This window comes from Nevskia soli DSM 19509 (assembly GCF_000711955.1).
GTDB lineage: Bacteria > Pseudomonadota > Gammaproteobacteria > Nevskiales > Nevskiaceae > Nevskia > Nevskia soli.
The window spans coordinates 1-53,919 of sequence record NZ_JONR01000034.1; the positions used below are offsets into that span (position 1 = coordinate 1).

General features: G+C 66.2%; 56 protein-coding genes. 33 read left to right on the forward strand and 23 right to left on the reverse strand.

What is annotated here, in order from left to right; translation table 11 throughout:
• The 4 genes from BP26_RS26815 to BP26_RS29595 all read left to right on the forward strand — a co-directional run.
• Positions 1-1,500 (forward strand): hypothetical protein (locus tag BP26_RS26815; RefSeq protein ID WP_036517222.1); only part of this gene is annotated, 1,500 nt, incomplete at its 5' end.
• A gap of 3 nt (positions 1,501-1,503) precedes the next feature.
• Positions 1,504-1,836 (forward strand): hypothetical protein, encoded by a 333-nt coding sequence (locus BP26_RS0116935; protein WP_029921755.1) that lies wholly within the window; start codon positions 1,504-1,506, stop codon positions 1,834-1,836.
• A 259-nt stretch (positions 1,837-2,095) separates the two neighbouring features.
• Positions 2,096-2,806, forward strand: a complete 711-nt coding sequence (locus tag BP26_RS0116940) for a J domain-containing protein (RefSeq protein ID WP_157572579.1) — start codon at positions 2,096-2,098, stop codon at positions 2,804-2,806.
• Positions 2,803-3,585: a hypothetical protein gene (locus BP26_RS29595; protein ID WP_157572580.1), complete on the forward strand. Its 783-nt coding sequence runs from the start codon at positions 2,803-2,805 to the stop codon at positions 3,583-3,585. The genes BP26_RS0116940 and BP26_RS29595 overlap by 4 nt, the downstream gene beginning before the upstream one ends.
• Positions 3,586-3,620: 35 nt before the next feature.
• On the opposite strand, the gene BP26_RS27760 is transcribed toward BP26_RS29595, so the two are convergent.
• Complete coding sequence (locus tag BP26_RS27760) at positions 3,621-4,931, reverse strand: S1C family serine protease (protein ID WP_029921758.1); 1,311 nt, start codon at positions 4,929-4,931, stop codon at positions 3,621-3,623.
• Positions 4,932-5,147: 216 nt separating this feature from the next.
• Here BP26_RS27760 and BP26_RS27765 point away from each other — a divergent pair, with 216 nt between their 5' ends.
• From BP26_RS27765 to BP26_RS0116990, 7 genes are all read left to right on the forward strand, one after another.
• On the forward strand, positions 5,148-5,906 hold the full coding sequence (locus BP26_RS27765; protein WP_051749088.1) for a hypothetical protein: 759 nt from the start codon (positions 5,148-5,150) through the stop codon (positions 5,904-5,906).
• Positions 5,907-6,085: 179 nt separating this feature from the next.
• Complete coding sequence (locus tag BP26_RS0116965; RefSeq protein WP_029921759.1) at positions 6,086-7,141, forward strand: hypothetical protein; 1,056 nt, start codon at positions 6,086-6,088, stop codon at positions 7,139-7,141.
• A complete protein-coding gene (locus BP26_RS0116970; RefSeq protein ID WP_051749089.1) occupies positions 7,138-8,127 on the forward strand; it encodes a hypothetical protein in 990 nt (329 codons plus the stop codon). The genes BP26_RS0116965 and BP26_RS0116970 overlap by 4 nt, the downstream gene beginning before the upstream one ends.
• Positions 8,128-8,218: 91 nt before the next feature.
• Positions 8,219-8,611, forward strand: a complete 393-nt coding sequence (locus BP26_RS0116975) for a D-Ala-D-Ala carboxypeptidase family metallohydrolase (protein ID WP_029921761.1) — start codon at positions 8,219-8,221, stop codon at positions 8,609-8,611.
• 14 nt (positions 8,612-8,625) lie between these two features.
• Positions 8,626-9,213 carry a hypothetical protein gene (locus BP26_RS0116980; RefSeq protein ID WP_157572581.1) on the forward strand — a complete coding sequence of 196 codons (588 nt, stop codon included), beginning with the start codon at positions 8,626-8,628 and terminating at the stop codon, positions 9,211-9,213.
• Positions 9,210-9,512, forward strand: coding sequence for a phage holin family protein (locus BP26_RS0116985; RefSeq protein ID WP_051749090.1), 303 nt, complete (start codon positions 9,210-9,212; stop codon positions 9,510-9,512). The genes BP26_RS0116980 and BP26_RS0116985 overlap by 4 nt, the downstream gene beginning before the upstream one ends.
• A 175-nt stretch (positions 9,513-9,687) precedes the next feature.
• Positions 9,688-10,458: a GIN domain-containing protein gene (locus BP26_RS0116990; protein ID WP_029921764.1), complete on the forward strand. Its 771-nt coding sequence runs from the start codon at positions 9,688-9,690 to the stop codon at positions 10,456-10,458.
• 8 nt (positions 10,459-10,466) lie between these two features.
• Here the strand turns inward: BP26_RS0116990 and BP26_RS0116995 are convergent, their stop codons facing one another.
• Positions 10,467-11,042: a methyltransferase family protein gene (locus tag BP26_RS0116995; protein WP_036517223.1), complete on the reverse strand. Its 576-nt coding sequence runs from the start codon at positions 11,040-11,042 to the stop codon at positions 10,467-10,469.
• Between the two features lie 143 nt (positions 11,043-11,185).
• Between BP26_RS0116995 and BP26_RS27770 the strand changes: the two genes are divergently transcribed.
• The 6 genes from BP26_RS27770 (at position 11,186) to BP26_RS0117025 (ending at position 18,007) form a co-directional block, all read left to right on the forward strand.
• Positions 11,186-11,383, forward strand: coding sequence for a hypothetical protein (locus BP26_RS27770; RefSeq protein ID WP_157572582.1), 198 nt, complete (start codon positions 11,186-11,188; stop codon positions 11,381-11,383).
• A gap of 184 nt (positions 11,384-11,567) precedes the next feature.
• Positions 11,568-13,772 (forward strand): TonB-dependent siderophore receptor, encoded by a 2,205-nt coding sequence (locus BP26_RS0117005; RefSeq protein ID WP_169740734.1) that lies wholly within the window; start codon positions 11,568-11,570, stop codon positions 13,770-13,772.
• A 33-nt stretch (positions 13,773-13,805) separates the two neighbouring features.
• The gene (locus BP26_RS0117010; RefSeq protein WP_029921768.1) at positions 13,806-14,963 is read left to right on the forward strand and encodes a PepSY-associated TM helix domain-containing protein; all 1,158 of its coding nucleotides are present in this window, start codon (positions 13,806-13,808) and stop codon (positions 14,961-14,963) included.
• Entirely contained in the window at positions 14,960-15,145 is a 186-nt protein-coding gene (locus tag BP26_RS0117015; RefSeq protein ID WP_029921769.1) for a hypothetical protein, read from the forward strand. The genes BP26_RS0117010 and BP26_RS0117015 overlap by 4 nt, the downstream gene beginning before the upstream one ends.
• 151 nt (positions 15,146-15,296) lie before the next feature.
• A complete protein-coding gene (locus BP26_RS0117020; protein ID WP_036517224.1) occupies positions 15,297-16,643 on the forward strand; it encodes an alkaline phosphatase family protein in 1,347 nt (448 codons plus the stop codon).
• A 77-nt stretch (positions 16,644-16,720) separates the two neighbouring features.
• The gene (locus BP26_RS0117025) at positions 16,721-18,007 is read left to right on the forward strand and encodes a cytochrome-c peroxidase (RefSeq protein ID WP_084183176.1); all 1,287 of its coding nucleotides are present in this window, start codon (positions 16,721-16,723) and stop codon (positions 18,005-18,007) included.
• 119 nt (positions 18,008-18,126) lie between these two features.
• On the opposite strand, the gene BP26_RS28725 is transcribed toward BP26_RS0117025, so the two are convergent.
• Positions 18,127-20,124 carry a ferritin-like domain-containing protein gene (locus BP26_RS28725; RefSeq protein ID WP_169740735.1) on the reverse strand — a complete coding sequence of 666 codons (1,998 nt, stop codon included), beginning with the start codon at positions 20,122-20,124 and terminating at the stop codon, positions 18,127-18,129.
• A 207-nt stretch (positions 20,125-20,331) separates the two neighbouring features.
• Here BP26_RS28725 and BP26_RS0117035 point away from each other — a divergent pair, with 207 nt between their 5' ends.
• Positions 20,332-21,165: an alpha/beta fold hydrolase gene (locus BP26_RS0117035; RefSeq protein ID WP_029921773.1), complete on the forward strand. Its 834-nt coding sequence runs from the start codon at positions 20,332-20,334 to the stop codon at positions 21,163-21,165.
• Positions 21,166-21,232: 67 nt separating this feature from the next.
• Here the strand turns inward: BP26_RS0117035 and BP26_RS0117040 are convergent, their stop codons facing one another.
• Entirely contained in the window at positions 21,233-22,045 is an 813-nt protein-coding gene (locus BP26_RS0117040) for an SDR family NAD(P)-dependent oxidoreductase (RefSeq protein WP_029921774.1), read from the reverse strand.
• Positions 22,046-22,231: 186 nt separating this feature from the next.
• Between BP26_RS0117040 and BP26_RS0117045 the strand changes: the two genes are divergently transcribed.
• Positions 22,232-22,846, forward strand: coding sequence for a TetR/AcrR family transcriptional regulator (locus BP26_RS0117045; protein WP_029921775.1), 615 nt, complete (start codon positions 22,232-22,234; stop codon positions 22,844-22,846).
• Positions 22,847-22,979: 133 nt separating this feature from the next.
• Here the strand turns inward: BP26_RS0117045 and BP26_RS0117050 are convergent, their stop codons facing one another.
• The 4 genes from BP26_RS0117050 to BP26_RS0117070 all read right to left on the reverse strand — a co-directional run bounded on the left by BP26_RS0117050 (position 22,980) and on the right by BP26_RS0117070 (position 28,402).
• Positions 22,980-24,353: a carbohydrate-binding protein gene (locus tag BP26_RS0117050; protein WP_029921776.1), complete on the reverse strand. Its 1,374-nt coding sequence runs from the start codon at positions 24,351-24,353 to the stop codon at positions 22,980-22,982.
• Between the two features lie 453 nt (positions 24,354-24,806).
• Entirely contained in the window at positions 24,807-26,018 is a 1,212-nt protein-coding gene (locus tag BP26_RS0117055; protein WP_029921777.1) for an SEL1-like repeat protein, read from the reverse strand.
• 199 nt (positions 26,019-26,217) lie between these two features.
• Complete coding sequence (locus BP26_RS0117060; RefSeq protein ID WP_051749091.1) at positions 26,218-27,822, reverse strand: S1C family serine protease; 1,605 nt, start codon at positions 27,820-27,822, stop codon at positions 26,218-26,220.
• Positions 27,823-27,964: 142 nt separating this feature from the next.
• Positions 27,965-28,402, reverse strand: a complete 438-nt coding sequence (locus tag BP26_RS0117070; RefSeq protein ID WP_029921779.1) for a hypothetical protein — start codon at positions 28,400-28,402, stop codon at positions 27,965-27,967.
• 275 nt (positions 28,403-28,677) lie between these two features.
• On the opposite strand from BP26_RS0117070, the gene BP26_RS0117075 reads away from it, so the two are divergent.
• Complete coding sequence (locus tag BP26_RS0117075) at positions 28,678-29,466, forward strand: crotonase/enoyl-CoA hydratase family protein (RefSeq protein WP_029921780.1); 789 nt, start codon at positions 28,678-28,680, stop codon at positions 29,464-29,466.
• 275 nt (positions 29,467-29,741) lie between these two features.
• On the opposite strand, the gene BP26_RS0117080 is transcribed toward BP26_RS0117075, so the two are convergent.
• The 7 genes from BP26_RS0117080 to BP26_RS29600 form a co-directional block, all read right to left on the reverse strand.
• Positions 29,742-30,866, reverse strand: a complete 1,125-nt coding sequence (locus BP26_RS0117080) for an outer membrane beta-barrel protein (RefSeq protein ID WP_084183179.1) — start codon at positions 30,864-30,866, stop codon at positions 29,742-29,744.
• Positions 30,867-31,005: 139 nt separating this feature from the next.
• Positions 31,006-31,224 carry a hypothetical protein gene (locus BP26_RS0117085; RefSeq protein ID WP_029921782.1) on the reverse strand — a complete coding sequence of 73 codons (219 nt, stop codon included), beginning with the start codon at positions 31,222-31,224 and terminating at the stop codon, positions 31,006-31,008.
• A 34-nt stretch (positions 31,225-31,258) separates the two neighbouring features.
• Positions 31,259-31,945: a K(+)-transporting ATPase subunit C gene (locus BP26_RS0117090; RefSeq protein WP_084183180.1), complete on the reverse strand. Its 687-nt coding sequence runs from the start codon at positions 31,943-31,945 to the stop codon at positions 31,259-31,261.
• Positions 31,946-32,070: 125 nt separating this feature from the next.
• On the reverse strand, positions 32,071-34,161 hold the full coding sequence (gene kdpB, locus BP26_RS0117095) for a potassium-transporting ATPase subunit KdpB (RefSeq protein ID WP_029921784.1): 2,091 nt from the start codon (positions 34,159-34,161) through the stop codon (positions 32,071-32,073).
• Positions 34,162-34,243: 82 nt separating this feature from the next.
• Positions 34,244-35,971 (reverse strand): potassium-transporting ATPase subunit KdpA, encoded by a 1,728-nt coding sequence (gene kdpA, locus BP26_RS0117100; protein WP_029921785.1) that lies wholly within the window; start codon positions 35,969-35,971, stop codon positions 34,244-34,246.
• A gap of 109 nt (positions 35,972-36,080) precedes the next feature.
• Positions 36,081-36,170: a K(+)-transporting ATPase subunit F gene (gene kdpF, locus BP26_RS28730; RefSeq protein ID WP_084183181.1), complete on the reverse strand. Its 90-nt coding sequence runs from the start codon at positions 36,168-36,170 to the stop codon at positions 36,081-36,083.
• A 31-nt stretch (positions 36,171-36,201) separates the two neighbouring features.
• The gene (locus tag BP26_RS29600) at positions 36,202-36,531 is read right to left on the reverse strand and encodes a hypothetical protein (protein WP_157572583.1); all 330 of its coding nucleotides are present in this window, start codon (positions 36,529-36,531) and stop codon (positions 36,202-36,204) included.
• Between the two features lie 59 nt (positions 36,532-36,590).
• On the opposite strand from BP26_RS29600, the gene BP26_RS30370 reads away from it, so the two are divergent.
• Positions 36,591-37,886 (forward strand): hypothetical protein, encoded by a 1,296-nt coding sequence (locus tag BP26_RS30370; RefSeq protein WP_211254954.1) that lies wholly within the window; start codon positions 36,591-36,593, stop codon positions 37,884-37,886.
• Between the two features lie 162 nt (positions 37,887-38,048).
• Positions 38,049-39,179: a DUF1615 domain-containing protein gene (locus tag BP26_RS0117125; RefSeq protein ID WP_245611832.1), complete on the forward strand. Its 1,131-nt coding sequence runs from the start codon at positions 38,049-38,051 to the stop codon at positions 39,177-39,179.
• Between the two features lie 53 nt (positions 39,180-39,232).
• Here the strand turns inward: BP26_RS0117125 and BP26_RS0117130 are convergent, their stop codons facing one another.
• Positions 39,233-39,565, reverse strand: a complete 333-nt coding sequence (locus BP26_RS0117130; protein ID WP_029921788.1) for a hypothetical protein — start codon at positions 39,563-39,565, stop codon at positions 39,233-39,235.
• 394 nt (positions 39,566-39,959) lie between these two features.
• Between BP26_RS0117130 and BP26_RS27780 the strand changes: the two genes are divergently transcribed.
• The 3 genes from BP26_RS27780 (at position 39,960) to BP26_RS0117150 (ending at position 41,468) form a co-directional block, all read left to right on the forward strand.
• Positions 39,960-40,451, forward strand: a complete 492-nt coding sequence (locus BP26_RS27780) for a hypothetical protein (RefSeq protein WP_029921789.1) — start codon at positions 39,960-39,962, stop codon at positions 40,449-40,451.
• A 171-nt stretch (positions 40,452-40,622) separates the two neighbouring features.
• Positions 40,623-41,039 (forward strand): CC0125/CC1285 family lipoprotein, encoded by a 417-nt coding sequence (locus BP26_RS26835; protein WP_029921790.1) that lies wholly within the window; start codon positions 40,623-40,625, stop codon positions 41,037-41,039.
• Between the two features lie 162 nt (positions 41,040-41,201).
• Positions 41,202-41,468, forward strand: coding sequence for a hypothetical protein (locus BP26_RS0117150; protein WP_029921791.1), 267 nt, complete (start codon positions 41,202-41,204; stop codon positions 41,466-41,468).
• Positions 41,469-41,670: 202 nt separating this feature from the next.
• Here the strand turns inward: BP26_RS0117150 and BP26_RS0117155 are convergent, their stop codons facing one another.
• Both BP26_RS0117155 and BP26_RS0117160 read right to left on the reverse strand, forming a co-directional pair.
• A complete protein-coding gene (locus tag BP26_RS0117155) occupies positions 41,671-42,462 on the reverse strand; it encodes a DUF2182 domain-containing protein (protein ID WP_051749096.1) in 792 nt (263 codons plus the stop codon).
• Between the two features lie 53 nt (positions 42,463-42,515).
• Positions 42,516-43,280 (reverse strand): DUF899 domain-containing protein, encoded by a 765-nt coding sequence (locus BP26_RS0117160; protein WP_029921793.1) that lies wholly within the window; start codon positions 43,278-43,280, stop codon positions 42,516-42,518.
• A 137-nt stretch (positions 43,281-43,417) separates the two neighbouring features.
• Here BP26_RS0117160 and BP26_RS0117165 point away from each other — a divergent pair, with 137 nt between their 5' ends.
• The 3 genes from BP26_RS0117165 (at position 43,418) to BP26_RS0117175 (ending at position 46,330) form a co-directional block, all read left to right on the forward strand.
• A complete protein-coding gene (locus BP26_RS0117165; protein WP_029921794.1) occupies positions 43,418-44,638 on the forward strand; it encodes a hypothetical protein in 1,221 nt (406 codons plus the stop codon).
• Positions 44,639-44,647: 9 nt separating this feature from the next.
• Entirely contained in the window at positions 44,648-45,298 is a 651-nt protein-coding gene (locus BP26_RS0117170; RefSeq protein ID WP_029921795.1) for a Vgb family protein, read from the forward strand.
• Between the two features lie 84 nt (positions 45,299-45,382).
• Positions 45,383-46,330, forward strand: a complete 948-nt coding sequence (locus tag BP26_RS0117175; RefSeq protein ID WP_029921796.1) for a glycerophosphodiester phosphodiesterase — start codon at positions 45,383-45,385, stop codon at positions 46,328-46,330.
• Between the two features lie 15 nt (positions 46,331-46,345).
• On the opposite strand, the gene BP26_RS0117180 is transcribed toward BP26_RS0117175, so the two are convergent.
• The 4 genes from BP26_RS0117180 to BP26_RS0117195 form a co-directional block, all read right to left on the reverse strand.
• Positions 46,346-46,795 (reverse strand): carboxymuconolactone decarboxylase family protein, encoded by a 450-nt coding sequence (locus BP26_RS0117180; RefSeq protein ID WP_029921797.1) that lies wholly within the window; start codon positions 46,793-46,795, stop codon positions 46,346-46,348.
• 106 nt (positions 46,796-46,901) lie between these two features.
• The gene (locus BP26_RS0117185; RefSeq protein ID WP_029921798.1) at positions 46,902-47,681 is read right to left on the reverse strand and encodes an NYN domain-containing protein; all 780 of its coding nucleotides are present in this window, start codon (positions 47,679-47,681) and stop codon (positions 46,902-46,904) included.
• Positions 47,682-47,728: 47 nt separating this feature from the next.
• The gene (locus BP26_RS0117190; protein ID WP_029921799.1) at positions 47,729-48,496 is read right to left on the reverse strand and encodes an SDR family NAD(P)-dependent oxidoreductase; all 768 of its coding nucleotides are present in this window, start codon (positions 48,494-48,496) and stop codon (positions 47,729-47,731) included.
• Between the two features lie 188 nt (positions 48,497-48,684).
• Entirely contained in the window at positions 48,685-49,191 is a 507-nt protein-coding gene (locus BP26_RS0117195) for a DUF4399 domain-containing protein (protein ID WP_029921800.1), read from the reverse strand.
• A 333-nt stretch (positions 49,192-49,524) separates the two neighbouring features.
• On the opposite strand from BP26_RS0117195, the gene BP26_RS0117200 reads away from it, so the two are divergent.
• The 5 genes from BP26_RS0117200 to BP26_RS0117220 all read left to right on the forward strand — a co-directional run bounded on the left by BP26_RS0117200 (position 49,525) and on the right by BP26_RS0117220 (position 52,621).
• Positions 49,525-50,826, forward strand: coding sequence for a DEAD/DEAH box helicase (locus BP26_RS0117200; RefSeq protein ID WP_051749093.1), 1,302 nt, complete (start codon positions 49,525-49,527; stop codon positions 50,824-50,826).
• Positions 50,827-50,925: 99 nt separating this feature from the next.
• Positions 50,926-51,198, forward strand: a complete 273-nt coding sequence (locus BP26_RS0117205; RefSeq protein ID WP_029921802.1) for an RNA recognition motif domain-containing protein — start codon at positions 50,926-50,928, stop codon at positions 51,196-51,198.
• 288 nt (positions 51,199-51,486) lie between these two features.
• Positions 51,487-51,831: a glycine zipper 2TM domain-containing protein gene (locus BP26_RS30905; RefSeq protein ID WP_157572584.1), complete on the forward strand. Its 345-nt coding sequence runs from the start codon at positions 51,487-51,489 to the stop codon at positions 51,829-51,831.
• A gap of 116 nt (positions 51,832-51,947) precedes the next feature.
• A complete protein-coding gene (locus BP26_RS0117215; protein ID WP_029921804.1) occupies positions 51,948-52,340 on the forward strand; it encodes a VOC family protein in 393 nt (130 codons plus the stop codon).
• A gap of 65 nt (positions 52,341-52,405) precedes the next feature.
• Positions 52,406-52,621: a hypothetical protein gene (locus BP26_RS0117220; protein ID WP_029921805.1), complete on the forward strand. Its 216-nt coding sequence runs from the start codon at positions 52,406-52,408 to the stop codon at positions 52,619-52,621.
• Positions 52,622-53,067: 446 nt separating this feature from the next.
• On the opposite strand, the gene rpiA is transcribed toward BP26_RS0117220, so the two are convergent.
• The gene (rpiA, locus tag BP26_RS0117225) at positions 53,068-53,730 is read right to left on the reverse strand and encodes a ribose-5-phosphate isomerase RpiA (protein WP_029921806.1); all 663 of its coding nucleotides are present in this window, start codon (positions 53,728-53,730) and stop codon (positions 53,068-53,070) included.
• Positions 53,731-53,919: the final 189 nt, after the last annotated feature.

The window sequence follows — 53,919 nt, forward strand, 5'->3', positions numbered from 1 at the left end:
ACCGCCACTACCCGGCCTTCAACGGACCGGTCCGCCCAGAACGCTCGTAGGGATGAACCTGCGAAGCAGGTGTTGAACCCCAGGTCGGATGCTCTTGCGGACCAGACCAGCGGTGCGAATGATACGCCTGAACCAGCGGCGGGCAAAGTACCCGGGCCGGACAGGGTCGCCCAGGCCGCCAACCGCGACGGCTTGCCGATCCGCGAAGGCGACGACGTGGGGCTGGCGGCGGGCATGTCGGAAGACGGCCGCACGTCGGTGCACGATGCGGCGATGCCGCGCTGGTATGACGATGCACGGGGCCGGCGCTTCGATCTGCGCGAGTCGCGCGACTACCACGAGCGGGTGGAGAAGGCGCTGCTCGATGCGGGGCACACCTATCCGGAAGCGCATCGCGCCGCCACCGAGGTGGAGCATGCGCGGATGCGGCAGATGGGCTTCGACCCGAATGCGGTGGAGGCCTTCCAGCAGCCGTATATCGACCATGCGGCGCACCGTGCCCGCGCCGAGGGCAGCACTACGCCGGATGTGACGGCGGAGCCGTATATCGACAGCGGCGAGCTGGGCATGCGGCGCGATGCGCCGGCCGATCCGCGCTTCGTGCTGGACCGGGAGGGCAAGCGCTACGACCAGCCGGTGCACGGCAAGCTGCTGGACAGCATCGAGACCGTTACCGGGCGGGATGGCGATGGCGGCTATGCGGTGATGGATCCGCATAGCGGCAAGGTGCTGAAGCGGGGCAGTACCTTCGAGTTGGCGCGGATGCGCGCGGAGCGCATGGCCAGCAATCTGGGCAGGCGCCGTTTGCAGGAGCGGCTGGATGCCGAACCGGCGCTATCGCAGCAGCAGTTGCGGGAGCGGTTCAGGAATCGGCAGGCGGAGGTGCGATTTAGCAGGGCCGCGGATACACCGCCTGGACGGGACCGGCCGCCACCGGATGAGCAGAGCGAGATGCAGGACAACGCCCCTCCTAGTGAGGGGCGAATTGTTTCTGAGGGGAAAGATCAAAGCGGCATAACTGGAAGCACGGAAGCGGCTACGGCTGAGGCCCGATCATCTACTTGGCCTATCATAGAATCATGGACGAAGGAGCTTGCGAAAAATCCGACGGCGTATAGTGTGCTGCACGAGGTTCAGCTCGATCCGGCAGACTATGGAAAGAGCAGGAAAGTACATAAACTTATTGCCAATAAGGCTTTGGATGATTATTTGCAGCAATCCGGTGCCCCCGAGAAACACTTGGAAGCTTTGATCCCGGATATTCGCGAGTCCGTTTCCCCGGAAGGGAGGAGAAAGACACCCGAAGGATGGATTTGGGAGCATGCTTCTACCTCAACAACTTCTGGCAGAAAGGGAGTGATGCGGCTCGTTCCGGATTATCAGCACACACCGAAGTCAAGTTGGTGGAGAACGCTACATCCGGATAAAGGTGCGAGGGGTGGCTATTCAGAATGGGCGATCCCGTCTGGGGCTCCGCCGAACAAGTCAAAAAAGAAGTGAGCTATGGAAGATCGATACGAGGGCAGGCCGTTAGTTGGGTTGCTGGAATGCTACGTACTTCACGCGATCGGAATGTTGCACGAGGAGCAGCAAGAGAGATTGCGTAACATGGAGCAACATCTCAGCAGGGCTTTTGGGCGCGAAGGTAATTGGTTGGAAATTCTGACCAAGCAAATGGAATTTCCGGATACCTTGCCGGGGAAAATTGAGGCGATCTGGAAGCGCTTTCTTGCAGATGCGCATGCTCGTGGCGAGTCGGTGATTCCGGAGGAATTCGCGCGGATATTTGTCGATCAGAATTTTCCAGATATCGAACCAAACATAAAATCTCGATAACGCGCTTATTTCTTCGTATATAAGGCAATTTAAGCAAGGACCAAAGGGGCTTCGATGAGGTCAAAAGCGGGGGCGCGGGAATAAATTCAAAGCGATGTTGTTTCGAGGAGTGCCCTCGACTGCCAACTGGATCACATTTCGCCCGGACTGGCTGTCGATTGTTCTCTACAATTGCTTTGGGGGTACGGGACGCAGGGTTCGATCCCGTCCATGATTCGGGGAGCCGGCCGTGATTCGGTGGACGCACGCATATAATCTGTTGTGGAAGCTGTTGTCGTTCGTGGCGAGTCTGTCGCTAACTATCGGGCTAGGGGCTTTCCTTTCGCCCTATTTGGATCAGATGGTGATGGTGCTCAGGGTGCCACCATCTGTGGAAAACGGGTTATCGTTTCTGTACTTTCTGGTCTGGGCACTGGTGTATTTCCTGCTGTTGCTGACACTGCTGCCGCCGTGGCTACCGGACCTGCTTTACATCCGTTTGAACCTCAGGACCCAGGTCACGGTGTCCGAGGCGGCCAAGGCTGCTTTCCTTTTTGATGGTTCGCTGAATGGTCGCTGGTACCGGTTGCCCTCGCTGCGCACCACGGATCCGGATGTGCGGCGTGATTTCCTGTTTCGTTTTGCCAACAACATCGCGCAGAAGGAAGGAATAGCCAAGCCTTTCCGCTTCCCCGAGGAGGAGCAGGCGCGGCAACAGGCTGGTTCGCAAGCGGGCGCTGGTCAGAACGCGGGGGGCGGGGCGCCGCCGCGCGTCGATCCGTCGGCGGCTTTTCTGCGCCTGCTCGGCCTGGCGCAGATGCCGGCTTCGCAGGAAGAATTGAAGGCGGCGTATCGCAAGCGGATCGCCGCCTTTCATCCGGACCGCTTCGCGCAGGACAAGCCCGAGGTTCGCAGTCACGCTGAGGAGATGTCGAAGCGGATCAATCTGGCTTATCGCTGGCTGTATGACCGGATGCGGGTGCCGGCATGAAGCAGCTCAAGTGTTCCGAATGCGGCACATTGAACCGGATCGAGGCGCATTCGTTTCGCATGGCGCCTCTATGCGGCCGTTGCCGGATGCGTTTGCCGGAACCGCTGTTGAACCCGTTGCTACGTGGCGCCTGGCTCAACAAGGCCTGGATCGCGCTGGGCGTGGTGGTTGTACTGGCGGGGTTAGGTATAGCGGATATCCACCCAGGGCTGAGGTATCTGGAGGGCTTGGCCGGGACCAGGGAAAAATCGACCTTTGCGGACGCAGATCGGCCGCCGCCAAAACCGGTACCGGCCGTCCCTGATGATCCCGTGCAGGCAGCGCCGCAATCGGCGCCATTGCCCCAGTACCTGGTCCGGCCACCATCATCGTCACCCTCACCCTCATCGCCACCTTTGCCGCTGCCGGAAACCGGCACGGGGAAGACGTATCTGCGTACGCGGACGGACCACTGGATCGAGATCAAGATTCAGGACGGGCCCTATGCGAATACGCTGGTGCGCATATACCGGGTGAAGGACAACGCCATCGTGGCCGAGCGTTTCATCCGCGCGGGCGGCAAATTGAAGATCCCCTTGCCGGCGGGGACATTCGTGGTGCGCTCCGCCAGTGGACGCGACTGGTACGGCGGTTCGCTCTATTTCGGCGATGCCACGGCTTTTTCGGAAGCAGAGGCGCAGCTGGATTTGCGGCAGGACGGCACGTACTACGATATGAGCCTGATTCCCCAGAAAGAGGGAAACCTCGACACGAAGAGCATTTCCCGGGATATGTTTTAGCGGCGTCGCTTAGTTTGCGTAATGGATGGCTGGTGCTATTGCATCTGGATGTGTAAGTAATTGACCGCTTCGTCGATTGGAATGAAGTAATTGATACCTTCGCTCCTGTCGACTGCGCTCGTAGCCCCCGACTCACATAGCGCAATCACTTTTCCATTGCGATCCACCAGTGGACCGCCGGAATTTCCGTGTTGGACAGAGACATCACTCTGGATGAGCGGATAACCGCCATTCTTGCGGAAGGCACTGACGATGCCGCGGGTGACGGTGAGGGCGTTCTGCTCCTCCAGAGGAGCGCCGATGGCGAAGACTTCGTCGCCAATCTGCACGTCCGGCGGCAGGTGCAAGGCGGCGGCGGGATAACCGCTGCCTTCCAGCTTGAGCAGGGCGACATCGCGCCGCGCATTGCGGCGCAGCACCTGGGCGAGCAGCTGGCGATTGTCGGCCAGTTTGACGCGGACGCGTTCGGCACCTTCCACCACGTGGTAGTTGGTGAGGATGTAGCCGTCGGGACTGATGATGACTCCGCTACCAAACGCGCCGGCGACGTAGACGATGACGGTGGCGGCGCGCGGCGCTTCAAGGCCGGTGGTGGGTAGGGCGGCGGTGATGGTGAGCGGGGTGGTATCGGCGGAAGGCGGTGGCGGCGAGCTGGCGGCGGTCGCCGTGCTGGCCTGGCTCATGGGGGCGGCGGGAGCGCCGAGTTGCGGCTCGCTGCTGAGGATGGTTGCCAGTTGCGGGTCGGCGAGCAGGTTGCGCACGGCCAGGTCCAGCGCGTGGACAAGGAATACACCCCAGCCCTTCTTTTCGGTATGGGTGATTTCGTAGCGGCCCTCGGTGACGACCTTGTAGACGGTCTTCTGCTCCAGCACGTCGTAGAACTGCCAGCGGATGCGGGCGTAGGCGGTGCCCTTGATGTCGCCGTGCACGCCGACGCCGGCCCAGGGGTAGCAGTAGTCGGTGGAGAGGAATTCGACGATGGCGCCGGCCTGGAATTCGGCCTTGGCGGCGCCGCCGTCTTCGAACAGGTCGTCGCCGCCGCCGACGATCCTGTAATGGGCGTCCCGGAATTCCTTGTTGAAGCGCTCGGCCACGCTGTGCTTGAGCTCGGCGACGAGCTGGTTGTCCCAGCCGACCGCCCTGGTGTTGCCGCACTGGGCGCCCGTCATTTCGCGGGCGACGGCGCTGGAGGGATCGAAGCCGACCACCACCTTGCTCAGCATCAGCGGGCGCGTAGCCTGCTGCGCCGGGACGGGTTCGCGCGCTTCCACTTCGGGAAAGGTGCGCATCGAGCCGCAGGCTTGCAGCAGCAAGGCGGCGGCCAAGGCCGGCAGTAAGCGCTTCATCACGGTTCCCCTGGTACCCGCTCGAGCGCGGCTGTGTAGCGGCGCCTTGCCCCATGCCGGGCGCCTTGTCTTCAACCGCGTGCATTGAATGATAGCCGCAGCCGCGGTCGGTTCGCACGCGAAGTGTGAGGTACCGCACGTAACGGCCGGCCGCGGGAAGCCGCGGGCCGCACCACGGGATGGATTTTCAGAACAGCAGGGAGGTTTCAGGCGCTCATGGGTGATCCGGCAGTCCTTATTCCAAGCGGCCTGGCGAAGCTGCATCCGCAGCTCGAGACCTCGATCAAGTCGATCGCGGGAGCGATCCAGGCCTTGCAGAAGAAGGCCGGCACCAGCACCGGTGGTGGCGTATCAGGCTCGCTGGCGGCGCAGGTGCAGGCTTTGCAGGCGCAGCTGGCGGCGCTACAGGCGCAGGTGGATGGGATCGATGCGGGCGCGGCCGTCTACAAGGCGGGGCAGACCCTGCCGGCGTACTGCGCGGTGTACGAGGTGGCGGCCGGCGTGCTGGCGCCGGCGGACAACGCGGCGCTCGAGACCTGCGTGCCGCTGGCGGGGTTGACGCGGGCGGTGGCGGCGGCGGGGCAGAGCGTGTCGCTGGCCCGCAACGGCGAAGACCTGAGCAATTCGGTCTGGAGCTGGACGCCGCGGCAACCGGTTTACCTGGGGGCGGCCGGTGCGCTGACCCAGGTGCTGCCGCTGGCCGGGTATCCGCTGGTGGTGGGCTGGGCGGTGTCCGCCATTGCGCTGCGGGTGGGCATCTCCGGCGCCGGCGGCGATGGGCCGCACACGCTGGCCTTCCAGCAGCAGAGCCCGGCGACGAGCTGGGAGATCGACCACGGGCTGAACCGCTATCCCGCCGTGGTGATCCTGGATTCGTCCGGCGACGAGGTGGAGGCGGACGTGGTGTACCTGTCCGCCGGCAGCCTGCGCATCGATTTCGCTTATGCGGTTTCGGGGCAGGCGTTTCTGAACTAGCGGGCGTTGTCGCTAGCGCCTATCCGCTACGAGCACGCGCAACAGGTGCATCAACAGGCTGACCCGGTGCCGGCCCCTCGATACAGCGTTGCTAGGCAACGCCACTCGGGACGAACGGGGCTGGGCGCCGCTGCAAGGTTTTACCGATTCACTTCAATTCTTAGTCCAACGGAGTCACCATGAGCAAGAAGTTTTATACCCCCATCGACATGCAGCTGCAGCAGGTGCTGAACCTGTTGTTGCAGAACCTGGCGAGCGATCCTTCGGCGAAGGAGTCGCAGATCTACTACAACAGCGCCAGCCACACCGTGCATTTCCACAACGGCACGGCCTGGGTACAGCTGGGCACGCTGGACCAGATCAGCGCGGCGCTGGCGGCGGTGAGCCTGAACAACCAGAACATCACCAACCTGGCCGACCCGGTGAATCCGCAGGACGCGGTGAACCTGCGCACGTTGCAGACCATGATCACGGCGCTGTCCGACCGCGCCGAGGTGGCGTATGCCACCGCCGCGGCGCTGCCGGCGAATACCTACGCCAACGGTTCGGCCGGCGTGGGCGCCACGCTCACCGCCGCCGCCAACGCGGCGCTGACCGTCGACGGCGCCAACGTCATCACCGGCCAGCGCATCCTGGTCAAGAACGAAACCAGCGCCGCCAACAACGGCATCTACACCGTGGCGCAGGCCGGTGACGGCACGCATCCCTGGGTGCTGACCCGCGCGGTGGACATGGACCAGGCCAGCGAGCTGGGGCCGGGCATCCTGGTGCCGGTGCAGTCGCCCAGCGGCGCCACCGCCGGTGCGGTGAACAACGGCGTGGTGTTCCTGTCCCTGGCGCCCAGCCCCTTCACCGTTGGTACCAGCGCGCTGACCTTCTCCACGGTCGGTTCAGTTTATTCAGCGGGGAATGGGCTGACCTTGTCCGGCACGCAGTTCTCGCTGAGCACGCCGGTGACGCTGGCCAACGGCGGCAGCGGCGCCACCACGGCGGCGGGGGCGCGCGCCAACCTCGGCGCCGCCGGCCTGTACTCGGCCACCATCGGCGACGGTACTTCGCTCAGCTTCAGCGTGACGCACAACCTCAACAATGCCTATCCCACTGTGGCGCTGTATCTCGTCTCCAGCGGCGAGCAGATCGAGGCGGACGTGGTCAGCGCCAGCGCCAACGCGGTGACCATCAGCTCGGCCCTGGCCTTTCCCAACAACGGCGTGAAGGCGGTGGTGGAGGGATGAGCCGCCGCTTCTATTCCACGCTCAACCTGGTGGAGCTGGCGGCGGATCCGGCGAGTCCGCGCGAAGGGGATATGTATGCCAACACCACACTGGGTGCCCTGAGACATTTCATCAATGGCGCCTGGCAAACCCTTTCGCAACGTCGCACGCAACTGGACATCCTCGGCCCCGGCCTGGGGCAGACCTGGAGCAAGCCGGCGTGGGCGCAGAGTGTGGTGGTGTTGTGCATCGGCGCCGGTGGCGGGGGCGGCTCCGGCGCAAGACTGGCGGCGACCAGCGCACCCAGCGGCGGTTGCGGCGGTAATCCGGGCTGCGTCGTCACGCAGACCTTCCTTGCCACCGATCTGCCCGCGACGGTGAGCTGCAATGTGCCGGGCGGCGGTGCCGGCGGCGCGGCGATGACCAGCAGCAGCAACGGCAATGCCGGTGCCACGCCGGGCGCGACCAGCTTCGGCACCTACCTCAGCGCGGCGGGCGGCAGCGGAGGGCTCGGCGGCGTGGGCGGTGCGCAGTCGGCACAGGCCAGCCAGCAGGGCGGCAACACCTACAAGGATCCGGCGCAGGGCGGCGGCACCGTTACCGGCGCGGGCGCCAGCAGCGGCGCCGGCAGTTCCTCGATGAATGGGCCTGGCGGCGGTGGCGGTGGCGGCGGTACCGCGGGCCTGCTCGGCAACGGTTCCTTCGGCGGCGCCGGTGGCAATGGCTATACCCAGGGCCAGCAGGCCAGCGGTGGTGCGGCGCCGGGCAGCGGTCAGGCCGGCAACAACGGGCAGAACAAGCAGAGCATCAACTACGGCTTCGGCGGTGGCGGCAGCGGTGCCAGCCAGATCCAGGGCAGCACCCTGGGCAGCGGGCTGGCGGGCGGCGCGGGCGGTTCGCCGGGCGGTGGCGGTGGTGGTGGTATCGGCACGGGCAACACCGCTTCGAGCAGCGGCGCCGGTGGCAATGGTGGGGACGGGGAGATCCGGATTTTCAGTTTCGATTGAGCATGGGCGCAAGCCCAGCAAGCACATAGACCGGAGCCCGCCATTGCGGGCTTTTTCATTTTCGGCGGCAAGCTTTTCCAGGGAGAGTTACATGCGACTCATCAACATCCACGAGTACCTGATGGGACGGGACCAGTCCTATGCGGCGGACTACACGGCCGAGGTGGCGGCCAATGCGCAGCGCACCGTCGAGCACATCAATGCGTTCCTGCAAGCCGGCGGCTTCGACGGCCACGTCAATTCCGGCTGGCGCCCGCCCTCGGTGAACGGCGCCACCAAGGGCGCGGCGCCGCATTCCAAGCACATGCAGGCGCTGGCCTGCGACCTGCTCGATCCGGGCGGCCTCATCGACCGCTGGTGCCTGGAGCATCCCGAGGTGCTGGAGCGCATCGGCCTATGGCAGGAATCACCCGGCTCCACGCCCGGCTGGTGCCATCTGCAAATCCTGCCGCCCGTCAGCGGCCACCGTGTATTCATTCCTTGAAGGGGGATTCGAACATGCAATGGAAAGATATCGAGAGTGCGTTGCCGAACGGTCTCACGCTGCTGGGCGCGGCGCTGAGCGCCACCGGCGTGGGCGCGCCCGTGGGGGCGGCGGTGGCCGGCATCGGTGCGCTGGTCGGTCATGCGCTGGGCGTGGACGGCACCAGTCCGGACGCGGTGCTGCAAGCGGTGCAGACCGATCCGGCCGCGGCCGAGAAGCTGTTGGAAGTGCAGAGCAACACCAAGATCCAGCTTCAGCAGATCATCGCCCAGCAGGCCGTCGCCCTCGCGCAGGAAGACACCAAGCGCGGCCAGCAGCAGATCGACGACCGCGTCTCCGCCCGCAATATGGCTGTACAGACCAGGGACATCTGGACGCCCAGGATCATCGCCGCCCTGGTCATTTTGGGGGCCTTCCTCGGTGAGGGCTTCGCTCTGAGCCACGTCATCCCCGCCGGCAGCGAGGTATTGGCCGGCCGCGTGCTCGGCACCCTGGATTCGGCCCTGCTGGCGGTGCTGTACTACTACTTCGGCGGCTCCGCCGGCAGCGATCGCAAGACCGAGCTGCTGGCCGGCGGCCAGCCGGCCAAGGATGGCGCATGAAGGACTCGCTCTCCACCTGGCTCACCGTGGGCTTCCTCGCGCTGCTCGGGGGCGTGGCCGCTTACATGCGGGACCTTCTGGCGGGCGAGAAATTCGCCTGGTGGCGGCTCTGCGCCAAGCTCACCATCTCGGCCTTCGCCGGGGTGGTGGTGTTCACGCTGCTGCGCGAGTGCGGGCTGAGCCCGGAACTCGCCAGCGCCGGGGCCGGCATCGCCGGGCACGCGGGGAGCAGCATCATCACCGTGCTGGAGCGGATGCTGGTGGCGATGCTGGATGCGGCGGCGAAGCGGGGGAATTAGGAGTGATCGCGTTGTCGATGCCGATAATCGGGCGGGGGAACCGGTGCGGCGTTTCGGGGCTCGGAACGGGCTAGGATGCGGGATATCCGCGGATCGGCCCGGGGGCTGAAAATCCAGGGGCCGGTTCGCGGCATCTAAATGCATGACCGATACGGGATTGGCCCCGGGAGCTGTAATGCGCGCATCGCAGATCGTGAAAGTGCTGGCCTTCATCATCGCCGGTGGCGTGGCGCTGGCCCTGCTGCTGGAGTTCGGCAGCCGTACGCTGGGCTGGCGGCATGGCGGAAGTGCCGATGCCGATCGCGGGCCGCCGGTGAAGCAGGTGCGGAACCTGGAGGCGTTCGACGCCATCGAGCTGCGCAGCAAGGCGGATATCGAGGTGACGGTGGGCGGGCCGCAGACGGTGACGGTGGAAGCGGACGCGCATACGTTGTCGCAGCTGGAGACCCGTGTCGAGGGGCACACCCTGATGGTGGACGCCGGAGACGGCAGGGGCGATTGGAAAGGCGACGCCGGAACCCATGTGCATTTCTCGATCGGGCATGACGGGCCGACTCCGCACATCACCATTGCCGTGCCCGCGCTGACCGCATTGCGCGTGCTGGGCGCGGGGCGCTTCGTGCTGCACCAGCTCAAGGGCGCGCAGTTCACCTTCGAGGTGAAAGGGGCCGGCGTGCTGGTGGCGGATGGTGCCGTGGACGCGTTGACGCTGGACGTGAAGGGAGCGGCCAAGGTGGATACGTCCGCGCTCCAGGCGAAGTCGGTCGACGTCACCATCGGCGGTGCCGGCTCGGCGACGGTGCGTGCGCAGGATGCGGTGACCGCGCGGGTGGAAGGCATCGGCCGCGTGATCTATCTCGGCAATCCGCCCACGGTGGTCAAGCGTGTCTCCGGCCTGGGCATGATCCACGCGGGGACGGCGGATGAGTCTCCGCCGCCGGGATAGGGCGGCGGCTAGCCGCCCTTCGGCCCGAACGGCAGCAGCATCGGCACCCGTCGGCGGTATTCTTCGTACGCACCCGTGCCCAGCTCCTGGCTCAGCCAGCGCTCCTCCAGCCGCGCCTTCATCCAGATGCCGATGCCGATGAGCAGCGCGCCGGCGATGGCGAAGACGGTGCTTTTCGCTGCCATGGTGGCGACTACGGCAAGCAGGATGCCGGTGTAGATGGGGTGGCGCACCAGGGCGTAAGGGCCGGTGTCGATCACCTTGTGGTCGGCTTTGCGCGTGACCATGCCGGACCACAGCCGGCCCAGATGCAGGCGCGCCCACCAGCAGAAGGCGAAGCCGAGCGCGATCAGCGCGACGCAGAGCCAGGCGCCGATCCAGCCCACATGCCACAGGCGCAGCACGCCTTCGTAGCCGTGCGCGGGGATGAAGAACAGGACGATGCCGAGCAGCTGCACGATGCGGTAGCCGGCCTCGGCGCCCAGGCCGGGGCGCTTCTCCGTGCTGTTGCTCCACTGCGAGGCGGCGAGCCACGACACGCCCCACAGCAGCCACAGGCTAATGATCGCGATTCCGGGGTGCATGGTTTCTCCCTCGCTGCGTTAGGCCTGTAGTTTCGGCCCAAGCGGCCTGCAGCGGAAGCCTGAATAAAGTCACCCCTTCGGGAGCAGGCGCAACATCCTCCACCCGGCTTGCCGATTTCATTCCGGGCGTGGCGCCCTACGATGTGGCGATGCTGGTGGAGTTCCACGCCGGCGCCAGGGACGTGCGCATGGTGCTGACCATGGATGCGATGCATGACGAAGCGTGGACGCGCAATATGTCCATGGGCTGGGAGAGCGAGCAGGGTGGCGGCGCGGCTGGTCTCCGCGTGATTGCGGTACTTGACCGGACGCTCATTAATGAGAATAATTATCATTATTGAAGCGCCCCGTCATTACCGGGCGGGCCGCGGCAATACACCGGGGATCAGCGCCCCGGGGAGCGCCTAGCCAGCCACCTGATGGCAGCCAGCAAGGGCGATCGAACGCATCCAACGATCGTCCCGGCCGGTGCCGGAAGGGAAACATATGTCGCGGTACTTCAGGGCCGGGTCCGGCCGCAGCCGGATGCGCGTCCGGCATCCACTGGTTGTCACCTTCACCGCGGCGCTCTTCCAGATACCGGCCGGGATCGCCGCCGCGCAGGACACGGCAAGTGCCGCCGATGTCTCCACTGCCGCCACCTCCTCCGGCGCGACGAAGCTCGACGCGGTGATGGTGAAGGGGCAGGCGCAGGGCTACGTCTCCGACGAAGCCAGGGCCGCCACCAAGACCGATACGCCGCTGGCGGAAACGCCGCAGTCCATCTCCGTGGTGACGCGCGAGCAGCTCGATGCGCAGCAGGTGGTGAGCCTGTCCGAGGCGTTGCGTTATACCGCCGGCGTCAACACCCAGCCCTACGGCAGCGACAACCGCTACAACTGGTACAGCATCCGCGGCTTCTCCGCCAACGGCTACACCTTCCAGGACGGTCTGCGCCTGGTCAGCGGCTACTTCATGCAGCCGGCCCCGGACCCTTACGGCTTCGAGAGCGTGGAGATCGTGCGCGGCCCCTCGTCGGTGCTGTACGGGCAGGGCAGCCCCGGCGGCCTGGTCAACATCGACAGCAAGCTGCCGACGCAGGCCCGCAGCGGCAATGCCGGCCTGATGTTCGGCAACTACGACCTGCGCGAGGCCTACGCCGACAGCGCCGGCCCGATCACCGGCGACGGCCGCCTGTCCTACCGCCTCAGCGCGCTGGGCAGGCTCAGCGGTACACAGGCGGAAGGCGCCGGCAACAACCGCCTGTTCGTCGCCCCGGCCCTGACCTGGATGCCCTTCGACGGCACCCGCATCACCTTCCTCGGCAACTACCAGGACGACGATACCAGCGGCATCAACTCCGGCACGTATTCGCCGGCCTTGCAGCAGACCCTGCTGGCGGTGGGTCGGCAGCTCTACGGGAAATCCGATCCGATCAATCCGGTTCCGCCAGGCACGAATTTCGGCGTGCCGGGCAACGACCTGGAACGCGCCTCCTCGTCCATCGGCTACCTGCTCGACCAGCGCATCGACGATGTGTGGTCCTTGCACCAGGGCGTGCGGCTGAACCACACCGGCGGTTTCTACAAATACACCGGTCTCGTCGGCGTGGTCTTTCCGGCAACGACGGATGCGGCGGGTATCGCCAACTATCCCTACATCCTGACGCGCCAGGCGATCCACTACGACGAGCAGCTCAACAGCGCCGTGGTCGATACGCACGGCCAGGCGAAATGGAGCTGGGGCAAGTTCCAGAACACGGCCATCGCCGGCGTCGACTACCAGAACCTGTGGAACCACTACGTCGGGCTGAAAGGGCCGGCGGCCACCGCGGACATCCGCAACCTGGACGCCAGCCCGCCGCCGCCGGAAGCCGATACGCAGAATATGAACGTCATCACCCGCGGCACGCAGGTCGGCTTCTACGGCCAGGCGCAGACCAGGTACGACCGGCGCTGGGTCGGCCTGCTCAGCCTGCGCCGCGACTGGGCGCCGTACCAGTACCAGGACAACCTCGCCGGTACCAATTCCCGTTTGAACGATCACCAGTGGACCTACCGTGCCGGCGCGGCCTATCTCGGCGACCATGGTTTGAATCCCTACATCAGCTACGCCACCTCGTTCCAGCCCACACCGGGTACCGTCACCAGCACCGGCGCTCCCTTCAAGCCCACCGAAGGCCGCAACTTCGAAACCGGACTGCGCTGGCAGCCGCAGAACGGCAAGGTCTCGGTGACCGCGTCCGCTTTCACCATCCACAACAAGAACGTGACGCAGGCCGATGCGCAGAATCCCGGCGAGCAGACCCAGGCCGGTGAAATCCGCTCGCGCGGGTTCGAAGTGGAAAGCACGGCGCGGTTGTTCCGCGCTCTCGACCTGATCGCGGCCTACACCTATCTCGACGCCAAGATCACCGAATCCAGCGACCTCAACCTGGGCAAGCGCCCGCAGAACGTGCCGCGCAACAGCGCCTCGCTGTGGGCCGACTACAGGCTGCCGGCGCTGGTGCCGGGCCTGGGCTTCGCCGCCGGCGTGCGCTACGTCGGCTCGGTGCTCGACTACACCAGCACCTACACCACGCCTTCGGTCACCTTGCTCGATACCGCGGTGCACTACGACTGGCGCCGCTGGCGCCTGTCGGTGAACCTGGCCAACGCCTTCAACCGCACCTATCTCTCCAACTGCGGCTCGCAACTGTGCAGCTACGGCGATCCGCGCACCATCCGCGGCGCGGTGACCTATGCCTGGTAAGCGCCGCCCTCCACACGCGAACGGGATGTAGCCATGCTGAACACCCGCCAGATCCGCGCCTGGTACCAGGTCCACAAATGGACCAGCCTGGTGTGCACCGCCTTCCTGCTGATGCTGTGCCTCACCGGCCTGCCGCTGATCTTCCACGACGAGATCGACGGCTGGCTCAACCCCGAGGCGCAGGCACTGGACCTGCCGGCCAGCGTGCCGGACGAGGATCTGGATGCCATCGTGGCGCAGGCGCGGCAGTACCGACGGGGCGAATACCTGCGCTTCCTCGACTGGGACGACGAGCGGCCTCACGTGCTGTCGCTGGCCTTCACCACGGACGCCGACAGCGATGATTTCAGCAGGGCGCACTTCATGGCGGTGGATGCGCGCACCGGGCAACTGCTCGGCGAGGACCGGCCGGCCGGCGGCTTCATCGCCTTCGTCTTCGAGCTGCACGTGCGCATGTTCGCCGGCCTGCCGGGCGAATTGTTCCTCGGCCTGATGGGCCTGCTCTTCGCCGTCGCCATCGTCTCCGGCGTGGTGGTGTACGGGCCATTCATGCGCAAGCAGGCATTCGGCGTCGTGCGCCGCGACAGGTCGCCGCGCCTGAAGTGGCTGGACCTGCACAATCTGCTGGGCATCGTCACCGTGGCCTGGGCCCTGGTGGTCGGCCTCACCGGCGTGATGAATACCCTGGCCACGCCGCTGTTCGGCCTGTGGGCGATGCGCACCCTGCCGCCGCTGGTGGCGCCTTACAGGGGCCAGGCGGCGCCGATGCAGGAACAGTTCGGCTCGCTCCAGAAAGCGGTCGAATCCGCCCGCGCCGCGCTGCCGGAGAACGAAGTCACCAGCATCACCTTCCCCACCGCCAACCTCGGCAGCCCCTGGCACTACCTGATCTGGACCAAGGGCCGCACGCCGCTGACATCCAAGCTGCTGACGCCGGTGCTGGTCGACGTGCTCAACGGCCGGCGGCAGACCGCCGCCGCGCCGAATTATATCCGCGCCCTGAAGCTGTCGCGCCCGTTGCACTTCGGCGACTACGGCGGCCTGCCGCTGAAACTGATCTGGGCGCTGCTCGATCTTGTCACCATCGCCGTGCTCGGCAGCGGCCTCTACCTGTGGCTGGCGCGGCGCCGCAGCGCGCCGCAGGATGTTACCGCCTGGGCGGATGTGGCCGTGGCGGAGAAAAGCGCATGAGCGCGCCGGGCGGTTTCAGGCGCGTGTGGAGCATGCCGCTGCTGCTGGCGACGCTGACCCTGTTCGGCCTGCTCGCCGCGCTGCTCGGTGAAGGCTGGTGGTGGCCGTTGTCGTGGATCGCGCTGGGCTCGCCCCTGCTGGTGGCGGGATGGTGCCTGATGCCGCAAGACCGGCAACGGTAGAGCACATCTTCGCTTTCAGCCGGCGTCCGGCGGATTGTCGCAGTCCCCGGCCGGGTCCGGCTGCCACACCAGTGTCATGACGGCGCGGCAATCTGCGCGGCGCGCTCCGAGGCATCGGCGCAGACCGTCAAATCACTGGATTGGGGATACCATGCTGAAGCTTGGCCACGGGCGCTTCGCGCCGTTCCTTCTCGCCGCCGCGCTGGGCGTCGCCGCCATCGTTGGCTGCAACAACAACGACAACAACGCCGCGCCCGCCACCGACCCGGTGACGACCTCCGCCGCCAAGGTCAGGCACGTCTTCATGATCGTGCTGGAAAACAAGAATTACAGCGACACCTTCGGCACCAGCACCCAGGATCCCTACCTGCAGAAGACCCTGGTGCCGATGGGCGCCCTGCTGAGCCAGTATTACGGCACCGGCCATGTCAGCCTCGACAACTACATCTCGATGATCAGCGGCCAGGCGGCGACGCCGGATACCGATAACGACTGCCTGCCGGGCTTCACCGGCGCCGTCGGCAACTACAACGACGTCGTCCAGACCGGCACCACCTCCGACGGCCAGATCATCGCCACCGGCGGCTGCATCTACCCCGCCAGCGTCAAGACCCTGCCGGACCAGCTCGTCGCCGCCGGCTTCACCTGGAAGGGCTACATGGGCGACATGGGCAATGACCCCGCGCGCGAGGCCGCCACCTGCGGCCATCCCACGCTCGGCACCGGCACCGACAACACCAACAGCGCCGAAGCGCCGAGCGCCGCCGTGCCGCTGGGGGATGCCTACGCCACCCGGCACAACCCGTTCATGTATTTCCATTCCATCATCGACTCGCCGAGCTGCGCCGCCAACGTGGTCAACCTCGACAAGCTCGATGCCGACCTGGCTTCCACCTCGACCACGGCGAACTACGTCTTCATCACGCCGAACCTGTGCGACGACGGCCACGACGGCAGCGGCACCGGCGCCAAGGGCACCACCTGCGCCAACGGCAGTCCCGGCGGCCTGACCTCGATCGATGCCTTCCTGCAGACCTGGGTGCCGAAGATCCTGGCCTCCCCGGCCTACAAGCAGGACGGCATGCTGGTCATTACCTTCGACGAGAGCAGCTACGTCCAGACCAGCAGCACCAACTCCAGCACCGGGCAGACCACCGTCAACATCACCTTCCCCGGCCAGCCTTGCTGCAACCAGCAGCCCGGCCCCAACCTCGCCGGCGTGCGGCCCGGCACTTTCACCCTGGTCAATTCGCCGACCCTGGTGGAGAATATCGTCATCAACGGCTACGGCGGCGACCAGGTCGGCGCGGTGCTGATCTCGCCCTTCATCAAGCCGGGCAGCAGTTCCAGCATCGCCTACAACCATTACTCCCTGCTGAAGAGCCTGGAAGACATCTTCAAGGTCGATGGCCACCTCGGCTATGCCGCGAACAATCCCGCCACCGGCTACCAGCTCGATACCATCGGCAACGATCGGAACATCTTCACCAGCCAATAAGTCTTCACGCTGCGCCGACCCGAACCCCTGACGGCTGCGCCGCCAGGGGTTCCGTCATTCCGGTGCCTCATTCCAGCATGCTTTTTCCAGATTCCAGAAGCCGCCTCCCGCTTCGCATACTGGCGGCCGGCACCTGCATCGCACTGCTCGCCGCCTGCCGCCAGGACGGCGCGGCCACTGCCGGTGCAGCGCCGGGCGCCGTTGCGCCGGCCGTCATCAGGGACATCCCGGAATCCGCCCTTGCCATTCTCGGCGGAAAAATTTTCTCCGATACTTCGCTGTCGGCTTCCGGGCGCCTGTCCTGCGCCAGCTGCCACAGCCCGGCACACGCCTATGGGCCGCCCAACGGACTGGCGGTGCAAAATGGCGGTGCCGGGATGAACCTCCAGGGCGCGCGCGCCGTGCCTTCGCTGCGCTACGTGCTGAACCGCACGCCGGTGTGGAGCAAGGCGTTCATTTCCAGCCAGGCCGAACGCATCCTCGAAGGCGAGGAGCCGCCGGTGGGCGGCTTCGGCTGGGACGGCCGCTTCGACACCCTGCACGAGCAGGCTGCGTTTCCCCTGCTCGCGGCCAACGAGATGGCCAACGCAGGTCCAGCGGATGTCGCGGCGAAGCTGCGGCGCGGCACCTATGCCGACGAATTCCGCCGGGTCTTCGGAGCGCGAGTCTTCGACGATCCCGCCCAGGCTTACGCCCAGGCGCTCAAGGCGATCGAACGTTTCGAGCTGGAAGACCCGAGCTTCCACCCCTACAACAGCAAATACGACGATTACCTCGACGGCAAGACGCAGCTGAGCGAGCAGGAGCAGCGCGGCCTGGCCCTGTTCGACGACCCGCGGCGCGGCAACTGCGCCTCCTGTCATCTCGACCGCAAGGGTGTGAACGGCGCGCATCCCCTGTTCACCGACTACCAGTTCGAAGCGCTCGGCGTGCCGCGCAATCCGGAGATCCGGGCCAACGCTGCGCACGGCTATTTCGACCTGGGCCTGTGCGGGCCCCTGCGTGCCGATCAGCGGGATCAGGCCAGGTATTGCGGCATGTTCAAGACGCCGACCCTGCGCAACGTGGCGACGCGCGGTGTCTTCTTCCACAACGGCCGTTTTCACACGCTGAAGGAGGCGCTGCGCTTCTACGTCCGGCGCGATACCGATCCACGCCTGTGGTATCCGCTGTCCGCTGCCGGCGTCGTCGACAAGTTCGACGACCTGCCCGCCGCGCTGCGCGGCAATGCCGATGTGGTCGATCAGCCGCTGACGCGCAGCGAAGGCGCGGCGCCGGCCTGGAGCGATGCGGAGATCGACGACGTCATCGCCTTCCTGCAAACCCTGAACGACCGCGATGCGGAAATGGCGGCAGCGCCATAGTAGTTCCGGTGGTCCCGCGACAGTGAGGTCTGCGGATTACGTCCAGGCTTGCATTGGTCACCCTTCGCTGCGGGATGACAAGAGGGAGAGGTGTCGTTTCAATTCGAATTCCTCACTCCTCATACCCCGTCCGCCTGGAATTCCACCACCGTGTGCGTGTTGTCGCAGAAGGGCTTGTTGTGCGACTGCCCGCAGCGGCAGAAGCGCACGGTGTTGAGACGGTCGACGGTGCGGCCGGTGCCGGCGCACAACTCCAGGTTGCCGGTCACCTCCAGCGGGCCGTTGCGCAGCGGCTCCACCCGCAGCGGACCGTTGCGCACCGTCAGCGGCGCCGACTCGCGCGTTTCCGGTTCGCCGCTGGCGGTGAATTTCGCCGGGCCATGCGAGCCGTCGCAGAAGGGCTTGTTGCGCGACTGGCCGCAGCGGCACAGCGTGGCGCGGAAGGGCGAGGCATCGCCCGGCGGATAGGCCGGCATGTCGATCTCGGCGTGGAAGGCCAGCGGGCCGTTCTCGCGCACGCGCGCCACATTCACCGCCGGCGCGGTTTCCGCCACGCCGTCCTTGCGGTCCCGCACCGATACCGCGCCGGACGGGCAGTTGAACGCAACCCGCGCCAGCCGCTCCGGCGTGGCGGCATCCGGATAGAGCCAGTCGCCGGGCTTGTTGGCGATGAACACTTCCGGCTCGTCCAGCACGCAGTGGCGCGAGTGGATGCAGCGCCTGGAGTCGAACACCAGCACCGCTTCGCGGCCTGTGACGATCTCGGCGGCCTTGAAGCCCGCGGCGGCAGCCGGCGTCGCGGGGCCGCGCGTGGCGCTCAAGGTGGCGAGCGGAATGGCGGGCGAGGGCGGCGCCGCGTCTTCCGTCTCGTCGCCGATCAGCGACGCATGCCGTTGCGACCAGAAGCGGGCGTAGCGGTGCATCTGCGCCACGTGCCGCGTCAGTTCCGGATTCGCTTGCGCCAGTTGCGCCAGCCGTTCGCCCAGCGCCTGGTAACGCTCGCCCAGCGCGAAGCTGTCGGTGGCGGGGGTGAGGAAGGTGAGTTCGGTGCGCGACACGGTGAAGGTCAGGCCGGCGTGCACGCCCGGGTGTTTCGGGTTGGCCGGCAGGCGCGTCAGCAGGCCGCCGATGTCGGCCACGGCATGCATCAGGCACAGGGTCTGCTCGCCGATGCCGCGGCGCAATTGCGCCTGCTCCGGCGAGGCGGCGACTTCGGCCAGCGCGGCCAGCACGTGCAGCATCAGCTCGTAGCAGACGTTGCCGGCATCGAGCAGCGAGATGGCCGGCTCATCGACGATCTGGATGCGTCCCGCCAGGATCGGGGAGCGCATCACCGGGTTGCGCGCCACCGGGCGGTGCGGCACGAACTCCGGCCGCGCCGCCTTCAGCGCCAGCCATTCCTGGCGGATCTGGCAGAAGCGCGAGAAATGCGAGCCCGCCTTGCTCTGCGGCGAACCCTCGCCCTGCTGCACGATGAAGTCCACTGCTCCCAGCGCTTCGTCCAGGGTGCGGATGGTGCGCAGGCCGGGCAGGCTGAAGTCCTGCGGCGCCAGCTGCGAATCGCGGCAGCCGACGAACACCGCCTTCTCGCCCAGCGTTTCCACCAGTACGCGCAGGCTCTGCGCGATGGAGACATACAGCTCGCCCACCGTGGCGTAGTCGTCGGCGAAGGGCATCAGCCGTCCGTCAGCGCCCTGGCGGCGATAGCTCAGCTTCTCGAAGTGGGTGGCGTCATGCTCGGCCGCGTCGCGCGGACGCTCCAGGTAGATGAAGTGATCCAGCGTGCCCTCGTCGAAGGGCGACAGCTCCACCACCACGTCCGCCGGAAACAGGCCGGGCGAGATGGGGAAGTTGAAGCGGCGCAGGTGCGGCCGGCCGCCGAGGGCAATGGACAGGTTGTTGGCCAGCGCCAGGTGCAGCATCTCGTCGGTGGCGATGCGCACCACTTCCAGCCGCCAGCGGCGCACCGCTTCCACTTCCGCCGCGGTCAGTCCCTCCGCTTCCGACTGCTTGATCGAGAACGCGGCATACAGATAGCAGCACATCAGGCAATGCTCGATCTCTGCGGCTTCGCTGAGCATCATCAGCAACTGGCTGCGGTGGCGGGCTGGGGTCATCTTGCGGCGTTCCCTGGCTGGTTGTGGTCCTGGACCCCTAGTCTCGCCCAGATGCCGCCATAAGGCGATGGCGGCGGGTTCCGACACCCCCGGCAAGGCCACCCGTAGCGGACGTAACCACGTCCACGTGTTCCGGATGAAAGGGGGGGCGGTCGGCTCAACCATGGGTTGTGCGATGATTCGCGCAAACAACTGCCCACTTTTCTCATGCCCGCGCCCTTCATTCCCCTCACCACCCGCCGCATCCCCACGCTGCTCGGCCACATCAACGTCCACCTCGGCGGCAGCGGTCCGGCCATGGTGTGCTGGCCCAGCCTGCTGATGACCGGGCCGATGTGGCGAGCGCAGGCCGACTATTTCGGCGGCAGTCACAGCATGATCCTGATCGACTCCCCGGGCCACGGCGGCAGCGATCCGTTGACGCGCTATTTCACCATGGAGGACTGCGCCCAATGCCTGGTGCAGATCCTCGACGCGCTGGAGATCAAGGACTGCGTGCTGGTCGGCAACTCCTGGGGCGGCATGATGGGCGGCGTGTTCGCCGCGCTGCATCCGGAGCGCCTGCGCGCCGCCGTGCTGATGAATTGCAGCGCCTCGGCGCCGGGTTTGCGGCAGAAGCTGGAATTCCTGCTGATGACCTTCGTCATGCGCCGCCTGCGCGCCATTCCGAAAATGTTCGTCGACCGCGCCGTCATCGCCTTCGCCGGTGAAACCACCGAGCGCACCAAGCCGCAGGTGGTGGACTACATCCGCGCCACCGTCAGCGCGGTCAACGCACAGTCGGTGTGCTGGGCCATCGACAGCGTGGTGCCGCGCCGCGTCGACCAGCGCGGCCTGATGGGCAAGATTCGCAAGCCGGTGCTGGTCATGACCGGCGCCGAGGACCGTACCTTCCCCGTGGCCGAAACCCGCGCCATGGCCGATGCCATACCCGGCAGCGTGTTCAAGGTCTTGCCCGGGGTCGGGCACCTGGCCGCGCTCGAAGCGCCGGAAGCGGTCAATCCCGCCATCGCCGACTTCCTCGCCGGCCTGCACGCATGAAAAAGCGGCGGCGGATCTTTCGAATCCGCCGCCGCCTCGCTTCAGCTTATCGGCTCAGCCCAAGGTTTCAGGCCGCGACCGCAGCCGACTTGTAGCGCGTCGCCGCATGCTTGCGCGACAGGTTGGGCTTCAGCGCCTCGCGCGCCTCGATCAGGCGTTGCCAGTCGGCGGCTTGCGGCAGGGCCGGGATGGTCACGCTCTCGCCTTGGTCGAAGCCGGCCAGCGCCGCGTCCACCATCTCGTCCACTTCCATGATGATCTCCGCCGGCAATTGATGCAGTTCCACGCCGGAGCCGTTCCAGATCTCGGTGCGGGTCGCGCCCGGCAGCACCGCCTGCACGCGCACGCCGGAACCGGCCAGTTCCTGTTCCAGCACCTGGCTGAAGTGCAGCAGGTAAGCCTTGGTGCCGCCGTAAACCGCGTTGCCCGGCTGCACCATCTGCGACATCACCGAGGCGATGTTGATGATGGCGCCGTGGCCCCGCGCGGCGAGGCCGGGGGCGACCGCATGCGCCAGGCGCGTCGGGGCGACGATGTTGAGCTGGATCTCGCCGCCGAGGCGGCCGATGTCGGCGCCGACCAGCGGACCGAGCGTGGCGGTGCCGGCATTGTTGACCAGCACGCTGACGCTGTGGTCCTCGCGCAGTACCTTCTCCACCTTGGCTATATCGCCGTCCACCGTCAGGTCGGCTTGCAGTGTGCGCACCTCGGCGCCGGTCTCGGCGCTCAGCTTCTTCGCCAGCTGTTCCAGTTTGGCCTGGTTGCGCGCCACCAGGATCAGGTCATAGCCGCGCCGCGCCAGGCGGTCCGCGTACACGGCGCCGATGCCGGTGGAAGCGCCCGTCACCAGGGCCGTGCCTTTCTTGTTCGTCTTGCTCATGTTCGTCACTCCGCCTGTGGATCCAGGAGGATGGGCCTGGATGTTGTTTGAAATCCTGGACACAGCGTACTCCCTTATCAAACAGGATGTCAAATGACATCTAGAAATAGTCTGTAATTGAACTGACAGGACAGGGGGTTGGTGATTCTGTATGATGAATACAATCCTGTTATGGAGGCATGCGCCATGGGCCATTCCCAAGCCGACAAGGCACAGACACACCAGCGCCTGGTCAGGACTGCCGCTGGCCAGTTCCGCGACCGCGGCATCGAAGGCATCAGCCTGGCCGAACTGATGAAGCTGCTGGGGCTGACCCACGGCGGCTTCTACAAGCACTTCAGCTCGCGCGACGAACTGGTCGGCGAAGCCATCGGATACGCCCTGGCCGAGGGCGACGCCGCCATGCACGGCTGGCTGTTCAAGGACGGCAAGGCGGACCTTCCCAATTTCATCCACACCTACCTCAGCGAGGCGCACCGCGACAGCCGCGCCAACGGCTGCACCGTCTCCGCGCTGTCCGCCGACGTGGCGCGCAAGGGCGAGGACCTGCAGGGCCTGTTCCGCGACCAGATCGAACGCAACATCGGCATGCTCGTCGCCGCCATGGAAGGGGTGCCGGCCGGCGAGCGCCGCGGCCAGGCCATGCTGCTGCTCAGCGCGCTCTACGGCGCCCTGATGCTGGCGCGCTCGACCGGCGATTCGCGGCTGTCGCAGGAGTTCCTGCGTACCGTCGGTGACAAGCTGGTGGCACTGGGCGGGGCCGCGCCGAAGAAAGTGCGGGGCGCAAGCAAGGCCGCCTGAGCCGCGCCGTTCCACGGTGCCGATATCTCCCGCGTGAAAAAGCCCGGCGGACTTGCGCCCGCCGGGCCGTTCATCGGTGCCGCGGGATCGGTACCGGGTGGAATGGCTCAGGCGCATTCCACCTGGCGGCGTTTCATCTGCCGAGATCGCCGAGGAAGCGGTTGGTGTATTGCAGCGCCGCGCTGCCGGACACCGAATTGCAGGTGGACGAAGCCGTGCTGCTGGCGCCGGGGCAGGGCGTGTCGCGATCCAGTGACCAGTAGTGCAGCCCGGCCATGCCCTGCGCCACGGCATAGTTGGTCAGGGTATCGACATCGCCCAGCGACACGATTTCGCTGGAGGTGTCGTTGATCCCGATCATCGGCGTCAGCTCGATCCTGCTGGCGGGGATGCCGTAGGTGTGCTCCAGGTTCAGCGCCGCCTGAATGGCGGACTGGCCCATATTGCAGGCGCCGCCGGAGACCACGCAGTTCGCCGCCGAAGTGCCGCCGTAATCCATCACCATCAGGTTGATGGTGTAGCGTGCCAGGTGCGCCGCCTGGATCGCTTTCACCACCGAATCGCCTAGGGTGTTGAGGCCGCCGAAGCTGCCGTCGGACGCCGCCAGCGTGGCCAGGGTGAAGGAGAAGCGCAGGCTCGGATATTGCGTTTCGGCATAGGCCACCTGGGCCACGAGGTTGCTGATGTCGGCCGCGGATTGCCCACCCTCGATGTCGAAGTCCACGCCCACCATCTGCGCCGTCAGGTAGGTGTTGATGAAGTTCACCATGCCGGCTTGCGTGCCGCAGGTGAAGACGCCGGCCTGGCCGCCGGTGGACACCACGTAGTTGAGTCCCGCGCTGGACAGGGCCGGGATGTTGGCGCTGGCGAAGCTGGCGCGCGCCAGTCCGCCCCAGTTTTCGCTGCCGCACTCGCCGGTGGCGAAGGCCAGCGTGATGGCGCCGAGATGCGGTTCCTGCGTCGACACCAGGCTGCCGCTGCCGACGATCGGAATCGCCGTGCCGGTCACCGCGGTGTGCATCACGTTGGTGTTCCAGTTCAGGTTGATGGTCACGTCCTTGTACGGGCTGAACAGCAGCCCGCTGCCGCCGCCGCCGGAGCTGCTCGAGCTGCTGCTCGAACCGCCGCCGCTGCTGGAACTGGAACTGGAACTGCTGCCGCCTCCGCTGCTGCTGGAGCTGCTGCTACTGCCGCCGCCGCTACAGGCACCCTGCGACGTCCAGGGCTGGCCGCTGCCGGCGCCGCCGTTGTTGCTGGTCGGGTTCTGCCCCTGGGTCCACCAGTTGGCGAGGTAGTTGGTAGTGCCGACGCTGGCGGTGTTGCCGCCGACATAGACCTGGGTGGCACTCCATGCCGCCGCACAGGCCGGCGCGGCATGCGCCGTTCCGAGCGGTACGACAGCGAGCAGGCAGGCGCACAGCATCGCGCCGGCAAGGCGCAGCAGCGCGAGGGTTGGGAAAAACAGCGGAACCGGGTTTGGCCGACGGGCCGGGTGATTCGCAGACATTGTTGGATCCCTCCAAGGATTGAGTCATCGCGCGGCACAAGCCATGGCGACTGCCCCGCTCGCGACGCGACCGGGGCGGACACCGCAACCGGCGCCGCTACCAACTCCCACTTCCTTGCAGGATGCCGCTGTAGTTATGCGGCGGAGTATCGGAGCCGGATGACAACGTTGTCAAACAGGGTGTGCAATTTTACTGGCCAGACCTTTGTACGGCCTTGCCACAATGGAGGCCACGCGCGGCAGACGGGCATCAAGCTCCCGCGCAAAATCAACAGGCTGCGGCACGTTCTTCAAACAAGGCATCAGGTAAAGCGCCGCTGGATGAGCCGGCTCGCACTGTGGGTCCGCATGGCCCCTCTGCGCAAGCCATGGCGTACCGCGTCCGCGCACCACCCGGTACTGCCGCCAGGCAAAGGGATGACAACGGAAGATTTTGCCCGCTGCGGCCGCTGCCTAGCTGGTCATCCTCAGGTAAAACCAGCCGGCCGCATGCCCGAGGTTGGCGTACCGCAGGATGGCTTTCGCTTCGGCGAGGCCCTGGCCGGCGGCGCGCCTGATCCACACCAGCCCGGCCTCCGGGTCGGCCGGCTGATCGATGTCCACGCAGCCCAGGTAGAGTGTCTTGCCGACGGCCAGCTGCGCCGAGGCGTCGTCGAGCTCGGCGGCCTTCAGCAGCACGGCCCAGGCTTCCTTCATGCGCTTTTCCAGGACGTACATATTGCCCATCTGCGTCATGATCCAGGCTTCTTTCACCGGTATGGTTTCAAGTTGGGCCAGGCCGAGATCCGCTTCCTTGCCATGTCCTTCGTGCCAGGCGGCGTAGGTGAAGGCGTAGAGATCCGCGGCCGACAGCGGCTCGCCGGTGATCTTGGACAGTTCAAGCGCAGCGCTCCAGTGGTCGTAGGCCGCGGCCATCTTGCCGTCCCGCGAAGCCTCCGTCGCCATCGCGGTCTCGATCATCGCCTCCAGCCTGGCCAGTTGCGCCGGGGGCAGGTGTTGTCGCCGGCACTCCTCCAGGAAGCCGCGCATGCGCGGGTAGCTGCCGTACCACTTCGGCAGCAGGCTGGTCATGTAGCGTGCGCGCAGCAGGGTGTTGCCCGGATCGATGTCGTTGCCCAGGTCCAGCCAGTGCCGCAACTCATCCTTTTGGTTGTTCATCATGGCGGCATTGAGCAGGTACAGCGTGCTCATGTAGGGCTTGCGGGTCATCGTCAGCGAAGCCCTCAGGTCGGTTTGCGCCAGGGCGACATAGCGCCGCATCGTGTCGATCTGTTTCAGCGGCGTGTTGCTGGCGTAGTCGTGGCCGCGGCTGGCCCAGGCCATGCGGTAGTAGTAGGCGCCGCGCGCCGTACGCGCGGCATAGGACTTGGGAAATGCGATGACCCAGCCGTCGAAATACTGCGAGTTGGCTTCCTGCTCCTCGTACAGGTCGACGTAGCCCTGGTACAGCGCCTGCTCCGGCGCGCGGCCGGTCTCGTAATCGTGCTGCAAGGCGCCGTAATGTGCGTCGAGTACCCGGTACTGCGCGGACTTGAGCCAGGTCAGCGCCTGCGTATCGGCATTCGGCGGCCCGGCCAGATCGGCCTGTGCCGACAGGCAAAACAGCCACCCCCCGAGTACCAGCAAGGTGCGGAGGCGCAGCAGGCTACGCGGGGTGCTGGACATGAGTCGGCTCGGTCAGGGTCGTTGGGCGTGCGCCGATCGTTCCCCGGCGCCCGACCCAGCTTTCACTGAAAAGACCAGCCGGTATCATTTATCCGGAATGGCGGTGTCCCTGATGCGACGAACGGCGTCGCCAGGCGGCATCCCCGCTGCTGCCCTGGCCGCCGCTATCCGCCCCGCTGCTCCATGCGGGTGAGCGGCTTCATTTGCCGGCCTTGCCCTGCCAGATTTCCATCAGCTCGGGCGAGCCCTGGGCGCGCACGCCGTTGTCGGTGAGGATGTCGTCGGTGGAAGCGGCGATCTCGGCGCGGGGGAAGACCAGGGCCTCGCCGCTGCGGTTGTCGAACTCGAAGGTGACGAACTCGTCCTTGAGGTCGCGCAGCAGCGCGACGAGGTGGCGCAGGTTGCGCACCGGCACGCCGTTGACCGAGCGGATCACCGTGCCCGCGGGATTGTCGTAACCGCGGGTCAGCTTGTGCGGGAAGAAGGGCGAGGAGATCACCACCAGTTCGTCGCGGCTGGCGTCCGGCGCGTCGCCGATCTGCGTCACCAGCGGGCTGCGGATGTAGCTGAAGCCGGTGACCAACTCCTTGCTGCCGAGGAAGGACAGGAACTGGTAGCTGGCCTTGGAGAATACCAGCGGCCCGTAGATGAAATACGGCGGATAATTGCCGCGCAGATCCGAGATCAGCATCGGCTTGTCCGCCGATACCGGCACCTGCACCTGCAGGGGCTTGCCGGCGCGGACGATGTTCAGCGGCACCTTGCCGTTCTTCACTGTCTTCTGCACCAGGTACTGGAAGCCCACCCGCAGGTCCGGGCCCAGCGCCACCTTGCCCTGGTCGTCGACCACGCTGTCGCCGATCCGCGTGATCACGTCCCATTCCTTCAGCGGGTACTCGGCATCGCCGCGGAACGGCTGGTGCACCACGATGCCGGTGACCGACTTGTCGATCTTGAGCGCGGCGCGCAGCGCCGGGTTCTCCAGCGTCTGCAGGTAATCGTAGAGCGCCGGCTTGCCGTCATAGTGGCCGTCGGCGATGTCCTGCAGGAACAGCTCGATCTCCTCGTTGGGGATGATGTAGCCGATGTTCTGCGCGTCGCCCAGCTTGCTGAAGGCGAGGCCGATCATCTTGTCCCCGGCCACGGCCGGGCCGCCGCTGTTGCCGGGGTTGATGGCCGCGTCGATCTGGATGCGCAGGCCGCTGACCGGCTGGTTGTAGGGCACGAACTCGATGCGCGAGACGATGCCCTTGGTGATCGACAGCGAGCTGCCGCCGGTGGGAAAGCCGTAGGCCAGCACCGCATCCTTGATCGCCGGCAGGGCGCTGGCGCGCGCCAGCGGCGCATGCGTATCGAAGAACGCGGCGTCGTCCAGCTTCAGCACCGCCAGGTCGATGCCGGGTGCGATCGCCTCCACCGTGGCGCCGATGCGGTCGCCGCCCTGGTTGGCCTGGATCTGCACCTGGCTGGCGTACAGCACCACGTGGGCATTGGTCAGGATGCGATGGCCGTCGATGACCACGCCGGAGCCGCTGATCTCGCTCGGCGACTGCTTGGCCCAGGGGCGAAACGGGTCGGGGTAGCGCACCGTGGTGAAGACCTTCACCACCGAGCGTTCCACTCCGGCCGGAATCGCCTCGGTACTGGTGGTGGTGGCGGACAGCGGCGCCGGGGCGGCGGCGCTGTTGGCGCCCGGCAGCGCGCCCCCCGGGCTGTCGGCGGCGGCAGCCGTGGAGGTTCGGACCAGGGCCAGCATGCACAGGCTGAAGCACAGCGCGGAGCGCAGCTTGAAGAAAGTGGACATTGGAGAGGGGGTGGCGGTTTCGATCAGAATAGCAAATCGGCGGCCCGCCTCAGGATCCGCCGCATCCTGCCGATCCCCTGCTCCACAAAAGCATACCGGCGCAGCGGCTTGGCCGCGCCGGCATCAGTCAATGCGATTCGACTCAGTCGTGCCCGTGACCGTGGTCATGATCGTCGTCGTGACCATGCCCGTTGCCGTGTCCATGGTCGTGGCCGCCGCCATGGTCGTCATGATCTCCATGATTGCCGTGGTCGTGCTGGTAACGAGGCACGTATTCGCGGTTATACCAGTCGTCGCGCACGAAGTAGACCGGGCGGCCGCAGGCATTGTACTGGGCGCAATGCTTGTCCCAGTGCTTCTCGTGGCCGGGCGGCACATGTAGGTAGACGGGGCCGCTGTCGTAGTCCGGCCCGCGTTGCACCACCACCGGCTGCGCATAGACCAGCTGTGGTTGCGGGAAATCGCCGATGTTGATCTGGCCATAGAAGCCGGGCTGGCCGATATTGACGGAAACGCCTACCTGGGCGAACGCCGGGGCGGCGCAGGCGGCAAGCGCCGCGGCAAACAGGATTTTCTTCATGAGCTGATACTCCCAGAGTAAAAAGACGGGCCAACTTGCCCCTGTGTTGGCGCAGCCCGCCGCGTGCCGACGCGGCAGGGCCATGGCGATACCTTGCCTGAGCGCGTCGAACGCGGCAGCAACGCCGAATCTGCGGCTAGAGAATATAGCGCCGCGTCTGAATGCTCCCTGAACGTGTGCCTGACCGTCCGCCGCAATCTGGCGTGGCGCCGGCGGCTGATACAAACTGTGGAGCACTTGCGTTTCGCCCCAGCCTTGCACCACAGGATTCAAACATGAGCGATTCACCCCTGACCATCGAGCGCCGCGGCCACCTCCTGCTGCTCGGCTTCAACCGGCCGGCCAAGCGCAACGCCTTCGGCATCGACACCTACCTGCAACTGGCGCAGGCCTACGGCGAGCTGGACCGCGACCCGGAGTTGCGCTGCGGCGTGGTGTTCGGCCACGGCGAGCACTTCACCGCCGGCCTGGACCTCACCCAGTGGGCGCCGCAACTCGCCCAGGGCAAGCTGGCCGACCTGCCGGAAGGCTCGATCGAACCCTTCGGCCTCGACGAATCGCACCGCCTGCGCAAGCCCTTAGTGGTCGCCGCCGAGGGCGTCTCCTTCACCGTGGCGGTGGAGCTGATGCTGGCGGCGGACATCCGCGTCGCCTCCACCAGCGCCCGCTTCGCCCAGCTCGAGGTGAAGCGCGGCTTCTACGCCTGCGGCGGCGCCACCGTGCGCCTGGTGCAGGAAATCGGCTGGGGCAATGCGCAGCGCTACCTGCTCAGCGGCGACGAGTTCAGCGGCAGCGATGCCTACCGCATGGGCCTGGTGCAGGAACTGGTCGAGCCCGGCCAGGCCCTGGCGCGCGCGGTGGAGATCGCCGAACGGGTCGCCGCCGCCGCGCCATTGGGCGTGCAGGCCTCGCTGCGCTCCTCGCGCATCGCCCGCGTTGAGGGTGACCGCGCCGCCCTGGAACGCCTCTATCCGGACCTGCAGCCGGTGATGCACAGCGAGGACGCGCGCGAAGCCGTCGCCGCCTTCGCCGAGCGTCGTCAGGCCAGTTTCAAGGGGCGTTGAAGCGGCGTGCCGTCAGTGCCCGGTGGCCCTTGCGGGAATGCGCTTGTTCCCTGAACCGCGCCAACCCCCGTTCGCTCCGGGAAGCGGGTGTATCGAGGGAGCGAGCGTGGCCCCATCTCCAATCGCAACCTGGCCGGCCTGCCTCGGTTGAACATACTGCAAGCTCCGCGGGGCGACGCTCCGGATCATCGGCCAGGAGTTGCAGCTTGGGCAAGGCGGTCCGGTGTAAAGATGGGCTGCCGCCGGCAGCCCACCCATGCAACATACTGCTGCGCTCAGGACCCGGTGGGCGTACCGAACTTGTAGATCGCCTTGATGGCGATGTCGCTTTCGGTGCCCTTGAGGTCGGCCGCATCGCCGTTCGGGTAGATGTGGTTGCTGGAGCCATCCGCACGCACTTCGCCGAGCAGGTCGAAGTTGGCGGCCGGGCTGTAGTCCAGCGTCACGGTGAACTCGTTGTCGTTCTCCGAGTACCCGTCCGTCCGGAACTTGATGTACTCGCCGCGCAACGAGCCCTTCAGCTTCGGCAGGAAGGTGTAGTTGACGTAACCGGCCACACCATAGGTCTCGTTGCCCGCGGGGCCGCCGCCGTCGAGGCCGTAGACCTTCTTGTAGTCCAGGTTCAGCGCCAGCTGCAGCGGGTCCAGCACCTGCCAGGAGGCGGTCAGGTCGGTCAGGCTGGTCTTCTGCGTCGGATCGCCGCCATCGAAGCCGTAGTACTCGTACAGGCCCAGGCTGATGGCCTTGGACGGGGTCAGCAGGCCGCCCGCTTCCAGGGTTTTCTGCTTGTTGTCGTCGCTGGCCAGGCCAGTGAGGGCCGAGTTGCTCAGGCCCAGGTAGGCGGTGATCAGGTCGCTGAACTTGTACGAAGCGCGCGCGCCGGTGTGGACCAGCGGCTCGGCGTTCTGGAACAGCAGGGAACGCGAGATGTTGGTATTGAGCGTGCTGTTGATCACCTCATAGCCGGAGAGGGTGACGAAGCGGCCGGCGATGACGGTGAGATTGCCGGTGGCGTACTGGGCATAGGCCTGGGCCAGGGCGAACTCGTCGTCGCTCGACGCGGTGCCCAGGTACGAGGCATTGATGACCTTGGCGTCGCTGCCGGCGATGAGGTTGACGAAGCCGCCGAAGCCGTCCGCCGGCTGGTAGCCGATGCTCAATGCCGCCTGGTTGAAGGTGAAGGAATCCGACTTGACGTCGAAGGTACGGCCGGCGGCGGAGCCGCCGCCCAGGGTCGAGCCCTTGTTGAAACCTTCCGTATAAGAGGAATCGAGATAGCCCGATGCCGAGATGCCGGAATTCACCAGCACCTCACTGAGCGACGGTCCCGCCGCGCTCACCACGGACGGCAGGCACAGTGCGCCCGCCGAGGCCAACAGCCCCGCAATTTTCCTGTTCATGACACTCCTTGCTATGTAATTTCGCTGAGCGATGCAGCGAAGATGAGAACCGCCTGCAATCAACCTGGGCCGCTTTGCTGGCGGCCCGGTCAAACTTTGTTGTCGATCCGCGGCAGCGGATGGGCCGCTGCCGCGTGCCTCAGCGCCCGCCCTTGATCCAGTGCATGCACCAGCGGCTGAGCAGCAGCGAGAACAGGCCGACCACGATGAAGCGCATCAGCACCGCGCTGCCGTTCAGCGGCAGGGTTCCGGCCTGCATTTCAGCATGCAGCCTGAAACACAGCACCACGAAAGGGGTGGCGTAGACCGCGGCAATCAGCAGCACCTTCGCCGGCGACCAGCGGAAACCGCGCGGCATGGGCCGCTCGGGGAGAACGGTGACGACGCGCACCTCAGTGTCCGGCTGCGGTGGCCGCCGGTGCGGCCGGAGTCGTCGGTGCGGCGGCCGGTTCAGCGGCCGCGGCCGGCGCGGCTTTCAACGGCGCCGCCGCATCCAGCGCCAGGTTCAACTCGAGCACGTTGACCACCGGTTCGCCGAGGAAGCCGAGCATGCGGCTCTCGGTGTGCTGCGCCACCAGTTCGCGCACCGCGTCTTCGCCCAGGCCGCGCGCTTTGGCCACGCGCGGCACCTGGAAGTCGGCGGCGGCGGGGGAGACGTGCGGGTCGAGACCGCTGGCGGACGTGGTGACCAGGTCCACCGGCACCGGCACGCCGGGGTTCTCGGCCTGCAGCTTGGCCGTGTCGTCCTTGACGCGATCGATCAGCGACTTCGCCGTCGGACCGGCGTTGGTGCCCATCGAGTTGGCGGCGTTGTAGGGCGCGGGCACCGTCTTGGTGGCATCGTTCGGATCGGTGTCGGTGGTGGCCGAGGGACGGCCGTGGAAGTACTGCGGCGCGGTGAAGTTCTGGCCGATCAGGCTGGAGCCGATGACGGCCCCGTCCTTCTGGATCAGGCTGCCGCCGGCCTGGCGCGGAAACAGCTTCTGCGCGATGCCGGTGATGGCGAGCGGGTAGGCCAGGCCGGTGAGCGCGGTGAACAGCACGAACAGGACGATGGCCGGGCGGAAATGGTTGAGCATGTGAATCTCCTAAAAGCAGTGGCCAGTGACTAGTGATTGGTGGCCAGTAGAAGCAAATAGATGAGGTGCCGTGTTTTTGAAGCTGGACTGGCCACTAGTCACTAACCACTGGCCACTATCTTTTCTCACGCCAGGCCCACGGCGCTGACGAACAGGTCGATGGCCTTGATGCCGATGAAGGGTACGATGACGCCGCCGACGCCGTAGACCAGCAGGTTGCGGGTCAGCAGCGGGCCGGCGCCGATGGGGCGGTACTTGACGCCGCGCAGGGCCAGCGGGATCAGCGCGATGATGATCAGCGCGTTGAAGATGATGGCCGAGAGGATGGCGCTCTGCGGCGTCGCCAGGTGCATGATGTTGAGCTTGTTCAGCGGCGGGTAGATTGCCGCGAACATCGCCGGGATGATGGCGAAGTACTTGGCCACGTCGTTGGAGATGGAGAAGGTGGTGAGCGCGCCGCGCGTCATCAGCAGCTGCTTGCCGATGCCCACGATCTCGATCAGCTTGGTCGGGTCGGAATCGAGGTCGACCATGTTGCCGGCCTCGCGCGCCGCCACCGTGCCGGTCTGCATCGCCACTCCGACGTCGGCCTGGGCCAGCGCCGGGGCGTCGTTGGTGCCGTCGCCGCACATCGCCACCAGCTTGCCTTCCGACTGCTCCTTGCGGATCAGCGCCAGCTTGTCCTCCGGCTTGGCCTGCGCCAGGAAGTCGTCCACGCCGGCCTCGGCGGCGATGGCCGCCGCGGTAAGAGGGTTGTCGCCGGTGACCATCACCGTGCGGATGCCCATGCGGCGCAGCTCGGCGAAACGCTCGCGGATGCCGCCCTTGACGATGTCCTTGAGGTAGATGAGGCCGAGGACGCGGCCATCCTTGGCCACCGCCAGCGGCGTGCCGCCGGCGCGGGAGATCTTGTCCGCCTCCTCTTTCAACTCTTTCAGGGTGGCACGTTGCGCGATGCTGTTGAACTGCGCGCCGTGGGCGATTTCACCGCCGCTGGTCTGCACGTAGTCGACGATCGCATCCACCGCGCCCTTGCGGATGGCGTGGCCGTCGAGGTCGACGCCGGACATGCGGGTCTGCGCCGAGAAGGTGATGAAGCGCGCATGCAGCCCGGCCAGCTCGCGGCCTCGCATGCCGTACTTCTCCTTGGCCAGCACCACCACCGAGCGGCCTTCCGGCGTCTCGTCGGAGAGGCTGGCGAGCTGGGCCGCATCGGCCAGTTCCTTGTCGTCCACGCCCTGCAGCGTGATGAACTCGGCGGCCTGGCGGTTGCCCAGGGTGATGGTGCCGGTCTTGTCCAGCAGCAGGGTGTCGACGTCGCCCGCCGCTTCCACCGCGCGGCCGGACATGGCCAGCACGTTGAAGCGCACCAGGCGATTCATGCCGGCGATGCCGATGGCCGAGAGCAGGGCGCCGATGGTGGTCGGGATCAGGGTCACGAACAGCGCCACCAGCATGATCACCGGCACGCTGCCGCCGGCATAGGTGGCGAAGCTGGGAATGGTGGCCACGGCGAAGACGAAGATCAGCGACATGCCGGCCAGCAGGATGTTCAGCGCGATCTCGTTCGGCGTCTTCTGGCGCGAGGCGCCTTCCACCAGGGCGATCATGCGGTCGATGAAGCTGGAGCCGGCCGCGGCGGTGATGCGCACCACCACCTGGTCGGACAGCACGCGGGTGCCGCCGGTGACCGCCGAGCGGTCGCCGCCGGACTCGCGGATCACCGGCGCGGATTCACCGGTGATGGCCGATTCGTCCACCGTCGCCACGCCCAGAACCACTTCGCCGTCGCTGGGGATGATGTCGCCGGTTTCGACCAGCACCAGGTCGCCCGGCTTGAGCTGCGGCGCCGGCACTTGCGTGTACTCCTTGCCCTCGGCCGATTTCAGGCGCTTGGCCACGGTTTCGGTCTTGGTCTTGCGCAAGGAAGCCGCCTGCGCCTTGCCGCGCCCTTCGGCGATGGCCTCGGCGAAGTTGGCGAACAGCACCGTGAACCACAGCCAGACGATGACCTGGGCCGAGAACAGCAGGCGCTCGCCGCCGCTGAACAGGCTGCGAGCGAACAAGACCGTCGCCAGCAGCGAGACCAGGGCGGTGATGAAGATCACCGGGTTATGCGCCAGCGAGCGTGGATCGAGCTTGCGGAAGGAATCCTTGATCGCCGGGCCGACAAGGGCGCGGTCGAAAAGAGGAGGAGCGGATTTTTGTGTGTTCATGGAGACAAAGTCCCGATTTTGCTTGTTTGAAAAGTCCGGCCCATGGATGGGCCGGTTCTTGAACAGGACGTTCAGTCGCTCGTCAGTACAGGTTTCCGGCGAGCATCGAGTAGTGCTCGACGATCGGACCCAGGGCCAGCGCCGGGAAGTAGGTGAGGCCGCCGACGATCAGCACCACACCGACCAGCAGGGCGATGAACAGGCCGCCGTTGGTGGGGAAGGTGCCGGCCGAAGGCGGCGTGTACTTCTTCGCCGCCAGTGAACCAGCCACCGCCAGCATCGGCACGATCAGCGCGAAGCGGCCGATCATCATGGCCAGCGCCAGGGTGATGTTGTAGAACTTGGTGTTGGCGCTGAGGCCGCCGAAGGCGCTGCCGTTGTTGCCGGTGGCCGAGGTATAGGCGTAGAGGATCTCGGAGAAGCCGTGCGGACCGTTGTTGCCCAGCCCGGCCAGGCCCTGCGGCATTACCGAGGCCAGGGCGGTGAAGCCGAGGATCGACAGCGGCAGGCAGAGGATGGCGAGCATCGTCATCTTCACTTCCTTGGCTTCGATCTTCTTGCCCAGGTACTCGGGCGTGCGCCCCACCATCAGGCCGGCGATGAACACCGCGATGATGGCGTAGAGCAGCATGCCGTAAAGACCTGCGCCGACGCCGCCGAAGATCACCTCGCCCAGCTGGATGTTGATCAGCGGGATCATGCCGCCCAGCGGGGTGTAGCTGTCGTGCCAGCTGTTCACTGCGCCGCAGGAGGCGTCGGTGGTGATGGTGGCGAACAGGGTGCTGCGGGCGATGCCGAAGCGCGCTTCCTTGCCTTCCATGTTGCCGCCGGCCTGCAGGCTGCTGGCCTGCTGATCGACGCCCAGGGCGGCGAACTGCGGATTGCCCTGGCTCTCGGCCCAGTAGCAGGCGGTGACGCCGGCGAAGAACAGCACTGCCATTGCCGAATAGATCGCCCAGCCCTGGAGCTGGCTCTTGACCATGCGGCCGAAGACGTTGGTCAGCGCGGCGGGGATCAGGAAGATCAGGGTGATCTGCACGAAGTCGGTCAGCGAGTTCGGGTTCTCGAACGGGTGCGCCGCGTTGGCGTTGAAGAAGCCGCCGCCGTTGGTGCCCAGCATCTTGATGGCAATCTGCGAGGCCACCGGGCCCTGCGCGATGGTCTGCTTGGCGCCTTCCAGCGTGTTCACGTCGGTGTAGGCCGACAGGTTCTGCGGCATGCCCTGCCACACCAGGAACAGCGCGGCGACGATGGCGATCGGCAGCAGCACGTACAGGGTGCAGCGCGTCAGGTCGACCCAGAAGTTGCCCACCGTCTTCGACGAGCGGCGCGCGAAGCCGCGCACCAGGGCCATGGCCAGCGCGATGCCGGTGGCGGCGGAGACGAAGTTGTGCACCGTCAGGCCGAGCATCTGCGTCAGGTAGCTCATGGTGGTCTCGCCACCATAGGACTGCCAGTTGGTGTTGGTGACGAAGGAGATCGCCGTGTTGAAGGCGAGGTCGGAAGTCAGGCCGGACATGCCTTGCGGATTCAGCGGCAGCAGGTTCTGGTACAGCTGCAGCAGGTACAGCGTGACGAAGCACACCAGGTTGAACACCAGCATGGCCAGCGCGTAGCCGGTCCAGTACTGCTCGCTTTTGGCGTCGACGCCGGCGAGCTTGTAGAAGCCGCGCTCCACCGGGCCGAGCACGCGGCTGATCCAGGTGGGTTGCCCGTCGAACACACGATACATGAAGCCGCCCAGCGGGCGCGTCAGCACCGTGAGCAGCACGAAATAGATGAGGATCTGTACCCAGCCGTTGATAGTCATGGTGATTCCATAGTGAACATCCTGTTCAACTACCGGCCATCCATGGCCGGACTGTTCAATTCAAGATTTCTCTTTTCGGGTCGCCCGCGTTATCGGCGGGTGCGGCCGATCAGAACTTTTCCGGCCTGATCAGGGCGTAGATGAGGTAGCCCAGCATGAAGACGACCGCGAGGCCGCCGAGTACGTAGTCGAAAGTCATGGTGTGTCCTTCGTGGGTGCGGGCGTCGTGTTCAAACGCGATCGCAGAAAATCACGTAGCCGGCCAGGGCGCCGAACAGGGCGACACCGAGCACGAGCAGGAGAATGGTGGTCATGGATGCAGGCGCGATAAACCGGCAACCGCCGGCGAGCGCATTAGGCGCCTCCAGGCCGTAGGAATTCGAGAGGCGGGGTGGGGGCGCGATATAAAGAAAGCATAAAAACGCTGAAAAAAAGCCGTAAGGAAGGGAAATCAGCCCCGTCAGCCACCCCAAAACAGGGGTCAGGATCAGCGATCCAGCTTCCGCCGTGTATCCAGCCGATTCATCCCTACATTGATTGAATGCCCGCCGCCGGCCCATTCAGCCGGCAGCAAGTTTGTCCTTGTTATAAGGAATGGCATCGGCCGCAGGAGGCCTGTATGAACGCCCAGTCAGATCGGATCACGCAGTCCAGCCCCGGGCCCGCTTCGCGGCCACGGCTGGTTTTGCTTGCCGTTCTGGCTGTGATCCCCGCCCTCGGCGCGGTGAGCGGCGCGGCCCAGGCCCAGGCGCAGGGCACCGACCAGCCGATCGTCGCCAGCCTCAACCCGCCGCCGGCCGGCCTGGCCTGTGACGCCGCTGCCGCTGCCACCAGCGTCTATTTCCAGTTCGCCAACCCGCCATTCCAGATCTCGCAGATCAGCCTGTATCTCGACGGCAAGGGTGTGCCGCAGGATGCGGTCGACGAGCATTGGCCGACCGTAACCCTGACCAAGGGCCTGCACCCGGGCAGCAATACCGTCGACATCGTCGCCAACGGCGCCTCCGGCCAGCACATCGAGCGCCGCATGCTGGTGCAGGTGGGCGGCGTGGCGGACGGCGCCGCCGCCGGTACCGCCCAGGTAGCCTGCGACGACAATGCGGTGGCGCAACAGATCCCGGGCGTCTATCCCGGTGAAGTGGCGGCGGTCGATCCGGACCAGCCTATCGTCGACGACAGCGAACCGCCGCCGGTGGTGGTGCAGGACGCGCCCCCGGTGATCTACGAGACCCAGCCGCAGGTGGTCTATGAGTACCCGCCGCCGGTCTACGTTTATACCCCGTACCCGGTGGTGGCCTTCGGCCCCTGGGTGCCCTTCGTGCCGTTCTTCGGCTTCGGGTTCTTCTATCACAATTACCATCCCTACTTTTCGCCGCCGCGCGTGGTGGTGAACAACTACTACTACGGCCACGGCGGCTGGAATGGCGGCGGTTGGCACGGCGGCCCGGGCCCCGGCAACGGCTGGCACGGCGGCAATGGTGGAAACAACGGCGGCTGGCATGGCAATCCGGGCGGCAACAATGGCGGTGACTGGCATGGCGGCGGCAATAACGGCGGCCACTACCCAGGCAGCCCGCAGGCCCCCAACAACGGCGGCGCCTGGCACGGCGCGCCGCAGCCGGTGCGTCCGCCGATGAACGCCGGCAACAACGGCGGCTGGCACGGCCAGGCCCCTGGTGTTCCCCAGAACCACGGCGGTTGGCAGGGTGGCGGCCAGCACTTCGCGCCGCGGCCGGCGCAGCCCCAGTCCCGGCCGGCCTATAACAGCGCGCCGGTACAACGCTTCCAGCCGGCGCAGCAGTTCCGCCAGGCGCCGCAGCAGAATTTCCGCCCGTCCGCGCCGGCCTTCCATGGCGGCGGCAATCCGGGCGGCGGCGGACATGGCGGCGGCCACGGCGGCCCTGGCCATCGCTGATGACCGCGCTTCAATGAGCGACTAGCCAAAAACACGGCAAGCGGGCGATCGCGACGAAATCGCTCCGGTAATCCCGGAGCCGGCCGAAACCGGGGATTGCCCGCTTGTCCGCCCGCGTCATTCCATGCACGCTGCGCAACCCGACAATATCCAGGGCAACCATTGAGTACCTCAAGCCTGCGGACCGCGCGCGGTTTCGCCTGTCTGGGCCTGGCCCTGCTCGCCGGCTGCGGCGGCCCGGTCAAGCCCGAGCCGGAAACGCTCAGCCCGGAACAGGCCCGCGCCCTGATCGACCGCTTGCTGCCGGCGCGGATCCCCGACCGCAACGGCTGGGTCACCGACATCCACGCCGCCTTCACGGCCATCGACATCACGACGACGGCGGAGCACGTTTGCGCCGTGGCCGCGGTGGCGGAGCAGGAATCGGGCTTCGAGAGCAATCCGGCGATCCCCGGGTTACCGGCCATCGCCATGAAGGAAATCGACCAGCGCGCGGAGCACGCCGGCATTCCCGCGCTGGTGGTGCACGCCGCCCTGCACCTGCCTTCGCCTAGCGGCCGCAGCTACAGCGAGCGCATCGAGGCCGCACGTACCGAGCGGGATCTGAGCGACATCTTCGAAGACCTCGTCGGGGTGGTGCCTCTGGGACGGATGTTCCTGGCCGACCGCAACCCCATCCGCACCGCCGGCCCGATGCAGGTCAGCGTGAGTTATGCGGAGGCATACGCCGATACCCATGCCTATCCCTACCCGGTGGGGCGCAGCCTGCGCCGCGAGGTCTTCACGCGGCGCGGCAGCGTGTACTTCGGCGTGGCGCACCTGCTGGACTATGCGGCGGCCTACGACCAGCCGCTGTACCGCTTCGCCGACTACAACGCCGGGCAATACGCCAGCCGCAATGCCGCGTTCCAGCACGCGCTGAGCCTGGCCTCGGGTATCCCGCTGGCGGACGATGGCGAGCTGGTGCGGCTCGGCGGCGGCGATCCGCCGACCAGCACCGAACTGGCCGCGCGGGTGCTGCGCCAGCGCATCGACCTGAGTGAAGCGGACATCCACGACGATCTGCAACACAGCCGTCGCGCGGATTTCGAGCAGACCGAACTCTATGAAAAGGTCTACGCCCTGGCCGAGCGATCGCAAGCGCATCCGTTGCCTCGCGCCCAGGTGCCGCGGATCGAACTGAAAAGTCCGAAGATCACCCGTCATCTCACGACCGCCTGGTACGCCAGCCGGGTCGACGGGCGTTTCCAGGGTTGCATGCAGCGCGCAAGGGCGAATGGCGCGATGCCCTAGCCTTGCTGGATGAGGCGTCTATCGGCGCCTCATCCAGCTTGCAGCCACCACATTCAGCGCGTGCCGCTGGCGAAGCCCGCATCCGCCATCTGCCGGTTCTCGGCCTGGTTGCGGGCCATGCGGATGTCACCGGTCGCCTCGCCGTCGGCGAGCAGATTCGGCGCGCTGATGGAGACCATCGCCGCCGGCCCCAGCTTCTGCTGCGACAGCGGAGGGGTGGCGCCGCCGTCCGATCCGGACGAAGGGCCGGTCAGGTAGATCCTGGCCGGAAAGCCGGGTTCGAACGGGCTGGCGCCGGAGTCGGAACCATCGGCCCTGGCGGTGTAGGCCATCGTGATCAGGGTGGCGGCTACGGCGGCTTTGGCAAATTTGATGTGCATGTTCATTTGATACTCCTATCGGCCTCATAGGCCGGCTGAATGGTGGAAAAGCACCTTGCTGTCTGTGTTGCTGTGTTGCTGTGTTGCTGTGTTGCGTATGCCCTTACCAGACGAATGGGTTGGTGATTTATTCCATCGCCGTCGTCGAGTTGATTGGTGGAAGAAACCTGCTGCTGTTGCTGTATCGCGTATGCCCTTACTAGACGAGCGGGGTCGCGATTTATTCCATCGCCGTATGATTGATCGGGGCCCCTGTCGAGCCAGCGATGAAAGTCAGCGCCACCGAATTGCAAGTTGCAGCCTTCCTAGGCGGGTACACGCCCGCGATCGAGGTGCAGTTGCGCGAGGTCCGCAGCAGGCTTCGTGCTCCGCTTCAGTGCCTGAGCCGCTGTAACGCGACATGACCGCGGACGAAGCCATCGCTTTCGTGGAGAAGCACGGCGTCGTGCTCGCCTCGGGCAAAGGTCCTGTGCCGCGGCTGGCGGAAGCCATCGCCGATGGCCCGATCAAGGGCAGCTGGTGGGCGCACCCCAAGAGCCATCAGATCTTTCGTGTCTTTCAGGCGCTGGGCGAATCAGGCGACATCCTGGTGTGCCGCCTGGTTGGCGGAAAGATCACCTTCGTGCACCGGCGGCTCTGGCCCGCCCTGGTTCGTGTCTCGGATCGTTTCCCGGCGCGCCAGCTTGCACAGACATGCCAGGAACACACTGCCGCGGGTCACCACGTCAATCGCGATACGGCATTTCCGCAATGGGTTCCGCCCGGAGTGCTGCGCCAGGCACAGCAACTGGGCGAGCAGGAGGCTCTCCAGGCCTTGGGTGCATGGGCTGTCGATGCCCATCCCGTCGCCCCACCGGATGGCTTTTCACGCGCGGCTCCCGGCCGCCTCTGAGCCAGAGCGTTGAACGCTTAATCCGGGAGAATTCACCCGGCGCTTGGCCGTTGGAAGCGCCTACTGGAAAAGGCAGGCCGGGTCATTTATCGTTCATGGCGGGGCCTTGCTTCAGCCAGTAAAAAAGCAGTCAGTAAAAACCGGGGATGGGGAACAATGTTGAGAGTGCTCATGCCGCTCATGGCGGCAACGATGCTTGGCGCGTGCGCCACGGGCTACCACGATGCTTCAAATCCGATTCTGGGCTATGCCGGCGGCTACTGGGACGCACCCGGCCCGGGCCAGCTTCTCAAGGTCGGGTTTTCCGCCAACGGTTTCAGCAAGAAGGAGCAGGTCGGCACCTACCTTCTCTATCGCTGCGCGGAAGTCGCCGAGAGCCACGGCAAGAACTACTTCGCCATGTACGCAAACCTGCCCTCGGCGATTCTCGACAAGCGCAGTACCGAACGCACCGTCGGAACGCTCGGCGGCAAGCCGAGTGCCTACGTCTATATCCTGCCCAGGGATGAGGATGGAGCGGATGTGATGTCGGCCAAGGTGATCCTTGAAAGGAAAAAGCAGGCCGAGTCGGGAGGCCCCGCGTCATGAAGACGGCGAAAATTGCCGGCTGTCTGCTTCTGATCGGCCTGGGGGGGGTGCGGCCTGGAGCCCTATCAGCTGCCGGACGGCGTCGCGTCGGCCAGGCTGAAGGTCGCCCCGAATGTGGGCCGGGCCTGGGTCTGCGACGCATCCAGTTCGATCAAAAAGCTGATGCCGGACGAGAGTGGCTATGCCGTGATCCCCGCCGGCCATCGGGTAACCATCGGTGCGAGTTTCGTTGCCACCGGGTATCACGTCACCTACAGCTGCTTCCCGAAAATCAGCCTGGTCCCTGTCGCGGGTGCTTCGTACTACCAGGATTTCGAGACTGAGGCCGAGCGTTGCACCTCCCTGATCTTCAGGGAGGTGACGACCAATCCCGTCGGCCTTGACTTCGAGCCTTCCGAGGGCGGAGCCATCGCCTGCCCGGCCAAGTAGGCACCATCGATTGAATCAATCGGGGTCAAGCCCGATTGATTCACCCGCGGTCAATGTGGGTGGCTTCTACGCCGCTGCCTCTACCTGCGGCGGTATGCGCGCGCTGATGGCCAGCCGGTTCCAGGCGTTGATGGCGGCGATGGCGAAGCTCAGGCTGGCCGTCTCCTCCTTGCCGAAGACGAGAGCGTGCCCGTGGCACGTCTCATCCGGGTCCGGCCGTTTGCGCGATCAGGAGCAAACCTGCTCCGATGACGACGGCGCCGATGACCCGCGCGACGCGCTCACCGGACGGTGCCAGACGTTCGGCGGTGATCGCCGCCGTGACGGCAGCCATCGCGCGCAGGTCCATGATGCCGATGACGAAAAGGATCGCCGTCGAGGGCGCGCAGCAGATGCAGCAATGAAGGCCCAGGCGCAGGCCATGGCGCCAGGCCGTAGCAGCATCCGCCATCAGCGTCCGGCGGTGTCCCGGCGTCTCCCGGCAACAGGCGAGCTGCCTCGCTTTCCATGGAGTGAACTGGAGCGCGCCGGCGATCAGCACGATCGCGCCGGAGGCGAGCGGCACCGTGCGCGCCAGCGCCGGCAGCTGCATCTCGACCGCCGCCAGCGCGACGCCTATTGGATAGACAGCCATTCCGAACAGGGTCCACACGAAGAAATACGCCAGGCCCACCAGCGCGGTCAGCCCGCCAAGGCGCGTCTCGCCGGTCCCGCGGACGGCCTGGCGGTAGCGCCACAGCATCGGCATCAAGGATGGCAGCATCATCGCCGCCATCATCACGGTCCACATGCCGAGGAACGATGCCGCGGCGCCTGGCCAGCTCTGTCCAGGCATCCGCATCCAGGCCATCGACAGGATCCAGCCGCCGGGCATCGGCATTCCGCCCATCGCCGACATGGATCCGCACCAGACGATGGTCAGCGCCACGCTGGCGATGAAAAGCAGCGCCGGGACACCGAAGAAGATGCGCCGGGAGATTCGCGCGGCAACCATGCCGCGCGAGACCTCCGGTCCTTCGCTTGTGCCAATGACGTTCACGGCCTGGCTCAGCGCGCGTACTCGTCGTGGCGGCGCCACCAGATGCCCGTCTCGTTGCGTCCCCTGGGCGCGCGGTCGAGCCACTGGTACATGCCCCAGATGCCGTCCACGCCGCGCGCATAGCTGGAATAACAGTGGTAGACCACGCCGTCTTCCAGCACGAAGGTGCTGATGCCCGGCCGGTCGCGGGTGTAGGTGGGGGCATCGGTGCCGCAGGAGGCGGCGAACTGGGCGACCGGTTCCGGCACCGCCGTCATCTCGTCCATGGCATGGCCGCCGCGCGCGTAGTTGTACTCGATGCTGCCCTCGCGCTGCTGCTGTTCGCTGAAGGCGACGCTGTAGTCGAAGTTGAAGTCGGTATCGGCCGAGGAGGCCCAGGGAAAGCTCCAGCCCATACGCTTCTGGTAGGTCAGCAGCTTGGCCAGCGGCGCCCGCGACACCGCCGTCAGCATGACGTCATGGTTGGCCAGGTGCACGGCGATGCCGTCGAAGCCGTCCGCGATGGACGAGCAGGATGGGCACCCCGCCTTGTAGTCGGGGCCGAACATGAAGTGGTAGACGATGAGCTGCGAGCGGCCCTTGAACAGGTCCGGCAGCGAGGCGCTGCCTTCGGCGGTGTCGAAGCGGTATGCCTTGTCCACGCGCACCCAAGGCAGGTCCTGGCGCCGTTGGACCAGCTCGTCGCTGCGCCGCGTCAGTTCCTTTTCCGCCTTGAGCAGCTCGATCCGCGCTGCCAGCCAGTCCTTGCGTGTTGCGATCTTGTGCGTAGTCATCACTCGTTTCTCCATTGGGTATCCGGTGTGGTTCGTTCAGTGCCCGATACGGCGTGTCGCCTGGGTTGCGTGTGATAAGTTAACGGCGTGCTTCGAATGGTGGGAGTGACAAGTGTGGCGGGATTAGGGTCTGCTGAATGGACTCCCTGATCACGGCCGCGGCGCATGCGCTGGCGGCGGGTGATCCACTCGGCGCACTGAAGCGCATCGCCCTGCGCGACGACGCGCCGGCGCTTGCGCTGCGCGGCATCGCCATGGCGCAGCTCGGCGATCTGGTTCGGGCCAAGGCCCTCCTGCGCAGCGCGGCGCGCGCCTTCGGCCCGAAAGAGGCCATGGCCCGCGCCAGGTGCGTGGTCGCCGAAGCCGAGATCGCGCTCGCCTCGCGCGACCTCGGCTGGCCCGCGAAAGCGCTCGACGCCGCGCGGGCGACACTCGAAGCGCACGGCGACCGGGTCAACGCCGCGCACGCGCGCTATCTCGAAGTGCGGCGCCTGCTGCTGATCGGTCGTCTCGACGAAGCCGAACACAAACTTGCCGCGCTTGATCCCGCGCCCCTCCCGCCCGCGCTGCGCGCCGCCCATGAGCTGGTCGTAGCGGGGATCGCCATGCGGCGCATCAACACCAGGACGGCGCGCGCCGCACTGGTCCGTGCCAGCCGTGCCGCAGGCGTCGCCGGCATCCCCGCGCTGACGGCGGAGGTCGAAAACGCGGCCCTCGTCATGAACACCCCGGCGGCACGCCTGATCGCGCGCGGCCAGGAGAGGCCCCTGCTGCTCGAAGAGGTGGAAGCCTTGCTGGCGTCGAAGGCGCTGGTCGTGGACGCCTGCCGCCATGTCGTGCATGAAGCAGGCACGATGGTCCCGCTCGCCAGGCGCCCGGTACTGTTCACGCTGGCGCGCGCATTGGCCGAAGCCTGGCCCGCGGATGTGACGCGGGATGCTCTGGTCGCGCGGGCTTTCCGGGCCAAACACGCCGACGAATCGCACCGCGCGCGCCTGCGCGTCGAACTCGGGCGGCTGCGCGCGGTGCTGCGGCCGCTGGCCGGCGTCAGCGCAACGCAGCGGGGCTTTGCCCTGGTGCCGCGCCGCGCACGCGAGGTGGTGGTGCTGGCGCGGCCGGTCGAAGAGCGGCACGCGGCAGTGCTGGCCTTCCTCTCCGATGGCGAATCGTGGTCCAGCTCGGCCCTCGCGCTTGCCCTGGGCGCCAGCCAGCGCACCGTGCAGCGGGCGCTCGACGCGCTGGCGGCCGCGGCCAAGGTGCAGTCGTTCGGCCGCGGCAGGGCGCGCCGCTGGATGACGCCGCCGGTACCGGGATTCACGACGACCTTGTTACTCCCCGCTTCCCTGCAGGGCGATTAGGATGGAGGCATGAAAACCTCAAGCGCTGAAATCGTTCACGAATACGGTCCCTTTCCGGGTGTCGACCGCATCGGCGGCGTCACCTATGACGGGCGGCAGGTCTGGATCGCCGCGGGAGACAAGCTGAACAGCTTCGATCCGGCGAGCGGCGAGACGCTGCGTTCGATCGAGGTCGCCGCGCATGCCGGCACCGCCTTCGACGGCCAGCACCTGTTCCAGATCGCCGAGGACCGCATCCACAAGATCGACCCGCAGACCGGCCGTGTGCTCGCCACCATCCCGGCGCCCGGTGGCGGCGGCGACTCGGGCCTGGCCTGGGCCGAAGGCGCGCTCTGGGTGGGGCACTACCGCGAGCGCAAGATCTACCAGATCGATCCGCAGACCGGGGCGATTCTCCGCACCATCGAGTCCCAGCGCTTCGTCACCGGGGTGAGCTGGGTCGATGGCGAGCTGTGGCATGGCACCTGGGAAAACGAAGAAAGCGATCTGCGGCGCATCGATCCCCACACCGGCGAGGCCCTGGAGCGGATCGAGATGCCGCCTGGCGTGGGCGTGTCCGGTCTGGAGTCCGATGGCGCCGACCGCTTCTTCTGCGGCGGCGGCAGCAGCGGCAAGGTGCGAGTGGTGCGCCGGCCCCGGCGGGCTGCCGCGGGCAAGTAATCGAGGCGGCCTGCGGCGCTTTCACCGCATGGCCACATCCCTCGTTTAACCTGATCCCTGAAATCAGGAAATGGGGGATTCTCGATGCGTCTGGTATTGGTCTGTCTGTGCACGCTGGCGGCACTCTGCGGCTGCGGTGGTTCCGACGATGCGGCGGGTCCGTACAGCGCCGCGAGCCGTTCGGTGCCCTACGTTTCGGGGCATCGCGGCGGCTCGGCCTATGCGCCGGAAGACACCATGACCGCCTACCGCAACGCCGCCCGCATCGGCGTGGACGATTTCGAAACCGATTCCTACCTGAGCAGCGACGGCGTGCTGGTGCTGATCCACGACGCCACGCTGGATCGCACCACCAGTTGCAGCGGCAGCGTTACCACCAGGACCTTCGCCGAACTGCGCCAATGCGATGCCGGCTACTGGTACTCCCCGGGCCAGTCCACCACCGCGAGCGACGAGTCGCTGCCGCATCCGCTGCGCGGCAAGGGCGTGGTCATCCCCACCGCCAAGGAGCTGTTCGACTTCGCCGCCAGCCTCGGCGCCTACGGGCCCACGGTGACCATCGAAATCAAGCAAGCCGGTGCAGCGGGTGAGGCCGCGGCGGCGCCGCTGGTGGACCTGATCCACGCCAGCGGCATCCAGAACCGCATCATCGTGCAATCCTTCAACGAGGGGCCGCTGGCCCAGGTGCGCAAGCTCGATCCCACCATCAAGACCCTGTTCCTCGGCAACCTGGCCACCACCAACCTGATCGTGGCCAGGGCGCAGGGCTTCGACTACAGCTCGGTCAGTTCCAGCGCGCCGGATTTCACCCAGGCCTACGTCAATGCCGCGCACCAGGCCGGCAAGGGCGTGGTGCCGTGGACGCCGGATTCCAGCGCGGACCTGCGGAAATTCATCGGCGAGGGCGTGGACGGCATCATCACCAACTACCCGGCCTGCCTGATGCAGCTGCTGGGCCGGCCGATCCCCGGCCGCGTGCTGGCGCCGGAGATCCAGGGTTTCGACGACTTCCAGCCCTGCCAGGCCAGCTGAACGCCGCTCGGGGAATCAGGCCGCCTCCACCTGCGGCGGTATGCGTGCGCTGATGGCCAGCCGGTTCCAGGTGTTGATGGCGGCGATGGCGAAGCTCAGGCTGGCCGTCTCCTCCGCGCTGAACTGCTGTCGCACCTGTTCGTATACCGCGTCCGCCGCGTGACCCTGGGTGATGAAGGTCAGCGCCTCGGTCCAGGCCAGCGCGGCCTGTTCGCGCGCACTGTACAGCGGCGCCTCGCGCCAGGCGTTGAGCAGGTGCATGCGCTCCTGGCTGATGCCGTGCTTCAGCGCGTCGCGCGTATGCATGGCGATGCAGAAGGCGCAGCCGTTGAGCTGCGAGGCGCGCAGCTTCACCAGTTCCAGGATGGTCTGTTCCAGGCCGCATTTGTTCACCGTGTCCTGCAACGCGAGCATGGCGTTCCAGGATTTCGGGGCGGCTTTGATGAGATTGAGTCGGGCTTCCATGGTGCATCCTCTTGATCAGCGAAATGCCGGCACTGTTGCCGGCTTGCCATCAAGACGAGGCAGCCGCCCGCGATGTGACATGCAGGGGCGCATTACCGCACTTCCGTCAGCGCGCCCTGGCCTCCGGCGCCGGCGATTTCTTGCGCTTGTCCCGCAGGTAGATGACCTTGGAATGGCCGTCGGCGTGCGGACGCTCGTCGAGATCGAACTGGTCCTTCATCTCCGCCACCAGGTCGCGCAGTTTCTTGTGCCCGTAGTCGCGCGGATCGAACTGCGGCAACTGCCGCACGATGTTCGATCCCACCGCGGACAAGGCGGCCCAGCCGGATTCGTCCGAGCCGGCATCGATGGCCGAACGGAGGAAGCTGGTGAGCTTCTTCTTCGAAATCGGCCCGTCGGGCTCGGGCTTTTTCCCGGGGGCAGGCTCTTCATCGGCGACGGTGGCCTTCAGCAGGTGCGTATAGATGAACTTGTCGCAGGCCGAAACGAAGGGGGCCGGCGTCTTCTTCTCGCCGAAGCCGTAGACGGTCAGGCCCTGTTCACGGATGCGGGCGGCGAGCGGCGTGAAATCGCTGTCGCTGGAGACGATGCAGAAGCCGGAAAACCGCTCCGTGTACAGCAGGTCCATCGCGTCGATGATCAGCGCGGAGTCGGTGGCGTTCTTGCCGGAGGTATAGCCGAACTGCTGGATCGGCTGGATCGAGTGATGCAGCAGCACCTTCTTCCAGCTCTTCAGGTTGTCGGTGGTCCAGTCGCCATAGGCGCGCTTGACGCTGGCCACGCCGTACTTGGCGACCTCGCGCAGCAGGCCCTCGGCGATGTCCGCCGGTGCATTGTCGGCGTCGATCAGTACCGCCAGGCGCGATTGTCCGTCTTTGTCAGCCATGACCGGTTCTCCTGCTTTTTGCGGCGCTCTGCCGTCTGCATCCGTCCCTATTTCGGCGCCATCCGCAGCGCCCCGTCCAGCCGGATGGTCTCGCCGTTGAGCATCGGATTCTCGATCACATGCTGCACCAGCGCCGCGTACTCGCTGGCGCGGCCCAGGCGGGAAGGGAAGGGTACGCTGCGGCCGAGCGAGTCCTGCACGTCCTGCGGCAGGCCGCTCATCATCGGCGTTTCGAACAGCCCGGGGGCGATGGTGACGCAGCGGATGCCGCTGCGCGCCAATTCGCGCGCGATGGGCAGGGTCATGCCGACCACCGCGGCCTTGGAGGCGGCATAGGCGGCCTGGCCGATCTGGCCGTCGTAAGCGGCGATGGAGGCGGTATTGATCAGCACGCCGCGCTCGCCTTCCTCGTTGGCGGTCTGCTTGGCCATCTGCGCCACGGCGATACGGATGAAGTTGAAGCTGCCGACCACGTTGATGTTGAGGCAGCGGGCAAAGCTGGCGAGGGCGTGCGGGCCTTCCTTGCCCAGCACCTTTTCACCGATGGCGATGCCGGCGCAATTGACCAGACCATGCAGCGCGCCGAAGTTCTCCACCGCGGCGGCCACGGCGGCCTTGGCGTCGGCCTCGGCCGTGACGTCGGCGCGGACGAAGCGCACCGCCGCGCCCAGCTCGTTGATCAGCGCCTGCCCGGCGATCTCGTTGAGATCCGCGATCAGCACCTTGCCGCCGAGCCGCACCAGATTGCGCACCGTACCCGCGCCCAGCCCGGAAGCGCCGCCGGTAACGATGAATACGCTGTCTTCGATTTGCATGCCTGCCTCTCTCCGATGATGTATGGGGCGTCGCAGGGCATGGCATCGAGCCTGCCGGCCGGACGACCGTCGAAATTGTGCGTGTGGAAGTATCCGCGCAAGCGGTCTCCGCACGCAAAAGGCGGCCAAAAAAACGGCCCCGGCCGAAGCCGGGGCCGACGACGCGCCCGATGGGCGAACGCGCCGCTTTACTTGACGGTGACGGTGATCTTGTCCGACACCACCGGCGGGTCGAACGGCACGTGCAGGCCGTCGGCCAGCTCGATCTGCAGGGTGTGCGTGCCCGGAGTCAGGGTGACCGTGTCCTCGGTCTGGCCCTTGCCGTAGTGCTTGACGTGGTCATTGGCGGGCAGCGGGCCGTCCTGCGGGGGCAGGTCGGTGTCGATCAGCAGATGGAAATGGCCGGTGCCGGCGTCCGTGGTGCCGGCCGGGGCGATCTTGGCGCCGGTGACAGCGAAGCCGATCTTGACCGGGCTGGCGACGGTGTCGCCGTCCTTGATGCCGACGAAGGTCACGGCGGTGCCGTCCGGGGCTTTCTGGCGCGGCAGGCTCGCCGCCGGGGCGGCGGGGGTGGCAGCAGCCGGGGCGGCGGCGGGCGCGGCGGCCGGTGCAGCCTGGTCCGGGGCTTTCTGCGAACAGGCGGCCACGGCCAGCGTGGTGGTCAGCAACAAACCTAGCGTGCGGAACTTGCTCATCGGCGCATCCTTTCGGGGGTATAAGGGAGGCAAGCATAACCCCAGCCGGCTTACACGGGCATGACCGCCGGGCATGACCGGCCGGCGCGGCCGGCGGCATGGCGGGCGCTGTGGCCGGCCGCAGGGCCGGCAAGCGTGAATCGCCATAATGTTGTAAGATTGCGCCCAGTTTGAAGTGGCGCTCCGGTTGCGCCCCAGAAGCCGGTTCCCGGTTTCCCGACAAACCCGGCGCTGTTCCTCACCCTGGTGAGGCGTATGCGCCAACCTCAATCATCACTGCCTGAACCGGTTCCATGCTTGTTGCGTGGTGTGGCGGCTTCAGGAGTCTCAAAGATGTCGTTTTCCGAACTGGGCTTAGCGCCCGAGTTGCTGCGTGCCATTGCCGACGAGGGCTACACCGAGCCCACGCCGATCCAGAAACAGGCCATTCCGCTGGTGCTCGAGGGGCGCGATCTGCTCGCCGCCGCCCAGACCGGCACCGGCAAGACCGCCGCCTTCACCCTGCCGATCCTGCAGAAGCTGATCACCGTCACCAACGGCGCCCCTGGGCCCCGCGTGCTGGTGCTGGTGCCGACGCGTGAACTCGCCGCCCAGGTGGCCGAGTCGGTCCGCACCTACGGCAAGCATCTCAAGCTGCGCACCGCCGTGATCTTCGGCGGCGTCGGCATCAACCCGCAGATCGACCTGCTGCGCCGCGGCGTCGAGATCGTCGTCGCCACCCCGGGCCGCCTGCTCGACCATCTGCAGCAGCGCACGGTCAACCTCTCCAACGTCGAGACGCTGGTGCTGGACGAAGCCGACCGCATGCTCGACATGGGCTTCATCCGCGACATCCGCCGCGTCATCCAGGTGCTGCCGAAGAAGCGCCAGAACCTGCTGTTCTCCGCCACCTTCAACCCGGAAATCCGCGGCCTGGCCGAAAGCCTGCTGCACAATCCGGCCACGGTGGACGTGGCGCCGCGCAACACCGCCGCCGAACTGGTGACGCAGCGCGTGCACCCGGTCGACAAGTCGCGCAAGACCGGCCTGCTGGCCCATCTGGTGAAGGAGGGCGACTGGAAGCAGGTGCTGGTCTTCACCCGCACCAAGCACGGCGCCAACCGCCTGGCCGAGCAGCTCGCCCGCCACGGCATCACCACCGCCGCCATCCACGGCAACAAGTCGCAGAACGCGCGCACCAAGTCCCTGGCCGACTTCAAGGCCGGCAAGGTGCGCGTGCTGGTGGCCACCGACATCGCCGCCCGCGGCATCGACATCGACCAGCTGCCGCATGTGGTCAACCACGAGCTGCCGAACGTGCCGGAGGATTACGTCCATCGCATCGGCCGTACCGGCCGTGCCGGCACCTCGGGCGAAGCCATTTCCCTGGTCAGCTCCGACGAGCGCCAGGAGCTGAAGGACATCCAGCGCCTGCTGCGCAAGGAAATCCCGTCCTCGATGGTGCCGGGCTTCGAGCCGGGCTCGCAGCCGACTGCGGAAGAAACCGCACGCCACGCCGCGATGAAGTTGCCGGACAGCGCGCCGCAGCGCCCGCAGCGTCCCAACCCCCCGCGCCACGGCTTCGGCCGCGGCGGCAACGGCCGGCCGTCACGCGACGCCGAGCGTCTCGCCGGCAAGTCGCGCAAGGTCCATTGAAGCAGTGGCCAGCGGCTGGTGATCGGTGGTCAGTAAGAAGCGCCACTAATCACTAGCCACCAGTCACCAACCACTAATTACCGCAGCCTGGAGTTCAAGATGCTCAAAATCTATGCCGGCAACCTGCCGTCCGACGCCACCGAAAAGGAAATCACCGAGCTGTTCTCGGCTCACGGTCGCGTGCGCTCGATCAAGCTGGCTCACGACGTGTTCTCCGGCAAGTGCCGCGGTTTCGGCTTCATCGAAATGGAAGGCCATGAGGCGCGCGCCGCCATTGCCGGCCTCAACGGCAAGGACCTGCGCGGCAACCTGCTGCGCGTCAACGAAGAGAAGAAGGATCTGAAGGGCGGCGCCCGCGGCGGTCGCCGCTAGGCTGTTGCCGCGCCGCGCCCTCTTTCGGAAGGCGCGGCGCCTTGCCTGCCGCATCGCCCGGATGCCGGCCGAACCCATACCGGGGCCAGCCTGCAGGTTCGTACCAATTACTGCTTTTTCCATGCCGCCCGGCCCGCCGCCAGGCGGCTTTTGCGTGTCTGAGAATCCATTCAACTGACCGTTTTTAAACAGAAATAACCGCATTAAGGCGTGATTCAGGCGGGTCTTCGTAAGCTGGCTCCATCGCGTATCCCAAGGATTGGGGCGCAGGTTCAAAAGGAGCTTCCCATGAAACGCGTCATGATCAGTGCAGCACTCGCCGTTGTCCTCGTTGCCGGCTGTTCCAAGCCGGGTGCCCCGACGCCGCCGTCCCAGGCTTCCGCCGCCCCCAAGGTGGTGTGTAGCGAGCAGCGCGTCGAGCACAAGAAGGAATGGGGCACCGGCGGCATCGCCGGCACCGCCATCGGCGGCGCGGCGGGCGGCCTGCTCGGCAACCAGTTCGGCAAGGGCAGCGGCAATGCCGCAATGACTGCCGCGGGTGCGGTGGGCGGCGCGGTCGCCGGCCACGAGATCGGCAAGGATCGCGATACCCAGGTGTCGTACACCGAGCACTGCCGCGATGTGAGCAACTAATAAGTTACTGCGGTTGGCTGTCTCGAAGGCCGGAACCCTCCCAGGGGTTCCGGCCTTTTCTTTTGCGCGCGCCATGGAGCTAACATGCCCGGACCATTCTTCTTGAGGAGCCCGGCATGCTCGATCACATCGGTTTTTCCGTTTCCGATCTGGGGCGTTCCAGGGCGTTTTACGAGCAGGCGCTGGCGCCGCTGGGCATCGTCAAGATCATGGAACTCACTGCCGAACAGACCGGCGACAGCGGCCACGTCGGCTTCGGCGAAGGCGGCAAACCCTACTTCTGGATCGGCGATCGTGCCGACACCGTCCTCAAGGGGCCTTTGCATGTGGCCTTCGTCGCCCCAGACCGCGCCGCCGTGGATGCTTTCCACAAAGCCGCCCTGGCCGCCGGCGGCCGCGACAATGGCGCCCCCGGCCTGCGCATCCACTATCACCCGAGCTACTACGGCGCCTTCGTGCTCGATCCCGATGGACACAACGTCGAGGCGGTCTGCCACAAGCCCGGCTAGACGCGTGGCTAAACTGGCATGTGCATTGCTATATTCCGGCCACCAACGAAAAGAGAGATGCGCTCATGGGAAAATTTGTCGAAATCGAATTCCAGAACAAGACCACCCTGGTGAAGCTGGCGGAGATCACCATGCTGGAACTGGTTGAAGAGGAAGAGGGCTACGCCCTCAATATCTACATCTCCGGCGAAGACACCGTCACGGTGGAAGCCGAGCCGGGCAACGAGAAGATGGTGCAGGGTCTGTACAACGACCTGAAGGCGAAGCTCGAAGCGGTTTGAAACCCCGTTTTCCCCATGGGTGCCATGCGTGCCAAGGTTTTTTGTTGGCACGCATGCGGCGAGCGATGTTCCTTCCCACCGGGAAAAGGGTGCGAAAGTCGGGGCTGCATCCGTACGTTGAGGGCAGCAGAACTGGATCCCCGCCTGCGCGGGGATGACGCAGAGGGCGGAGGAACGCCCAAGAGCGACACTCCGGCCTTTGACGTTGCTTTGCGCTTTTGCGGTTGCTTTTGATTTGGCTTTTGACGTTCCCACCGTTGTCTGCAGGCTCCGGGGCGGCGCTTCTTTGGTTACTTTCTTGTCGCTGGAGACAAGAAAGTAACCCGCCTTCAAGGCGGAACCGCAATTTCATTCTGCGACTCCAATGCCTAGCGCGCTAGCGCGTACGCCGAAGTTTCAGGGCAAGTGGCAAAGCTTGGTGTGGCGTCCAAGATGCCTGAAGCAGATCATGCTGCCTTCAACTCCCGCACACCCGCCGGCGACCCCAGCAACAACACATCCGCCGGCCGCCGCGCGAACAGCCCAACCGTTACCACGCCGGCTATCAGCCCGATCTCGGTCTCCAGCTTCACCGCGTCGGTGATCGACAGCCCCGCCACGTCGAGGATGACGTTGCCGTTGTCGGTGATCACGTTCTCGCGCCAGCTCGGCATGCCGCCGAGCTTGACCAGCTCGCGCGCCACGTAGGAGCGCGCCATCGGGATCACTTCCACCGGCAGGGGAAACTTGCCCAGCACCTTGACCAGCTTGGATTCGTCGGCGATGCAGATGAACTTGCGGCTGGCCGCGGCCACGATCTTCTCGCGGGTGAGGGCGGCACCACCGCCCTTGATCAGCTGCAGCTGGTGGTTGGCCTCGTCGGCGCCGTCGACGTAGATCGACAGGCTGCCGACGCTGTTCAGGTCCAGCACCGGGATGCCGACGGCCTTGAGACGGGCGCTGCTGGCCTCGGACGAGGACGCGGCGCCGGGGATGTCGTGCTTCATTTTCGCCAGGGCGTCGATGAAGTAGTTGACGGTGGAGCCGGTGCCGACGCCGAGGATTTCCCCCGGTTCGACGTACTTGAGGGCGGCTTCTGCGGCGGCTTTCTTGGCGGCGTCCTGGCTCATGGCGGGAGGTGAGAGGGGAGAGGGGATAGGCGGCAAAGCATAAACGCAAAGCATCGAAAGCGCTGCCTTGCCTTAGAGCCTGTAACAGAATGAATCGCGCCTGCGACGGCGGTCATTTTTGCGCAGTGCAAGTCGGACAGAGTGCGGCATGGTGATTCCATGGTGCGCTCTGGCCGGCGCAGCACTGCG

Bases quoted from the DNA above. Each gene is read 5' to 3' on its own strand.
- BP26_RS0116935 (WP_029921755.1), top strand. From the start codon at position 1,504: ATGGAAGATCGATACGAGGGCAGGCCGTTAGTTGGGTTGCTGGAATGC.
- BP26_RS29595 (WP_157572580.1), top strand. From the start codon at position 2,803: ATGAAGCAGCTCAAGTGTTCCGAATGCGGCACATTGAACCGGATCGAG.
- BP26_RS27760 (WP_029921758.1), bottom strand. From the start codon at position 4,931: ATGAAGCGCTTACTGCCGGCCTTGGCCGCCGCCTTGCTGCTGCAAGCC.
- BP26_RS27765 (WP_051749088.1), top strand. From the start codon at position 5,148: ATGGGTGATCCGGCAGTCCTTATTCCAAGCGGCCTGGCGAAGCTGCAT.
- BP26_RS0116965 (WP_029921759.1), top strand. From the start codon at position 6,086: ATGAGCAAGAAGTTTTATACCCCCATCGACATGCAGCTGCAGCAGGTG.
- BP26_RS0116970 (WP_051749089.1), top strand. From the start codon at position 7,138: ATGAGCCGCCGCTTCTATTCCACGCTCAACCTGGTGGAGCTGGCGGCG.
- BP26_RS0116975 (WP_029921761.1), top strand. From the start codon at position 8,219: ATGCGACTCATCAACATCCACGAGTACCTGATGGGACGGGACCAGTCC.
- BP26_RS0116980 (WP_157572581.1), top strand. From the start codon at position 8,626: ATGCAATGGAAAGATATCGAGAGTGCGTTGCCGAACGGTCTCACGCTG.
- BP26_RS0116985 (WP_051749090.1), top strand. From the start codon at position 9,210: ATGAAGGACTCGCTCTCCACCTGGCTCACCGTGGGCTTCCTCGCGCTG.
- BP26_RS0116990 (WP_029921764.1), top strand. From the start codon at position 9,688: ATGCGCGCATCGCAGATCGTGAAAGTGCTGGCCTTCATCATCGCCGGT.
- BP26_RS0116995 (WP_036517223.1), bottom strand. From the start codon at position 11,042: ATGCACCCCGGAATCGCGATCATTAGCCTGTGGCTGCTGTGGGGCGTG.
- BP26_RS0117005 (WP_169740734.1), top strand. From the start codon at position 11,568: ATGCGCGTCCGGCATCCACTGGTTGTCACCTTCACCGCGGCGCTCTTC.
- BP26_RS0117010 (WP_029921768.1), top strand. From the start codon at position 13,806: ATGCTGAACACCCGCCAGATCCGCGCCTGGTACCAGGTCCACAAATGG.
- BP26_RS0117015 (WP_029921769.1), top strand. From the start codon at position 14,960: ATGAGCGCGCCGGGCGGTTTCAGGCGCGTGTGGAGCATGCCGCTGCTG.
- BP26_RS0117020 (WP_036517224.1), top strand. From the start codon at position 15,297: ATGCTGAAGCTTGGCCACGGGCGCTTCGCGCCGTTCCTTCTCGCCGCC.
- BP26_RS0117025 (WP_084183176.1), top strand. From the start codon at position 16,721: ATGCTTTTTCCAGATTCCAGAAGCCGCCTCCCGCTTCGCATACTGGCG.
- BP26_RS28725 (WP_169740735.1), bottom strand. From the start codon at position 20,124: ATGACCCCAGCCCGCCACCGCAGCCAGTTGCTGATGATGCTCAGCGAA.
- BP26_RS0117035 (WP_029921773.1), top strand. From the start codon at position 20,332: ATGCCCGCGCCCTTCATTCCCCTCACCACCCGCCGCATCCCCACGCTG.
- BP26_RS0117040 (WP_029921774.1), bottom strand. From the start codon at position 22,045: ATGAGCAAGACGAACAAGAAAGGCACGGCCCTGGTGACGGGCGCTTCC.
- BP26_RS0117045 (WP_029921775.1), top strand. From the start codon at position 22,232: ATGGGCCATTCCCAAGCCGACAAGGCACAGACACACCAGCGCCTGGTC.
- BP26_RS0117050 (WP_029921776.1), bottom strand. From the start codon at position 24,353: ATGTCTGCGAATCACCCGGCCCGTCGGCCAAACCCGGTTCCGCTGTTT.
- BP26_RS0117055 (WP_029921777.1), bottom strand. From the start codon at position 26,018: ATGTCCAGCACCCCGCGTAGCCTGCTGCGCCTCCGCACCTTGCTGGTA.
- BP26_RS0117060 (WP_051749091.1), bottom strand. From the start codon at position 27,822: ATGTCCACTTTCTTCAAGCTGCGCTCCGCGCTGTGCTTCAGCCTGTGC.
- BP26_RS0117070 (WP_029921779.1), bottom strand. From the start codon at position 28,402: ATGAAGAAAATCCTGTTTGCCGCGGCGCTTGCCGCCTGCGCCGCCCCG.
- BP26_RS0117075 (WP_029921780.1), top strand. From the start codon at position 28,678: ATGAGCGATTCACCCCTGACCATCGAGCGCCGCGGCCACCTCCTGCTG.
- BP26_RS0117080 (WP_084183179.1), bottom strand. From the start codon at position 30,866: ATGAACAGGAAAATTGCGGGGCTGTTGGCCTCGGCGGGCGCACTGTGC.
- BP26_RS0117085 (WP_029921782.1), bottom strand. From the start codon at position 31,224: ATGCCGCGCGGTTTCCGCTGGTCGCCGGCGAAGGTGCTGCTGATTGCC.
- BP26_RS0117090 (WP_084183180.1), bottom strand. From the start codon at position 31,945: ATGCTCAACCATTTCCGCCCGGCCATCGTCCTGTTCGTGCTGTTCACC.
- kdpB (WP_029921784.1), bottom strand. From the start codon at position 34,161: ATGAACACACAAAAATCCGCTCCTCCTCTTTTCGACCGCGCCCTTGTC.
- kdpA (WP_029921785.1), bottom strand. From the start codon at position 35,971: ATGACTATCAACGGCTGGGTACAGATCCTCATCTATTTCGTGCTGCTC.
- kdpF (WP_084183181.1), bottom strand. From the start codon at position 36,170: ATGACTTTCGACTACGTACTCGGCGGCCTCGCGGTCGTCTTCATGCTG.
- BP26_RS29600 (WP_157572583.1), bottom strand. From the start codon at position 36,531: ATGGGCCGGCGGCGGGCATTCAATCAATGTAGGGATGAATCGGCTGGA.
- BP26_RS30370 (WP_211254954.1), top strand. From the start codon at position 36,591: ATGAACGCCCAGTCAGATCGGATCACGCAGTCCAGCCCCGGGCCCGCT.
- BP26_RS0117130 (WP_029921788.1), bottom strand. From the start codon at position 39,565: ATGAACATGCACATCAAATTTGCCAAAGCCGCCGTAGCCGCCACCCTG.
- BP26_RS27780 (WP_029921789.1), top strand. From the start codon at position 39,960: ATGACCGCGGACGAAGCCATCGCTTTCGTGGAGAAGCACGGCGTCGTG.
- BP26_RS26835 (WP_029921790.1), top strand. From the start codon at position 40,623: ATGCCGCTCATGGCGGCAACGATGCTTGGCGCGTGCGCCACGGGCTAC.
- BP26_RS0117150 (WP_029921791.1), top strand. From the start codon at position 41,202: ATGCCGGACGAGAGTGGCTATGCCGTGATCCCCGCCGGCCATCGGGTA.
- BP26_RS0117155 (WP_051749096.1), bottom strand. From the start codon at position 42,462: ATGGTTGCCGCGCGAATCTCCCGGCGCATCTTCTTCGGTGTCCCGGCG.
- BP26_RS0117160 (WP_029921793.1), bottom strand. From the start codon at position 43,280: ATGACTACGCACAAGATCGCAACACGCAAGGACTGGCTGGCAGCGCGG.
- BP26_RS0117165 (WP_029921794.1), top strand. From the start codon at position 43,418: ATGGACTCCCTGATCACGGCCGCGGCGCATGCGCTGGCGGCGGGTGAT.
- BP26_RS0117170 (WP_029921795.1), top strand. From the start codon at position 44,648: ATGAAAACCTCAAGCGCTGAAATCGTTCACGAATACGGTCCCTTTCCG.
- BP26_RS0117175 (WP_029921796.1), top strand. From the start codon at position 45,383: ATGCGTCTGGTATTGGTCTGTCTGTGCACGCTGGCGGCACTCTGCGGC.
- BP26_RS0117180 (WP_029921797.1), bottom strand. From the start codon at position 46,795: ATGGAAGCCCGACTCAATCTCATCAAAGCCGCCCCGAAATCCTGGAAC.
- BP26_RS0117185 (WP_029921798.1), bottom strand. From the start codon at position 47,681: ATGGCTGACAAAGACGGACAATCGCGCCTGGCGGTACTGATCGACGCC.
- BP26_RS0117190 (WP_029921799.1), bottom strand. From the start codon at position 48,496: ATGCAAATCGAAGACAGCGTATTCATCGTTACCGGCGGCGCTTCCGGG.
- BP26_RS0117195 (WP_029921800.1), bottom strand. From the start codon at position 49,191: ATGAGCAAGTTCCGCACGCTAGGTTTGTTGCTGACCACCACGCTGGCC.
- BP26_RS0117200 (WP_051749093.1), top strand. From the start codon at position 49,525: ATGTCGTTTTCCGAACTGGGCTTAGCGCCCGAGTTGCTGCGTGCCATT.
- BP26_RS0117205 (WP_029921802.1), top strand. From the start codon at position 50,926: ATGCTCAAAATCTATGCCGGCAACCTGCCGTCCGACGCCACCGAAAAG.
- BP26_RS30905 (WP_157572584.1), top strand. From the start codon at position 51,487: ATGAAACGCGTCATGATCAGTGCAGCACTCGCCGTTGTCCTCGTTGCC.
- BP26_RS0117215 (WP_029921804.1), top strand. From the start codon at position 51,948: ATGCTCGATCACATCGGTTTTTCCGTTTCCGATCTGGGGCGTTCCAGG.
- BP26_RS0117220 (WP_029921805.1), top strand. From the start codon at position 52,406: ATGGGAAAATTTGTCGAAATCGAATTCCAGAACAAGACCACCCTGGTG.
- rpiA (WP_029921806.1), bottom strand. From the start codon at position 53,730: ATGAGCCAGGACGCCGCCAAGAAAGCCGCCGCAGAAGCCGCCCTCAAG.